Origin of the sequence: Paenibacillus rhizoplanae (assembly GCF_042684125.1) — a bacterium.
Taxonomy (GTDB): domain Bacteria; phylum Bacillota; class Bacilli; order Paenibacillales; family Paenibacillaceae; genus Paenibacillus_AQ; species Paenibacillus_AQ rhizoplanae.
Window position 1 is genome coordinate 1 of record NZ_JBHUKY010000020.1, and the last position, 56,740, is coordinate 56,740.

The 56,740-nt window shown below is 53.1% G+C and carries 61 protein-coding genes, 1 riboswitch and 1 other annotated feature (1 of these 63 cut by a window edge); of the genes, 52 read left to right on the plus strand and 9 right to left on the minus strand.

Features of this window, described 5'->3' with window-relative positions:
• The first annotated feature begins 555 nt into the window (after positions 1-555).
• From ACFSX3_RS09700 to glpK, 8 genes are all read left to right on the plus strand, one after another.
• Entirely contained in the window at positions 556-900 is a 345-nt protein-coding gene (locus ACFSX3_RS09700) for an N-acetylmuramoyl-L-alanine amidase (protein WP_209993950.1), read from the plus strand.
• Between the two features lie 20 nt (positions 901-920).
• Entirely contained in the window at positions 921-1,679 is a 759-nt protein-coding gene (locus tag ACFSX3_RS09705) for a pseudouridine synthase (RefSeq protein ID WP_209993949.1), read from the plus strand.
• A gap of 112 nt (positions 1,680-1,791) precedes the next feature.
• Complete coding sequence (resA, locus tag ACFSX3_RS09710) at positions 1,792-2,316, plus strand: thiol-disulfide oxidoreductase ResA (RefSeq protein WP_209993948.1); 525 nt, start codon at positions 1,792-1,794, stop codon at positions 2,314-2,316.
• Complete coding sequence (gene resB / locus ACFSX3_RS09715) at positions 2,313-4,001, plus strand: cytochrome c biogenesis protein ResB (RefSeq protein WP_379312836.1); 1,689 nt, start codon at positions 2,313-2,315, stop codon at positions 3,999-4,001. Before resA ends, resB begins: the two co-directional genes overlap by 4 nt.
• Complete coding sequence (gene ccsA, locus ACFSX3_RS09720) at positions 3,998-5,260, plus strand: cytochrome c biogenesis protein CcsA (protein ID WP_209993947.1); 1,263 nt, start codon at positions 3,998-4,000, stop codon at positions 5,258-5,260. Before resB ends, ccsA begins: the two co-directional genes overlap by 4 nt.
• Positions 5,261-5,337: 77 nt before the next feature.
• Entirely contained in the window at positions 5,338-6,054 is a 717-nt protein-coding gene (locus tag ACFSX3_RS09725; protein ID WP_036698191.1) for a response regulator transcription factor, read from the plus strand.
• Positions 6,055-7,494, plus strand: a complete 1,440-nt coding sequence (locus ACFSX3_RS09730; protein ID WP_209993946.1) for an ATP-binding protein — start codon at positions 6,055-6,057, stop codon at positions 7,492-7,494.
• Between the two features lie 119 nt (positions 7,495-7,613).
• Positions 7,614-9,128, plus strand: a complete 1,515-nt coding sequence (gene glpK / locus ACFSX3_RS09735; protein ID WP_209993945.1) for a glycerol kinase GlpK — start codon at positions 7,614-7,616, stop codon at positions 9,126-9,128.
• Positions 9,129-9,230: 102 nt separating this feature from the next.
• On the opposite strand, the gene ACFSX3_RS09740 is transcribed toward glpK, so the two are convergent.
• From ACFSX3_RS09740 to ACFSX3_RS09765, 6 genes are all read right to left on the minus strand, one after another.
• Positions 9,231-10,223, minus strand: a complete 993-nt coding sequence (locus tag ACFSX3_RS09740; protein WP_209993944.1) for a 3-oxoacyl-[acyl-carrier-protein] synthase III C-terminal domain-containing protein — start codon at positions 10,221-10,223, stop codon at positions 9,231-9,233.
• 137 nt (positions 10,224-10,360) lie between these two features.
• Positions 10,361-10,711, minus strand: coding sequence for a hypothetical protein (locus ACFSX3_RS09745; protein WP_209993943.1), 351 nt, complete (start codon positions 10,709-10,711; stop codon positions 10,361-10,363).
• A 151-nt stretch (positions 10,712-10,862) separates the two neighbouring features.
• Positions 10,863-11,243: a carboxymuconolactone decarboxylase family protein gene (locus ACFSX3_RS09750; RefSeq protein WP_209993942.1), complete on the minus strand. Its 381-nt coding sequence runs from the start codon at positions 11,241-11,243 to the stop codon at positions 10,863-10,865.
• 49 nt (positions 11,244-11,292) lie between these two features.
• A complete protein-coding gene (locus ACFSX3_RS09755) occupies positions 11,293-12,906 on the minus strand; it encodes a thiamine pyrophosphate-binding protein (protein ID WP_379256093.1) in 1,614 nt (537 codons plus the stop codon).
• A gap of 147 nt (positions 12,907-13,053) precedes the next feature.
• A riboswitch (cyclic di-GMP riboswitch) is annotated at positions 13,054-13,150 on the minus strand.
• A 501-nt stretch (positions 13,151-13,651) separates the two neighbouring features.
• A complete protein-coding gene (locus ACFSX3_RS09760; protein WP_209993940.1) occupies positions 13,652-14,902 on the minus strand; it encodes a methyl-accepting chemotaxis protein in 1,251 nt (416 codons plus the stop codon).
• Between the two features lie 74 nt (positions 14,903-14,976).
• On the minus strand, positions 14,977-15,930 hold the full coding sequence (locus tag ACFSX3_RS09765; protein WP_209993939.1) for a helix-turn-helix transcriptional regulator: 954 nt from the start codon (positions 15,928-15,930) through the stop codon (positions 14,977-14,979).
• Positions 15,931-16,067: 137 nt separating this feature from the next.
• On the opposite strand from ACFSX3_RS09765, the gene ACFSX3_RS09770 reads away from it, so the two are divergent.
• Positions 16,068-16,910, plus strand: coding sequence for an SDR family NAD(P)-dependent oxidoreductase (locus ACFSX3_RS09770; protein WP_209993938.1), 843 nt, complete (start codon positions 16,068-16,070; stop codon positions 16,908-16,910).
• Between the two features lie 81 nt (positions 16,911-16,991).
• Here ACFSX3_RS09770 and serA read toward each other — a convergent pair whose 3' ends face one another.
• The gene (gene serA / locus ACFSX3_RS09775) at positions 16,992-18,584 is read right to left on the minus strand and encodes a phosphoglycerate dehydrogenase (protein WP_209993937.1); all 1,593 of its coding nucleotides are present in this window, start codon (positions 18,582-18,584) and stop codon (positions 16,992-16,994) included.
• A gap of 209 nt (positions 18,585-18,793) precedes the next feature.
• Positions 18,794-19,021, minus strand: a binding site (T-box leader).
• A 113-nt stretch (positions 19,022-19,134) separates the two neighbouring features.
• Positions 19,135-20,040, minus strand: a complete 906-nt coding sequence (locus tag ACFSX3_RS09780) for a hypothetical protein (protein WP_209993936.1) — start codon at positions 20,038-20,040, stop codon at positions 19,135-19,137.
• Between the two features lie 67 nt (positions 20,041-20,107).
• On the opposite strand from ACFSX3_RS09780, the gene ACFSX3_RS09785 reads away from it, so the two are divergent.
• Genes ACFSX3_RS09785 through ACFSX3_RS09795 form a run of 3 tightly spaced genes read left to right on the plus strand, consistent with a single transcriptional unit; the run spans position 20,108 to position 21,917 of the window.
• The gene (locus ACFSX3_RS09785; RefSeq protein WP_209993935.1) at positions 20,108-20,701 is read left to right on the plus strand and encodes a CPBP family intramembrane glutamic endopeptidase; all 594 of its coding nucleotides are present in this window, start codon (positions 20,108-20,110) and stop codon (positions 20,699-20,701) included.
• The gene (locus tag ACFSX3_RS09790) at positions 20,698-21,075 is read left to right on the plus strand and encodes a hypothetical protein (protein ID WP_209993934.1); all 378 of its coding nucleotides are present in this window, start codon (positions 20,698-20,700) and stop codon (positions 21,073-21,075) included. Before ACFSX3_RS09785 ends, ACFSX3_RS09790 begins: the two co-directional genes overlap by 4 nt.
• A gap of 47 nt (positions 21,076-21,122) precedes the next feature.
• Complete coding sequence (locus tag ACFSX3_RS09795) at positions 21,123-21,917, plus strand: metallophosphoesterase (RefSeq protein ID WP_209993933.1); 795 nt, start codon at positions 21,123-21,125, stop codon at positions 21,915-21,917.
• Positions 21,918-22,010: 93 nt separating this feature from the next.
• Here the strand turns inward: ACFSX3_RS09795 and ACFSX3_RS09800 are convergent, their stop codons facing one another.
• Complete coding sequence (locus ACFSX3_RS09800; RefSeq protein WP_379256100.1) at positions 22,011-22,919, minus strand: polysaccharide deacetylase family protein; 909 nt, start codon at positions 22,917-22,919, stop codon at positions 22,011-22,013.
• Positions 22,920-23,013: 94 nt separating this feature from the next.
• Here ACFSX3_RS09800 and ACFSX3_RS09805 point away from each other — a divergent pair, with 94 nt between their 5' ends.
• From ACFSX3_RS09805 to hisC, 40 genes are all read left to right on the plus strand, one after another.
• The gene (locus ACFSX3_RS09805; RefSeq protein WP_209993955.1) at positions 23,014-23,385 is read left to right on the plus strand and encodes a hypothetical protein; all 372 of its coding nucleotides are present in this window, start codon (positions 23,014-23,016) and stop codon (positions 23,383-23,385) included.
• 230 nt (positions 23,386-23,615) lie between these two features.
• Positions 23,616-24,230: a genetic competence negative regulator gene (locus ACFSX3_RS09810; RefSeq protein WP_036698160.1), complete on the plus strand. Its 615-nt coding sequence runs from the start codon at positions 23,616-23,618 to the stop codon at positions 24,228-24,230.
• A gap of 77 nt (positions 24,231-24,307) precedes the next feature.
• Complete coding sequence (gene prsW / locus ACFSX3_RS09815) at positions 24,308-25,003, plus strand: glutamic-type intramembrane protease PrsW (protein WP_209993931.1); 696 nt, start codon at positions 24,308-24,310, stop codon at positions 25,001-25,003.
• Positions 25,004-25,079: 76 nt separating this feature from the next.
• Positions 25,080-25,226, plus strand: coding sequence for a hypothetical protein (locus ACFSX3_RS09820; protein WP_179090427.1), 147 nt, complete (start codon positions 25,080-25,082; stop codon positions 25,224-25,226).
• An 87-nt stretch (positions 25,227-25,313) separates the two neighbouring features.
• A complete protein-coding gene (gene ypeB / locus ACFSX3_RS09825; RefSeq protein WP_209993930.1) occupies positions 25,314-26,672 on the plus strand; it encodes a germination protein YpeB in 1,359 nt (452 codons plus the stop codon).
• A 221-nt stretch (positions 26,673-26,893) separates the two neighbouring features.
• Positions 26,894-27,547, plus strand: coding sequence for a flagellar brake protein (locus ACFSX3_RS09830; RefSeq protein WP_209993929.1), 654 nt, complete (start codon positions 26,894-26,896; stop codon positions 27,545-27,547).
• A 211-nt stretch (positions 27,548-27,758) separates the two neighbouring features.
• The gene (gene cmk, locus ACFSX3_RS09835) at positions 27,759-28,469 is read left to right on the plus strand and encodes a (d)CMP kinase (protein WP_339218773.1); all 711 of its coding nucleotides are present in this window, start codon (positions 27,759-27,761) and stop codon (positions 28,467-28,469) included.
• On the plus strand, positions 28,466-29,053 hold the full coding sequence (locus ACFSX3_RS09840) for a lysophospholipid acyltransferase family protein (RefSeq protein ID WP_209993927.1): 588 nt from the start codon (positions 28,466-28,468) through the stop codon (positions 29,051-29,053). Before cmk ends, ACFSX3_RS09840 begins: the two co-directional genes overlap by 4 nt.
• 178 nt (positions 29,054-29,231) lie before the next feature.
• Positions 29,232-30,560, plus strand: coding sequence for a 30S ribosomal protein S1 (gene rpsA / locus ACFSX3_RS09845; RefSeq protein ID WP_209993926.1), 1,329 nt, complete (start codon positions 29,232-29,234; stop codon positions 30,558-30,560).
• 175 nt (positions 30,561-30,735) lie between these two features.
• Positions 30,736-32,061, plus strand: coding sequence for a ribosome biogenesis GTPase Der (gene der, locus ACFSX3_RS09850; protein WP_036698150.1), 1,326 nt, complete (start codon positions 30,736-30,738; stop codon positions 32,059-32,061).
• A gap of 12 nt (positions 32,062-32,073) precedes the next feature.
• Positions 32,074-32,691 carry a glycerol-3-phosphate 1-O-acyltransferase PlsY gene (gene plsY / locus ACFSX3_RS09855; RefSeq protein WP_209993925.1) on the plus strand — a complete coding sequence of 206 codons (618 nt, stop codon included), beginning with the start codon at positions 32,074-32,076 and terminating at the stop codon, positions 32,689-32,691.
• Entirely contained in the window at positions 32,684-33,724 is a 1,041-nt protein-coding gene (locus ACFSX3_RS09860) for an NAD(P)H-dependent glycerol-3-phosphate dehydrogenase (protein ID WP_209993924.1), read from the plus strand. The genes plsY and ACFSX3_RS09860 overlap by 8 nt, the downstream gene beginning before the upstream one ends.
• Positions 33,725-33,791: 67 nt before the next feature.
• Positions 33,792-34,067: a stage VI sporulation protein F gene (locus tag ACFSX3_RS09865; RefSeq protein ID WP_209993923.1), complete on the plus strand. Its 276-nt coding sequence runs from the start codon at positions 33,792-33,794 to the stop codon at positions 34,065-34,067.
• A 235-nt stretch (positions 34,068-34,302) separates the two neighbouring features.
• On the plus strand, positions 34,303-34,482 hold the full coding sequence (locus tag ACFSX3_RS09870) for a DUF2768 family protein (protein ID WP_209993922.1): 180 nt from the start codon (positions 34,303-34,305) through the stop codon (positions 34,480-34,482).
• A 104-nt stretch (positions 34,483-34,586) separates the two neighbouring features.
• Positions 34,587-35,180, plus strand: a complete 594-nt coding sequence (locus ACFSX3_RS09875; RefSeq protein WP_379256106.1) for a hypothetical protein — start codon at positions 34,587-34,589, stop codon at positions 35,178-35,180.
• Between the two features lie 24 nt (positions 35,181-35,204).
• The gene (locus tag ACFSX3_RS09880; RefSeq protein WP_339218764.1) at positions 35,205-35,576 is read left to right on the plus strand and encodes a 2Fe-2S iron-sulfur cluster-binding protein; all 372 of its coding nucleotides are present in this window, start codon (positions 35,205-35,207) and stop codon (positions 35,574-35,576) included.
• 53 nt (positions 35,577-35,629) lie between these two features.
• On the plus strand, positions 35,630-36,388 hold the full coding sequence (locus ACFSX3_RS09885; protein ID WP_209993920.1) for a DUF3939 domain-containing protein: 759 nt from the start codon (positions 35,630-35,632) through the stop codon (positions 36,386-36,388).
• A gap of 431 nt (positions 36,389-36,819) precedes the next feature.
• Positions 36,820-38,298: a stage IV sporulation protein A gene (gene spoIVA, locus ACFSX3_RS09890; protein ID WP_209993919.1), complete on the plus strand. Its 1,479-nt coding sequence runs from the start codon at positions 36,820-36,822 to the stop codon at positions 38,296-38,298.
• A gap of 354 nt (positions 38,299-38,652) precedes the next feature.
• The gene (locus ACFSX3_RS09895) at positions 38,653-38,925 is read left to right on the plus strand and encodes an HU family DNA-binding protein (protein WP_019909963.1); all 273 of its coding nucleotides are present in this window, start codon (positions 38,653-38,655) and stop codon (positions 38,923-38,925) included.
• 104 nt (positions 38,926-39,029) lie between these two features.
• Positions 39,030-39,278, plus strand: coding sequence for a trp RNA-binding attenuation protein MtrB (mtrB, locus tag ACFSX3_RS09900; protein ID WP_209993918.1), 249 nt, complete (start codon positions 39,030-39,032; stop codon positions 39,276-39,278).
• A 107-nt stretch (positions 39,279-39,385) separates the two neighbouring features.
• Positions 39,386-39,925 carry a hypothetical protein gene (locus ACFSX3_RS09905; RefSeq protein ID WP_209993917.1) on the plus strand — a complete coding sequence of 180 codons (540 nt, stop codon included), beginning with the start codon at positions 39,386-39,388 and terminating at the stop codon, positions 39,923-39,925.
• A 114-nt stretch (positions 39,926-40,039) separates the two neighbouring features.
• Positions 40,040-40,909 (plus strand): heptaprenyl diphosphate synthase component 1, encoded by an 870-nt coding sequence (locus ACFSX3_RS09910; RefSeq protein WP_209993916.1) that lies wholly within the window; start codon positions 40,040-40,042, stop codon positions 40,907-40,909.
• A 3-nt stretch (positions 40,910-40,912) separates the two neighbouring features.
• On the plus strand, positions 40,913-41,665 hold the full coding sequence (locus ACFSX3_RS09915) for a demethylmenaquinone methyltransferase (RefSeq protein ID WP_209993915.1): 753 nt from the start codon (positions 40,913-40,915) through the stop codon (positions 41,663-41,665).
• Positions 41,658-42,533 (plus strand): UbiA-like polyprenyltransferase, encoded by an 876-nt coding sequence (locus tag ACFSX3_RS09920; protein ID WP_209993914.1) that lies wholly within the window; start codon positions 41,658-41,660, stop codon positions 42,531-42,533. The genes ACFSX3_RS09915 and ACFSX3_RS09920 overlap by 8 nt, the downstream gene beginning before the upstream one ends.
• On the plus strand, positions 42,530-43,132 hold the full coding sequence (locus ACFSX3_RS09925; protein WP_209993913.1) for a UbiX family flavin prenyltransferase: 603 nt from the start codon (positions 42,530-42,532) through the stop codon (positions 43,130-43,132). Before ACFSX3_RS09920 ends, ACFSX3_RS09925 begins: the two co-directional genes overlap by 4 nt.
• Before the next feature lie 3 nt (positions 43,133-43,135).
• Complete coding sequence (locus ACFSX3_RS09930; protein WP_209993912.1) at positions 43,136-43,996, plus strand: menaquinone biosynthetic enzyme MqnA/MqnD family protein; 861 nt, start codon at positions 43,136-43,138, stop codon at positions 43,994-43,996.
• On the plus strand, positions 43,993-44,961 hold the full coding sequence (locus ACFSX3_RS09935) for a polyprenyl synthetase family protein (protein WP_209993911.1): 969 nt from the start codon (positions 43,993-43,995) through the stop codon (positions 44,959-44,961). Before ACFSX3_RS09930 ends, ACFSX3_RS09935 begins: the two co-directional genes overlap by 4 nt.
• Before the next feature lie 110 nt (positions 44,962-45,071).
• Complete coding sequence (gene ndk, locus ACFSX3_RS09940; RefSeq protein WP_036727303.1) at positions 45,072-45,515, plus strand: nucleoside-diphosphate kinase; 444 nt, start codon at positions 45,072-45,074, stop codon at positions 45,513-45,515.
• A 27-nt stretch (positions 45,516-45,542) separates the two neighbouring features.
• Entirely contained in the window at positions 45,543-46,346 is an 804-nt protein-coding gene (locus tag ACFSX3_RS09945) for a CheR family methyltransferase (protein ID WP_339218746.1), read from the plus strand.
• A gap of 108 nt (positions 46,347-46,454) precedes the next feature.
• Complete coding sequence (locus tag ACFSX3_RS09950; protein WP_209993910.1) at positions 46,455-46,631, plus strand: hypothetical protein; 177 nt, start codon at positions 46,455-46,457, stop codon at positions 46,629-46,631.
• Positions 46,632-46,814: 183 nt separating this feature from the next.
• Positions 46,815-47,984, plus strand: coding sequence for a chorismate synthase (gene aroC / locus ACFSX3_RS09955; protein WP_209993909.1), 1,170 nt, complete (start codon positions 46,815-46,817; stop codon positions 47,982-47,984).
• Position 47,985: 1 nt separating this feature from the next.
• The gene (gene aroB / locus ACFSX3_RS09960; RefSeq protein WP_209993908.1) at positions 47,986-49,089 is read left to right on the plus strand and encodes a 3-dehydroquinate synthase; all 1,104 of its coding nucleotides are present in this window, start codon (positions 47,986-47,988) and stop codon (positions 49,087-49,089) included.
• On the plus strand, positions 49,083-49,454 hold the full coding sequence (aroH, locus tag ACFSX3_RS09965) for a chorismate mutase (protein WP_036698124.1): 372 nt from the start codon (positions 49,083-49,085) through the stop codon (positions 49,452-49,454). The genes aroB and aroH overlap by 7 nt, the downstream gene beginning before the upstream one ends.
• 355 nt (positions 49,455-49,809) lie before the next feature.
• Positions 49,810-51,363, plus strand: coding sequence for an anthranilate synthase component I (trpE, locus tag ACFSX3_RS09970; protein ID WP_209993907.1), 1,554 nt, complete (start codon positions 49,810-49,812; stop codon positions 51,361-51,363).
• A 78-nt stretch (positions 51,364-51,441) separates the two neighbouring features.
• Complete coding sequence (gene trpD, locus ACFSX3_RS09975) at positions 51,442-52,482, plus strand: anthranilate phosphoribosyltransferase (RefSeq protein WP_209993906.1); 1,041 nt, start codon at positions 51,442-51,444, stop codon at positions 52,480-52,482.
• A complete protein-coding gene (gene trpC, locus ACFSX3_RS09980; protein WP_209993905.1) occupies positions 52,472-53,302 on the plus strand; it encodes an indole-3-glycerol phosphate synthase TrpC in 831 nt (276 codons plus the stop codon). The genes trpD and trpC overlap by 11 nt, the downstream gene beginning before the upstream one ends.
• Positions 53,295-53,975 carry a phosphoribosylanthranilate isomerase gene (locus ACFSX3_RS09985; protein WP_209993904.1) on the plus strand — a complete coding sequence of 227 codons (681 nt, stop codon included), beginning with the start codon at positions 53,295-53,297 and terminating at the stop codon, positions 53,973-53,975. The genes trpC and ACFSX3_RS09985 overlap by 8 nt, the downstream gene beginning before the upstream one ends.
• Positions 53,972-55,171, plus strand: a complete 1,200-nt coding sequence (gene trpB, locus ACFSX3_RS09990; RefSeq protein ID WP_076079183.1) for a tryptophan synthase subunit beta — start codon at positions 53,972-53,974, stop codon at positions 55,169-55,171. The genes ACFSX3_RS09985 and trpB overlap by 4 nt, the downstream gene beginning before the upstream one ends.
• The gene (gene trpA / locus ACFSX3_RS09995) at positions 55,168-55,992 is read left to right on the plus strand and encodes a tryptophan synthase subunit alpha (RefSeq protein WP_209993903.1); all 825 of its coding nucleotides are present in this window, start codon (positions 55,168-55,170) and stop codon (positions 55,990-55,992) included. The genes trpB and trpA overlap by 4 nt, the downstream gene beginning before the upstream one ends.
• A gap of 23 nt (positions 55,993-56,015) precedes the next feature.
• A protein-coding gene (gene hisC / locus ACFSX3_RS10000) for a histidinol-phosphate transaminase (RefSeq protein WP_209993902.1) crosses the window boundary here: on the plus strand, positions 56,016-56,740 show its 5' portion. 373 nt of this gene lie beyond the right edge of the window; the window shows 725 of its 1,098 coding nt (coding positions 1-725); its start codon is at positions 56,016-56,018; its stop codon lies beyond the right edge, outside the window.

Sequence of the window (56,740 nt, forward strand, 5' to 3'; positions counted from 1 at the left end):
TGGAAAGCGGGCAAGCTAAAACCGATAGAAATAACGCTGTAAACGAGAAACTGCGAAAACACGAGTTTTTAGCAGAATGTCTCCACAATTAGGGGGCCGAACCGAGATGAGCCAATGAAGGGTATTAGTGCAACTGATTATCCGGGCAGGCCGCCCCAGAAACCAAGGCGGGTTCAAAAGGTAGTGCTATCTCCAAGCGCTGCCCCGCAGCCGCTTGCCCTACAGTCCTCACCCCCTTCCGGGAGGTGAGGACTGTTTGTTATTAGGTTTGCCCGTGCGTAGACGGAGTAGCGGAGAGGAAGCTTGGAACTGGAGGAGCGCTAGCGACCGCCTTTAAAGTTGGATTTCTACTGCCGCAGGGCAGTCTAATCAAGGAAATCCAACTTTAACAGCGGCCGGAAGTCCAAGCATTCCTCGGAGCTACGATTAGTCAACGCTTTTATTCTGTCTCGCCTCGCTCCCGCCCCGCTCCCAAACATTTTAACAAACATTCCTCACCGCCCGCCCCCCCACTTCATATGCTATTTCAGCAATACGGAGGGAGGACGACAAAGGGTGGACTACAAAGGCTTTATTCTGCATCATTCCCGCTGTCCGTCTATTAACGGCAAAGGCTTCGACTTCTGGGTCGGGCTGAACGGCTCGGTCTATGCGGCGCCGCTGCTAACAGACCCGGAGCATATTCATATTTGCCTTGAGGGCAACTACGGGGAGGCGGAGCAGCTGCCCGGGCTGCCGGAGCGCCAGCAGCAGCTTTTTGCGGCGGGGAAGCTTATACTGGAGCTGTCCGGGCGCTATCAAATGTCGCCGCTTACGGTGGAGCCGCATAGTGAAACTTGCCCCGGAGCATTTTTTCCGTGGAATGATCTTGTGATTTATGCCTCTGATGGTTATCATTAACCTGAGGTGAGTAGTCGAAAATGGAAAGATTACAGAAAATATTGGCGCAAGCAGGTGTTGCGTCCAGACGCAAATGTGAAGAAATGATTTTGGCCGGTAAAGTGGAAGTCAACGGGGAACTCGTAACTACGCTTGGCACGAAGGTGGACCCCGCAACCGATATTATTAAAGTCTCGGGCAGACTGGTCCGGGGCGAGAATAAAATCTATATTATGTTCAACAAGCCCAAAGGTGTAATTACAAGCGCCTCGGATGACAAGGGCCGCAAGGTAGTAACGGATTACCTGAAAGGAATCACAGAGCGCGTATACCCTGTAGGCCGCTTGGACTACGATACGGAAGGGCTGCTGCTACTGACGAATGACGGTGAGTTTGCCAACCTGCTCACGCATCCGAAGCATCATGTGCCGAAGACGTATCTGGCCACGGTCAAGGGTGTACCGCACGGCACAGCGCTGGACAAGCTGAAGGCCGGCATTAAGCTGGAAGACGGCATGACCGCTCCGGCGGAGGTTGAATACAAGGATATTGATGAAGCCAATAAAGAAGCGGTAATCAGCATCACGATCCATGAAGGCCGCAACCGCCAAGTCCGGCGGATGTTCGAGGCTGTGTCGCATCCGGTTATCCGTCTGAAGCGGATTTCCTTCGGGGATATCATGCTACAGAATCTCAAGCGCGGCTCCTACCGCCATTTGACCAAGGATGAGATCAATCATCTGCAGCAAATTGCCAAAGCGGGAATGCTTCGGGACAATCAGACACGCAAAGACACATAAAGTTCACAATTCCCCCTCCTAAAACTGTGACAATATTCGTTATAATGTTCATAGGATGTTCACACCTTACAACTAAAGTAATGAGTTGCGTCACAGAAGGGGGTACCCCTGTATGGGCAAAGCCAGGAAGCCAATCCAAATCGTGATACTATTTCTAATCGTTCTGCTTGGGGGTTATGCCATCAGCTCCTCTGTGTTCGGGGGAGACGGCAAGCTTGAAGAAGGCGGGAAAGCGCCGGATTTTGAATTGCTTGGGCTGGATGGTGCAACCCATACGCTGGAGGAATTCAGAGGGAAGTCGGTTGTACTGAACTTCTGGGGCTCCTGGTGCGCACCATGCGTGAAGGAAATGCCTGCCCTCCAGGCACAGTGGGAGAAATGGAAGGACCAGGGTGTCGTAGTCTTGGGCGTGAATGTGGGCGAGGATCAGATGACAGTGGACAATTTCGTGAAGCTCGTGGATATTGATTTTCCGGTTGTGATGGATAAGGGACGCGACGCGGTCCGCAGCTACGGGGTCTCCCCGCTGCCTACCACCTTCTTCATTAATGCGAAGGGCAGGGTGGACAGCATTCATATCGGCCAGCTGGATCTGAGCTCGCTTGACGAGCAAATCGGGAAGCTGGTGGAACCATGAGTAAGCATGAGCCGCTGGTCAGCAACACCAAATGCGAATGCGGTCACCAGAATCCTGTAGGAACGGTTCTCTGTGAAGCCTGCGGCAAACCGCTGGATGAGAAGGAAGAGAACGCCTCGGGGAACCTGGAGATGCGCTACGATGGGGTGGCCCGCCGTTCACAACGGGTAAGTCCGGGAGTGATCGACAAGGTCTGGAATTTTTTTTCCTCAGTCAAAATAGCTATCTACCTGATTGTGCTGACGCTGCTGGGTGCGATGCTCGGTACGATTTTTCCGCAAGAAAGCACCTTTCTGAATATTGACGCTTCAACCTATTATGAACAAACGTATGGAACAGCCGGGAATATATATTATAGACTCGGCCTTTCGCATACCTATGAATCCTGGTGGTTCGTGACGCTGCTGGTCATGATCGGAGCTTCTCTAGTCATCTGCAGCCTGGACCGTGTGCTTCCGCTCTACAAGGCACTAACCCGGCAGAAGATCCGCAAGCACCGCCAGTTCCTTACCCGTCAAAAGCTTACGCTGAATACAGAGGTGGAGGGGGAGCCGGAGGAATGGGTAGCCCGGATCGTTCAGCCGCTTAAGAAGAAAGGGTACCGCGTGCGGACGGAGGGAGGCGCATTACTGGCCGAGAAACACCGTTTCAGCCGCTGGGGACCTTATGTAATACATATTGGCCTGATTATATTTTTGCTTGCTGTGCTTGCCAGGGGATTGCCGGGTCTGAATATGGATCAGCATCTTGCCTTCCCGCAGGGAGAGACAGTAAGGATACCGGACACCAGCATGTACCTGAAGAATGAGAAGTTCACGGTAGAATTCTATAGTGAGGAAGAGATGCCCGAGGAATTCCGGGGCAAGAAGACCCTCCCTAAGCTTTACGAGACGAAGGCGGTTCTATATGAATGTACGGCGGACTGCAGCGATCCTTCCAAGGAGCCTCAGCTTGCGGAAGTTGCCAGGCATAACATTCAGGTGAATTCTCCGCTGAGCTACCAAGGAATGAAAGCGTATCAGTTTGACTATGATCTTACGCCTGTGCTGCGTTCCGTGCAGCCTGATCTTGTGAATGCTTCTACCGGTGAGAGCTACGGCAAGTTCAGACTGGATATGAAGAATCCGCAGCGCAGCTTCAAGGCTGGACCGTACACGCTAGAGCTGAAGGAGAAGTATATGGATTTCGGATTGAATGAGGAGGGCCGTCCGGTCTCCACCTCCCCTTATCCGAACGCTCCGGCGTTTCTCTTCCTGATCCATGGACCGGATCTGCCGGCAGAGGGGCAGCAATATTTCTATTTCCCGAAGCAGGTGGACAAGGAGCGCTTCCAGCAGGTGGCCATCAACGACAAGCTTGGAGGCGGCACACGGTTTCTGGAGCTTGAGGTCGGCAGTATGACGGATGTGGATTTCTCGGAATCCACCACCTATCTCAATATACGTGTGGACCGGGCCATGCCGTTCGTCTGGATTGGTGCGGGTATTGTCATGCTGGGGCTGATTCTCGGCTTCTATTGGCAGCACAGACGCATCTGGCTGATCGTTGAGGACGGACAGCTGGTGCTTGGAGGCCATACGAACAAGAACTGGTTCGGCTTCCGCCGTGAGCTCGTTTCTATTCTGGAGCAGATAGACATGACAGTCGATGACAAATCATTGGACAACGGAGGAGGCATGGCATGAACTTGCTCGATTTCAGCAGTGACGTCTTTATAGCCGCATTTTTCTTATACAGCGGTGCCTTCATGTTGTTCACCATTGCCATTATGGGCCGCAAATGGTCAGGCAGGAAGCCGGAGGAGCATACGGCACGGTGGGGCCGGATTGCTTTTATCACCTCCTCACTGGGGCTGCTCTGCCATCTGGCCTACTTTATTACCCGCTGGATCGGGGCCGGTCATATTCCGGTAAGCAATATGTATGAGTTCATGACCTTCCTATCGATGATGGTAATGGTTGCCTTTACGGTGATCTTCGCCATCTACCGAAAGATGATTCTCGGGGTATTTGCGGTTCCGATCTCGATTGTTGTAATGGCCTATGCTGCGGTATTTCCGCAGGAGGTTCAGCCGCTCATCCCGTCACTGAAATCAATCTATCTGAATATTCATGTCACGCTTGCTGCGCTCGGGGAGTCCTTCTTCGCGGTAGGCTTTGCCGCCGGACTGATGTATCTGCTGCGGACAGTGAAATTTGACAGCAAGGAACGCAGTGACCGCAAGCAGCAGCGGCTGGTCGAATTTACTCTGTTCTCGATCATTGTTATAATTGGGTTTCTTGGATCTGTATTTGCCTTCCGCGGCGCGGGCTATGAATCTGTTTTTGTCCGTTCTAACGTTACGATTGACAGCTCCGGGCAGGAAGATAGTACAATAGAGAAAGTAAGTTATAAAATGCCGCCGATTGTGGCACCGTACCATAGCGAAATTGAGAGCTTCCAGCCGTTTCTTGGGCTGCAGAAGCCTTTGTTTCAAGCACCTTCCTGGATGAATGGCGTCAATGCCGGGCGCAAGTTCAACACCGTGATCTGGTCACTGCTGTCCGGACTGCTCCTGTATGGTATTCTTCGGCTGGCCGTGCGTAAGCCGCTGGGGAAGGCCCTTCATCCGGTACTTGATGGAATCGATGAGAATGACCTGGATGAGATTACCTACAGGGCAATCGCCATCGGGTTTCCGATTTTCACACTTGGGGCTTTGATTTTTGCAATGATATGGGCCGAGGTGGCTTGGGGCAGATTCTGGGGATGGGACCCCAAGGAAGTCTGGGCACTCGTCACCTGGCTGTTCTACAGTGCGTATCTCCATTTGCGGCTGGCCCGCGGATGGCAGGGGCGCAAATCCGCTTGGCTCGCTGTACTCGGCTTTCTAATCGTAATGTTTACCCTGGTCGGCGTTAACCTGGTTATAGCCGGACTTCATTCATATGCGGGAACGGACTGATAAGCCCGGGCTTCTCCGGGCACGCTTATGATCCAGGGTGACGTTCTACTGTAATTGATGAAGGGGTTGTTGTGTAAATGGCTGATCACTTGAATAGAATTCTGGTGGTGGATGACGAAGAACGCATCCGCCGCCTGCTCAAAATGTATCTTGAAAAAGAAGGCTATGAGATTGATGAGGCTGAGGACGGGGAGATTGCCCTGCGCAAAGCAACCGCCAATGACTACGGTCTGATTCTGCTGGATGTGATGCTGCCGGGTATTGACGGGATTGAAGTGCTGACCCGGCTCAGAGGGGTGAAGTCCACACCGGTCCTGATGCTTACTGCTAAGGGTGAGGAGATCAACCGGGTGCAGGGCTTTGAGATGGGGGCAGACGATTATGTCGTCAAGCCGTTCAGTCCGCGCGAGGTGATCTACCGGGTCAAGGCGATCATGCGCCGTTCTTCCGCAACAGCATTTTTGTCCAAAGAGAGTAATTCAAGCAACAATATCGTGTTCCCGTTCCTGATTATTGAGCATGATGCACACCGCGTAAGCGCAGGCGGCCAAGAGGTAAGTCTGACGCCCAAGGAATACGAGCTGCTGCATTATCTGGCCATCTCACCGGACAAGGTATTCTCGCGTGAGGAGCTGCTGAAGGATGTATGGAATTACGAGTTCTTCGGTGATCTGCGTACCGTGGATACCCATGTCAAGCGTCTGCGTGAAAAACTGAATAAGGTATCCCCGGAATCGGCAGCGATGATTACAACGGTATGGGGAGTAGGCTATAAGCTTGAGGTGCCTAAATAAGTGAACTTCTGGAGAAGCCTTGTCGGTAAGCTGTGGATCACGATCATCTTTCTGGTTGCTGTCGTGCTTATTACACTCGGGCTGTTTCTGCTGCCGTACATCGACAGTAATTTCACCAATTCCGGGGCGATCAAGCGCCTGTTCTTGTACACGTGCATGATCGGGTTCTCGCTGACCACCTTCTTTGCCCTGTTCCTGTTCACGAAGATCACACAACCGATGCAGCAGGTCATTGAAGCAGCGAATGCGATCCGCCGCGGCGAATATGGAACAAGATTGACCCTGGTCACGAGCGATGAGATCGGCCAGCTCGCCACATCGTTTAACCATATGGCGGAAGAGCTGGAAGAGAATATACGCAGTCTGAATAATGAAAAAGGGCATTTATCCAGTGTCCTGCGCAGCATGAGCGATGCGGTGATCACCTTCGATATCGAAGGCCGGATCATCCTCACCAATCCGCATGGCCAGACCCTCCTCGAAACCTGGAGTGATCTTACCTGGGAGGAGGAAGAGGATAACGGACCCGTTCCGAAGGCCTCGACTTCCAGTGAGGTGCCGCCGCCGCTGCGTCCATTGTTCTTCAGCACCCTTGAGGATGGGGGCGATCAGCGCTCCAATGTTCATGTCCGGCAGGGGGTATGGTCGGTGCATATGGCACCGCTATATTCCGAAGATCATCTGCGCGGAGCCGTTGCCGTTCTGCGTGATGTGACGGAGGAGGTACGTCTGGAGAAGATGCGGCGTGATTTCGTGGCCAATGTATCGCATGAGATCCGCACCCCGCTGTCGATGATGCAGGGCTACAGCGAAGCGCTGCTGGACGGAATGGCCTCCTCACCGGAGGAGAGCAGCGAGCTGGTTCAGGTTATTCATGATGAATCCTTGCGTATGGGCCGTCTGGTGAAGGATCTGCTGGACCTGGCGCGCATGGAAGCAGGACATACAGATATGCTTAAGGCTCAGGTAGATGTGGGAGAATTGCTGGAGCGGGTATACCGCAAGTTCTCCGTCAGAGCCAAGGAGCGGGATATTATGCTTGAACTGAAGCGGCCCGAGCAGGAGCTGCTGCTGGGGGCTGCCGATGAAGACAAGCTGGAGCAGGTGCTGACCAATCTGCTGGATAATGCCTTCCGCCACACCCCGGCGGACCGGAGAATCTCCATTCTGGCAAGCACAGTAGTGCTGGAGGGCAGGAGTCTGGTGGAGATCGCGATCAGAGACCAGGGGGTTGGAATCAATCCCGAGGATCTGCCGTTTATCTTCGAACGCTTCTACAAAGCCGATAAAGCGCGTCTGCGCGGGGAGTCGGGCGGTACGGGGCTGGGGCTGGCGATCGTGAAGAATATCGTCGAATCGCATCATGGCAGCATTTACGCCTCCAGCAAGCTCGGAGAAGGCACCACATTTACCCTGCGGCTTCCTGTCGAAAAACAGTAAACCAAGACCATGCATGACAGCGCCTCTGAGAGCAGAGGTGCTTTTTGTTGAAATCACCACATTAATATTGTTCATCGTGAAACATATTTCAAGCTAAGGCTTGCAGGAGGCTGGGCATTATGATCTTATCCTTGGACCAAGGTACTACCAGCTCACGGGCAATTCTCTTTGATGCAGAGGCGGAAATGATCTCGCAAGGGCAGTATGAGATCAAGCAATCCTTTCCCCGCCCAGGCTGGGTTGAGCATGACCCGGAGCAGATCTGGGAAAGTCAGCTTGCAGCAGCGAGAGATGCCATTGCAGCAAGCTCCTTACCGGCTGATCACATAACGGCTATCGGCATTACCAACCAGCGGGAGACGGCACTTATATGGGATAAAATCACAGGAGTGCCGATCTATCCGGCTATTGTCTGGCAGGACCGCCGGACGGCAGACCAATGTGAGGAGCTGAAGTCACGCGGGATGGCCGGAGTCATTGCGGACAAGACGGGGCTGGTCATTGACGCGTATTTCTCGGCCACCAAGCTGGCGTGGATTCTGGATCATGTGCCGGGAGCAAGAGACCGGGCAGCCAAGGGAGAGCTCCTGGCGGGAACGATAGACACCTGGCTGATCTGGAAGCTGACCGGGGGCGCTGTACACGCTACAGACGTTACCAATGCTTCAAGAACGATGCTGTATAACCTGCACGAGCGCCAGTGGGATGAAGAGCTGATGGACACGCTGCGTATTCCGCCGTCCATACTGCCGGAGGTAAGGATGTCGGGCGGAGACTTCGGTGTCTGTGACCCGCAGTGGTTCGGTCTGGAGATTCCTATCCGGTCGGTGCTGGGGGACCAGCAGGCAGCACTCTTTGGCCATACCTGTCTGGAAGCCGGCAGTGCGAAGAATACCTATGGAACAGGTTGTTTCATCCTTATGAATACAGGCACTGAAGCTGTGGCATCCAGTCACGGCCTATTGACCACAGTAGCCTGGGGCATGGGCGATGAGCTCTATTATGCGCTGGAGGGCAGTGTGTTTGTGGCTGGAGCGGCAGTGCAGTGGCTGCAGGAGGGGCTGGGGCTGATCGTCGCGCCCGCTGACTCGGAAGAGAAGGCCAGCGAGGTGGACGAGAGTGAAGGGGTTGTGGTGGTGCCGGCCTTTACCGGACTGGGTGCGCCTTACTGGGATATGTATGCGCGGGGTGCCATATTCGGCTTGACGCGGGGTACCACCTCCGCACATCTGGTACGGGCGACGCTGGAATCACTGGCCTTCCAGTCCCGTGATGTCATCGACGCCATGCAGAAGGATGCCGGCATGCCGCTCACCGGGCTAAGAGTGGATGGCGGTGCGGTGCGCAACAATCTGCTGATGCAGTTCCAGGCTGATATTCTGGGCAGCGAAGTGACACGTACAACCTATGCGGAGACTACGGCACTTGGTGCTGCGCTGCTCGCCGGGCTCACCTCCGGAGTATGGACCCGTGAGCAGCTGGAGAGCTTCAACACCGCCGAGAAGGTCTTCTCGCCGCAGATGGAGCCGGAGGAGCGGGAACGCAGATACGGCGCCTGGCAGGATGCTGTGTCGCGCACGATGGGCTGGGAGAAGCATGAGGGTAAGCGCGAGGCAGACGTTAGAGCAGAGTAGTGGTATAGAACAGAAACGGCCCGCTGGCAGAAACTCTGCAGCGGGCCGTTTTTTTAATTGAAAATATAAGAAATTATATATTTCACACGATAAACGGTAAGATTAGTACTCCATTACAAATGCGACATTCTGCCATCCGGCACCTACGGTCCAGAACAGGACCTTGTCTCCACGTTCAAGCTGCCTTGTAGTGACGGCTCTGTGAAGGGCAATGAACGGGCTGCTGGTCGAGGTATAACCGAACTCGTCGCCTATGTAGACTGCGACCTCAGGGTCAATGCCTATTTTGCCGGAGACCGCCTTGATGTTCGGAAGAGACAACTGTGAGAAGCAGGCAGCCTTGACCGACTCGGGGGCAATCCCGTTGTTGCTTAGCAGGGTGTTGATCGATTCGGAGGCGGCATCCACACAGATGGAATCATCGAACGGTATGAACTTCACATTGAACTCTCCTGCGGCAACACCGGCGCGTCCGAGCTGAGCCAGGCCTTCTGCCGGGAAAAGGGAGTTGCCATACACACAGGTGTCTGTCTGATAGATAGAGTCTATGAAGCCGACCGAATGCTCATCGCGTTCCAGGATGAGCGCGGCAGCGGCATCACCGAAGTTCGCATAATACACCGGATCATTCTTGTCCGCATGCGGCGCTACGTAATCGGAGCCGATGACCAGGGCGCGGCGGATTCTCGGGTTCGCCATCATCTGGCGGCTGACCTGTTCAACCGAAGCGGTCATTCCGGCACAGTTGGCATTGCTATCAATACAGATGGTATGCGAAGCGCCGTTAATCAGGCGGTGAATCATCAAGGAGTTCGTTGGAAATATATATTCAGGGGTCTGGCTTGCATAAGCGATCAGGTCAATATCAGGGCCGGTTAGACCGGTCTTCTCCAGAACATTGCTTGCGGCTTCAAAAGCCATTGTCAGGGAGTTCTCATTCGGGCTGTCGATGCTGTAGCGGTTCTCACGGCCCAGAGTAGCCAGCAGTCCACGGATATCAATACCTTTGTCGTCAAAATGCTGAATGAAAAAGTCATTGCCGATTCTTTTGCCTGGATGGTAGATATCAATGTCCTTAATACGAATCCCAGCCATAGTGTAGACCCCCCAAAAGTTTTGTTGGCTATACTTCCTCGAATATATTCCGCAAACTCGCATCATAAACAGTCAAGCGGACTGGGTGTACTAAGCCGTGAGTTTCAAGCAGATGATTTTGGTTTAAAAAAGATTAACTAAGCTTGTACGGTTGAAGTGATCTCCAGGTTCTCAAGTCCGGCTTTGCGGCCCAGGCGTGCCAGCTGCATTTTGAGGATCGGGTTATTCTCCAGGGTAAGACTTACTTTCTGGAAGCCGTCTGCCTTGAACATGATGAAGCAGCCTTCAAGCAGCGGCACAACATCAGGAGCGGTTACATTCAGCTTGCGGCAGTCGATATCCAGCGCATATTCAGCAGGGGTAATCGGGTTGATGGTCTGCTGGTAAGCCTGAATAGATTTGAGTCCGTCCTCGTTAGAAAAGGTTCCTTCCAGCTCAATATTGATTATTTTCTTCGCAGTGTCTGTCTTCAAAATAAATTGTCCCATGTTGATCTCTCCCTAAGTGTAAGTTTTAATACCTCCAAAATATCGTTCCTGCGACTCTATTCGACAAACCGCAGTTGAATTTGGGATATTTTACCTCTATTATAACCAGATCCGTCTAAAATTCGCAACCAGAAAGTCGAAAATTGTAGAATTATGAAGATTTTTCTCTGATCTCCTCCAGGGTATCCAGCAGCACATTAAAGGCCGAAATCACCCGGGGGGCACCGATACAAGGAACCAGATGCAGCAGCACACCCTTGATCTGCTCAACGGTCATGCCAACACGGAGCGCCATTACATAATGAACACCTAACTGCTCATATTGCCCCATCGTAATCAGAGACGAGATCACCGCAATCTCTTTCCAGTCAGAGCCAATCGTGGTCCGTTGAAAAATATCGCCATAGGCATTGCCCATGATATATTCGGCTAATTCCGGAAAATGCTCTTTGATTGGAGCCAGTGCCTTGGCCCCATAATCTCCAGAGAGATCAGTGAAATGTTCAAGTCCGCTGTTCATGTTCTTGTTCACGCTTTGGCCTCCTGATAGTAGGTTAGTAAAGGTGTGGGATACGGCTTCCTTACGTTAGATCCAGTGTACGGTGGGCCGTAGGAGGCATCTCATCTCGGTCAGTCAACAGCTCAATGACAGCTGCCTTGTTAAGGGCTACAGCTTCGCGGATTGCCGCTTCGAACTCTTCCTGCGTCTCACATCGGAAGCCGGCTGCACCCAGAGATTCGGCGAATTTCACGGCATCCATCGGAACCTCGAAGATCGTACCGTCAATCCGGCCGGTAGTTTTCTCCATGCCCTTGAGCGCCATATCCAGCTGCATATTGTTCACCACGATGAAAATCACCGGAATGTCCTGGCAAACGGCGGTGTTTATTTCAGCTCCGAGCATCATAAAACAGCCGTCCCCGGTAATACAGAAGACAGTCTCCCCGGGTGAGGCGGTCTTGGCGCCGATCGCCATGCCAATTGAATTGCCCATGCAGGCAAAGTAGGCATCGAATATGAAGCTGCCGGGCCTGCGCACATTGAACCATTTCACAGCATTGAAGCCATGGCTGCCGTCATCTACAAACACGCTGCTGTTGTACGGAATCAGATCGCTCATCGTGCTCAATACCGAAGCCAGAGAGAGCCCGTCCAGCACGGGCAGCTCGTCATTGTAAGCATTGGAGATTGTGATTTCATGCTTGGTAACCTCAGAGGAGTCCAGCTTCTGGAGATACAGCGCCAGGTTGTCCCGCAAATCCCCGCCGACAGCGATGGTGGATGAGGACAGTATTTTGCCGACAAAGGTTGGATCTACATCGAACTGGATCAGCTGCTGGGGATGATTCTCCAGCTTGAGGTTGCAGATGGTCATATCGCTGAGACGGGAGCCCAGAACAATGAACAGGTCGCTATTGTTCAGTAATTCATCCCCGTGCGAGGAGCCGCCAACGCCGACAGGACCGTGATAGAGCGGGTGATCATAAGCTATGGCGCCTTTGCCGCCTGGAGAGGTGACTACAGGAATGTTGAAGGTTTCGGCCAGCTGGACCAGTTCCTGATGGGCCCCCGAGCGGTTGACGCCTTTACCGGCAATGATCAGAGGTCGGGCGGATTCATTGATCGCCGAGATAACCCGTTCATAGTTTTGGTAGCTGACCAGCCCTTCGCGTTCCGGCAGAACAATCCGGCATTCCGCGAGCCGCTCTGTCTGCACATCAAACGGAATGCAGAGATGGACCGGACCTTTTTTGTCACCGAGGGCGATGGATAGGGCATGGTTGAAAATCGTGCTGAAGTGATCGCCGCGTTCAACAAGCTTGCTGAAGAGGGTGGCCGGCCGGAACATATCCGCCAAATCAGCCAGATAGGAAGAGGAATCCTGACATTGGGGAATGCCCAGCTCCTTGATGGACTGGTGGCCAGTGATAAAGAGGACGGGAAGATTATTGGCCTTGGCATGCGCTGCTGCGGTGAGCAGGTTCGTTCCGCCCGGACCGGAGGTGCCGAAGGCTACCCCGAGGCTGCCGGTCTTCAGAGCATAACCGCCGGCTGCGAAGCCGGAGCTGGATTCGTGCCGGCCGGGAATAAACTGAATGCCATAGTCAACCATTTTCAAAGCGATGGGGCAAATAGACTTGCCAATGATTCCAAAAGAATGTGTCACTCCTAGATTACGTAATGCTTCCGCCATATAATCTGCAACTGTCTTCAGAACATCCACCCCGCAAGTTGTTATTTGTATACGTCAGCAATAGAAAACCTGTACTCAAAAATAGGAGCACAGGCCTGTTGCACGAATCACCATAATCAAACGCGAAACCTAAGGCGTTCACAGTTTTTCAGCAACCTGGCTGTCATGATCCCACTTCAGAAATGAGACTGTAGATCCATGGCTTTGCGTCATTCCCTTTCGGTGAATTTTGCCGGTATGCGGTTATAAATTAAGCAAAGGAGAATTTTCCTTTACAATATATTCCTTGCTCCTCTTTTGTCAATAACCCTTGTGAGAAGAAGCTCGGAATTTAGCGAATATTCAGGAGTAAAAATCGCTAGATATTTGGATTTTCAAACTTTTGAAAATGGTTGTCTCTGGAAGACTAAAGTCTTAAAATGCAAATGAATATTAAGGGCTATAATTTTGGAAAGTGAGCACAAAGCCTCATTGCATCCCGGGTTCGCTGCAAAACGTTATGATTTTATGAGAAATACAGGATTGAAATATCTGTTAATAGGTCTTAAGTATTGGCGTGGTGGAGAGTCTGCTACTAGTTAAGCTATGGTACTAGAACATTTATAGTAAAGAAGTGCAAAACAGGATTCTTCGTGTTATGCACAATTTCAACAATTTGTGAATATTACATAACACTCTTTGTTCTGCCCAAAAAAAGAGACACCTCCCGCAGAAAATTCCGCAGGCGTGTCTCTTTGTGCCGAGGCTAAAATTTGAAAATATGAATCGTTTTTTGCAGATTGAAGACTGCGGAGGTCATCTTCTCTGTCTCCTCAGCTACGGATTGCAGCGCGTGAATCTGTTCGTTCATCGCTGCGGATACCTCTTCGGTCCCTGCGGCGGTCTCCTGGGTGATGGCTGAGATATTCTCGATCGCCCCGGAGATCTTGAGCGCGCTCTCCAGCATAAGATCACTCTCTGCGGAGAAGGAGGAGATCTGCTCGGTTATGTATTGGACGCTATGTACAATTTGAGCAAAGATATTGGCCGTCTCCGTTATCATCTCATTCTGTACCTGGACTACCTCTTCGTTGATGGCGATGTTATCAATGGCCTGCTTGATATCCGCTTCAATGCTGCGTACCAGCCCGAACACCTCTTTGGTTGAAGCGGTGGATTCCTCGGCCAGTTTGCGCACCTCCTGGGCAACGACAGCGAAGCCACGGCCATGCTCGCCTGCACGGGCGGCTTCAATGGAGGCATTGAGTGACAGAAGGTTGGTCTGTTCAGCAATTTCGGTAATCGTCTTGGTAATCATCGTAATGCCGCGCGCGTTCTGCGACAGGGCTTCGATCGTATCCGCCACCTTCTGGGTAGCCTGGATGTTCTTGCGCATGCCTTCAGCTTGGGTATCCACCGATTGCCGTCCCTGTTCAACCAATTCCAGCGTATGTACAGAGCGTCTATTCATTTCCTTGGTGGAATTCGTATAATTGGAGACTTTGGTTTCGATATCCTTGATCGATTCGGTCATATCAGCGATATCCACCGAGATCTCGTTAGCACCGAGAGCCAGTTCATTGGAGGAGGAGGCCACCTGTGCCATTACAAACTTCAGGTTCTGATTCTTGTCTTCAATCCCGCGGCTGGCGTCCATAACCTGACGGGTAATCTGTGAGGCATCGGTGAGAATTTTTTTGAGCTTGTCAATCATGGTGTTGAAGGAGCGGCTAATGTCGCCCATGGAGCCATTCTCGTCGGCACGGCTGGTGAAGTCGCCTTTGGCAATCGTGTGCGTCACATTGGAGATGTCCTCGAAAGAAGATGTAAGCGTTCTCTCGATAAAGCGCGCAAGCGGGTAAGTCAGTGCTGCCAGGACTGCGACAAGAACAATGCCGATCAGCAGCCTGTCCATAAGGATTAGCGTGATTAAGACAGGAACAGCGAATAAAGCGGCAACCAGGTAACATCCGGTGACGATTTTTTGTTTCAACGGCAGCTTGTTCATCCAGTCCATAATGTAAAGTTCCCCCTATAAATAATAATGTGTATTGTAATATTATAGGGGATACTAGTGCATTTGGTCTATTATTAAAAATCGTATAATGCTGCCGCTTCACGCAGAGCCGAAGCAACCGTATCCGCAAGCTCAGGCGGTGCGGTCACCTTGATGCCCTGACCCAGGGACAGGATGATCCGGCACGCAGATTCCGGCGTGTTGAACTCGGCCTCGGCCCTGATCCAACTCGGGGCTTCAGAAGGCTCCTGGTGCAACAGAGTGACGTATCGCTCCTTCTGCAGCTCCTTCATCGTGAGATCCCTGACAAGCAGGCTGGCGGGGTACCTGGGCAAGGCAGACTTGAACGCGGCGGTGGAGGCCTCCCAATAGTGTGGCAGGTCGAAATCCTCCGGCTGCTCAAAAGACTCCTCTGTGACTTTGGCCTCAGTGATTCTGGAGACCCGGTAAGTCCTCAGCTCGCCATCATGCCCCGCGACCAAATACCAGACGCCGCGCTTGACTACCAGCCCCAGCGGTGCAACCAGCCGCTCGGCAGTGTCCTCCCCGCGCAGATAGGTGATTCGCACCTTGCAGTTCTCCCATAAGGCTCCTTGCAAAGCGGATAGGGAGGGATAGGTCTCCCCGGAAGGATGCCACCCGGCTCCGTCGATGTGAATCCGCTGGCTGAGGAAGCTGAAGGGGGTGACGGGCTGCCTGGTAGCGACGGCTTGCAGCTTGCGGGCGGCCGAGGAGAACTCCTCCTGAATACCCAGAGCGCGCAGAATCGCCGGATCAGCGGGTACGAGCAGCGCGGCAATCTCCTTGGTGTTCATTCCGGTCAGGGAATTCCGGTAGCCTTCCGCCAGCTTCCAGCCGCCTTCCCGGCCTCGCTCCGCCAGCACGGGGATGCCGGAGAAGCTAAGTGCCTCCATATCCCGGAAGATCGTCCGTTCGGATACCTCCAGCGTTTGTGCCAGCTCCCGGGAGCTGATTTTGCCGCGGCTCTGTAAAAGTTGAACGATAGTGATCAGACGGTCTGCTCTCATTCGGAGGCCTCCCTGAATTTATTATTTGATTATATATGTCAGTGGTTGTCATGTATAAGGTCTATATTAGACAAGAGTACGGATTAGCGCAAATGATCTTCTAATCCGGGCATGATAGATGAAAGGGAGCGGATCAAATGACAAATCTGCAAGGGCAAGTGGCATTGGTTACAGGAGGGAGCAGGGGAGCGGGCAGAGGCATTGCGCTGGAGCTGGCGAAGGCAGGTGCCTATGTATACATTACAGGCAGGAATGCTGGTACACCGCAGGAGCAACATGCGAGGACGCTTGAAGGTGTGCTGGCTGAGATCCGCCGGTCAGGCGGGGACGGAGCCGTGATCCGCTGTGATCATACCAATGACAGTGAGACAGAAGCTGTAATCCGGCAGATTAGCGCAGAGCAGGGCAGATTGGATATCTTGATTAACAATGTCTGGGGAGGCAACAATTTGCCGATCCGGAATAATCCTTTTTGGGAGCTGCCTACGGAACATTGGGACAATATGTTCACTTCAGGTGTAAGGGCGCAGCTGATGACCAATTATTATGCCATTCCGCTGATGCGCAGCGAAGGAGCGGGGGCGGGTAAATTAATCGTCCATACGACCTTCTGGGATGAGTATAAGTACACTGGTAACTTCTATTATGATTTGTCCAAAAATGCGCTGGTGCGCATGGCCTACGGGTTGTCTCTCGAACTGGCAGCGGATGGCATCGCGGTGATCCCCGTCTCTCCCGGCTGGATGCGGACCGAGCTGGTCCTGGACAGCTTCGGCACAGATGAGGAGCTCTGGACAGAGGAGGAGGGGCTAAGGACGACTGAGTCAACAGCCTATGTCGGACGCGCAGTTGCAGCGCTTGCTGCTGATCCTGAAGTGATATCCATGACGGGTACTCCCCAGAAGGTAGGGGACCTGGCACGGAAATACGGCTTTACGGACACCGATGGCCGGCAGGTGCCAGCCTACCGGATGTCATAGTAAAACGCAAAAAACACTCTTTGGAAGTGCGCAGCTTAAGCCCGCACTCCCGAAGAGTGTTTTATTGTGGAGAAATAAAAATTAGAGCAGAATGATCTCCTCAGCGGTGTTGATCTCCGGCAGTCCGGCCAGCTTCACCAGGACCTCCTTCGGCACACCCTTATCAACGGTCAGGAGCATAATGGCGGCTCCGCCTACGATAGTACGGCCAACCTGCATGGATGCGATATTGACATCGTTCTCGCCAAGCAGGGTACCGACGAGCCCGATGATACCCGGCTTGTCATTATGCGAGATGACAAGCTGGTGGCCTTCCGGAGCAATATCGACCGGGAATTTGTTGACCTTAACAATCCGTTCGCCGTAGCCCTGCAGCAGGGTGCCGGCAACCAGACGCTCTTCATCATGCTCAGCCTTGAGTGTTACTGTGATGAGATTGGTGAAGCCTTTGGTTTTGGAAGCCTTGGTCACCACTACGTTCACATCGCGCGTCTTCGCCAGATGCATCGAGTTGACGATGTTCACATCTCCGGCGAAGTGGCGGGTGAGTACGCCCTTGACGACATAGCGGGTAAGCGGCTGGGTATCCACATCCGAGAGATCGCCGGCATACTCCACATGGATCTCGCGGATCGCCCCGTCCGTAATCTGAGTAGCGAAGCTGCCCAGCTTCTCGCCGAGGGTGAAGTACGGCTGCAGCTTGTTCATCACGCTAGGCGCAACCGGCGGAATGTTCACCGCGTTGATGAATGGTTCGTTGCGCAGGATATGGAGGACCTGCTCCGATACATCGATGGCCACGTTCTCCTGGGCTTCAATCGTCGAAGCACCCAGATGCGGAGTCACGATAATCTTCGGATGTGTAAGGAACGGGTGGTCCGCTTCAGGCGGCTCCTTCTCGAAGACGTCGAAGGCAGCACCGGCTACAATGCCGCTGTCAATCGCTTCTACCAGCGCCATTTCATCGATGACACCGCCACGGGCACAGTTGATGATGCGCATACCTTTTTTCATCACTTCGAATTGCGGACGGGAGATCATGTGGCGGGTCTCCGGGGTAAGCGGTGTGTGAACGGTGATGAAGTCGGCACCACGGACAATGTCATCTACCGAAGCAAGCGTCACTTCCATTTTCTCTGCACGGTCAGCCGTCAGGAACGGGTCATAGGCCAGGATGCTCATGCCGAAGGCTTTGGCGCGTTTGGCAACCTCGCTGCCGATCCGGCCCATACCGAGTACGCCCAGTGTTTTGCCGCGCAGCTCTACGCCGAGGAAGGTCTTTCTGTCCCATACGCCGGAAATTGTCTTCGCATAGGCTTGAGGAATATGACGGGCCAAGGCCATCATCATGGCAAAAGCATGTTCACAGGTCGTAATGGTGTTGCCGTCCGGAGCATTGATAACAACTACACCGCGCTGGGTGGCTGCCTCCAGCTTGATATTGTCCACGCCTACTCCGGCACGGCCGATAACCTTGAGATTAGTACCGGCTGCGATAATTTTGTCAGTCACGGTAGTCTGGCTGCGAACGAGTAAGCCGTCATATTCGCCGATGATTGCAATTAGCTCATCTTCACTTAGTCCTGTTTTCTTGTCCACAGTCACATCGCTTGCGTCCATCAATTGCTGAATGCCCAAATCGCTGATCGGGTCCGATACTAATACTTTAAACATGGTCTCTTGTCCTCCTTCAAATGGGAAAGCTAATATATATGCCAAGGATTACCGGGTAGGGTAATCCGCAGTACCAAATCCTACAAGAGCAGAATGAGCAGCTTAACACCGGGGTAACGCGTTGTCGTACAAAAGAATAAGCTTGCAGAGATACCGAATTCACGGGTGTATGGCAACAAAAAAACTCCCAACCCCATACTACTGCCGTAGTAAGGGACGAGAGTTGTCGTGGTACCACCCTAATTCACTGTAGCGGTTAAGCTACAGCCTCATTGGCCTGCAAAGGCCACACTGGTAACGGAGTGATCCGATTGTATCTACTCTTGTGTTCAATACAATATCTCAGGAGCGCTAAAGATTAATGTCCGCCACCGGTTCTCACCACCCACCGGCTCTCTGAAGACTGCAACTAATCTTTGTTCCATCATCGGTTTTGCTTGATTAATTTGTCATAATGTAACATGGTGATGCCAAGTGTGTCAATAGGATTCTTCTGCGGGGGTCCGCCTTGAAGTGGACCGTAATTTTCGTTATGATGCAATAACTGGTCCTACTCGTAGAAGAAAGGGAGCTGCGGCATGATTTCCTTGTCGTAATATTGTTCCCGCCACTTGATGAAGTCCTGCTCCTGCACCGCACCGGTGGAGATGAGCAGGGTGACGGAAGACTGAATATCATTCAGCTTCAGCGAGCTGGCGGTCCCGGAGTAGATCATGTCATCAATCTTGGCAGTGATATCCTGCGGATCATATCCGGCGTAAATGCCGCGGTTCAGCATTATATTAGCGATGGAAGCATTCTTAAGCAGCAGCGGCATTTTTTTCCACTGAATGAATGAGAGTGTCTTCAGCTCACCGGACTGCTGCGGAATGGAAGCGTTGGTCTTCGACCCCCATTTGAGCATGGAATCATAAAAGTTCTTTTGGGCCAGCAGCCCGAATCTCACGGCACTGCTTGTGAAGTTGTCGCTTCTCAGCAATTTGGCGGCTTCGGCGCCGGAAGCATTCGCAGTCACCTTGCCGGAGGCTTGGGAGAAGAGCGTGAGGCTCTTAAGAATATTAAGCTGGGATTCATAGAGCATCGGCGAATTGGTGAAGAGCGAATCCTGGGTAACTTTATCATACTGCTTGTCCGCTAGAATACTCAGATTCTTCAGCGTTGCCGCATTCTGGCGTGCATCCGTGCTGCGGGCAAGACCGTCTACCTGAACGTTCCAATTGCGCTTGAATTCCCGGTAAGGCAAAAATACGTTATGATAAAAGGTGACAAGATCCTGCTGCTGATAGGAGCCGGAGAATTCCTGGGCGCTTGGGTGGCCGTTCAGCTGTGAATACTTGGCCTCCGTCTTGTCAGCTCCAACCTTTACTCCCGTAAAAAATGAAGCGAATGCGGATATTAGAAAAAACAAAAAACCTAGTGTGTACATCATTTGAGTGCGGGAGGTACGGCTGTTCATGATTAAGTGCTCCTTCGTATAGGTGAATTATCTTATGTAAAAACATTTATAGAACAGGCAGGTTATAATGAAAAAATTCAAATTGGGTGACATCAAAATTAAAAAGGCCGATCCACAGCAGTTAACAGACAAGCTGTTACTCATTAATCTGTATATTACTCAGGGCCTTACCTTGTTTATCGGTTTGATATGGATATTATTACAGAAAAGAAATCCTATTCACATATTAAATTTTCCGGATAGTGTACATTTCGTGTATTGGGGCCTTGGCCTCGCAGTCATTATGCTGGTTGTTGATTTCCTGCTGACCCATATTGTTCCTGAAGACAGCATGGATGACGGGGGGATTAATGAGCTGCTGTTCGGCAAACGGCCCTTGTGGCATATCGTTGTTATTTCGGCAGTGGTTGCGGTGTGTGAGGAGCTGTTGTTCCGTGGAGCGATCCAGCATTCCCTTGGACCGTATTGGACGAGTATACTGTTCGCTGTTATTCATGTCCGTTATCTGCGGCACTGGATTCCTACAGGCTGGGTCTTCCTCAGCAGCTACGGTCTTGGGCTTATCTATATCCATTCGGGCAGTCTGTGGGCACCTATATTGTGCCATTTCCTTATAGATTTGTTCTCCGGTATGGTTATTCGTTACAGGAGGGTGTCATGACAGAGCAATTAAGCCGGGTAAAATCCCGCCAGAAACAGCAGAAGATAGAACAACAGCCTCCGGCCAGAGCAGATAAGCGTCAGCCTGCTTCCGGGGCAGCAGAAGAGCGTGCGGGAAGTCCGGTACCGGTGGCAGGGACCCTGTCCAGAAAAGAGCGCTTGTCGGGGCGCCGTGCCTCCAGAAAGCCGGAGCGTGAGGCGGCACAGCAGGAAGGGGAACAGACTCCATCGCGTGCAGAGAGCTATCCGTCAGAACGAATCCGGTTCAGTAAAATGTTCATCAATTCGCTGATTGTTTTATTTCTGATGCTGCTGGGCTTCCTCCTGTGGTGGGGAATTAACGGGGCACCGGATCTGGGCAGCCTATGGAGTTGACGGTGCTGCTTATTCTACTTGGTGTATGTCTTGGGGGAGCAGGGATCATGGGTCTCCTAATGGTTGCTGCTGCCTTCAAAAAACGGTTGAATCATCAGGATATTGTAATGGAGCGGCTACCTGCCGTGTTCGACGGCTACCGGATACTGCTCATTACGGATATTCACCGCCGCCGTCTGCCGGAGGAGATGCTGACCCCGCTGCGGGGGAAGGTGGACGCTGTCTTCCTGGGCGGTGATATGACGGAGAAGGCCGCTTCCATAGAACGCCTGCTGGAGAATATGACACTGGCCGCCTCCATTGCGCCTGTGTATGCCGTTCACGGCAATCATGATTACCGGGCGAATATCAGTCTGGTGGATAACATCATCCGGGGAAGCGGAGCCAGGCTGCTGGTGGATGAGAACTGCATCATTGAACGGGACGGTGCGAAGTTTATTCTGACCGGGGTGGATTTCCCGAGGCAAGGCGGCAAGAAGGCCTACGGGCCTCTGCCTGCTGTGGCTGAAGCGGATGCGGAAGCCTTCCGGATCATCCTCGTGCATGATCCGCTCTGGCTGTCCCGGCAGCAGGAGGTGCCTGCTGACCTGATTCTGGCCGGGCATACTCATGGAGGCCAGGTTGTACTGCCTTTGATCGGGAACCGGCATGCCGACGAGTTCTACCGCAGATATAATGCGGGGATGTATGAGATTCCCCGGAGCTATGGCGCGGCTCTCCCGCCGCTGAAGATGCTGATCAGCCGGGGGTTCGGCACGGCACATCTGCCGCTGCGCTGGCGCAGTCCGGCCGAGATGCATGTGCTGACCCTGCGCTGCGGACAGCAGGGCTCCGGTTCTTAGGGAATAATGTGAGGGATACTTAACACGACAAAAAACGGCTGCCCTCATTCGCGGGGCAGCCGTTTTTGCTTGTTCTATGGACGAATTCAGAGCTTAGCGCATCTTCAGCTCAATGCTGCGCGGATCTACAAAGCTGTAGCCCTTGCCCTCAAGCGTAGTAAGCAGAGTGTCAAGCGCCTCTACCGTCCAAGGCAGCTCATGCATCAGGATATTGCTGCCGGAATGCAGCTGATCGGTCACATTGCTGATCAGCTTGCTGGTCTTGTCCGTATCCTTGGCTTTCATTTCCCAGTCGAGGGAGCCATTGGACCAGGTCATATAGAGCATGCCGTTTGCAGCGGCAATTTTTTTGCCTACGTCACCGCCGGCACCATGCGGCGGGCGGAAGAAGTGGGGGGTCTCGCCGGTAATTTCCTTGACGATCTTTTGAACATCTTCAATCTGCTTCTTGACTTCGGCTTCCGGCTTATCCTTCAGCACAATGTGATCCCAGCTATGGTTGCCGAGCACGCCGCCCCGGTTGTGAATCAGCTCCAGCAGCTCGGGATGCTCCTTCACCCGGTAACCGTTGACGAAGAAGATCGCCTTGGCCTTGTGCTTGTCCAGCGTATCCATCAGCGGATTGATTAATTCCGCTTCCTTCGGCCCGTCATCGAAGGTCAGCAGGACTACCTTCTTGTTCGTCGCCGGATCATTCGGGACAATGTCATAATTCTTGTTCATATGGTACAGCAGCGGCACTTCCGCATCGCTGGCTGCAGGTGTCGGCTGCGCTGCGGGACTGTCCGTCCCGCTTGATGCGGCAGGAGTGGCCTCCGGTGATGTTGTCGTATCAGGTGCAGGCGATGCGGTCGACTCCGCTGTTGCCGTTGCTGCCGCAGCCGGCTGGGTTGCCGCAGGCTGCGGCGTCTTCTCCGCTGCCGGGCTGCCTGTATTCCCGCTGTTACTGCAAGCTGACAGCAGACAAGCCGCCAGGAGCAGCGTTATTGTTGCTTTACCCACTTTTTTCATCTCGCTTTCTTGTTGTTTGGCTGTATGAGCGGCTACCTTTCCGCGAACACTAAGCATGATTTTACCATACAAGGAGGTTGGAGATATGAATACTTCGTCATTTCTGTGCGGGGTGCTGATTGGTGCAGCCGCCAGTATGATTATGTCCAAAAAACGCAGCGCCATGATGTCTGCGTTGCTGCACTCGAACGGTTCTTCCTACAATGCGGGTGACAAAGCCAAGGACAAAATTATGGGAATGGCCATGACCGGCTTCGGCAGCACGGCAGCGGGCAGCGGCAATGACCACTCTGGCTCTCATGCATCCGGCGGGGACAATCACAAAGAGGATTCCCTGTTAAAGTCCAAAGAATCAAATTTGAACATGCTGAAGGATTTCATCCGCAGCAACCCTGATGTGAAGCATGAAGTGGAGCAGATTCTCAAGGATACTCATACAGCCATACCGGGTTTGTAACCGGATCAGGCCATTGCAGAATCATTTTGGCGGTGCTGGCATCGCTGAAGTGATTCTTTTTTAATATGGCTTTACATATAATGGGCAGCAAAATGGGCTAAATCTATATTTATTTACGTGCATTTGTAGCTTCGAAATGATAACATACTTACATAGTAACCATTTTTGGCTCATTACTCGGGACTCATCATACATTAATATTAAATGAGCTTGCAAAGGAGGATCCTGTCATGAGAATAGAGCGATTAAGTCAAGATAAGATACGGATTTTCCTCACTTTTGACGACCTGAGCGAGCGGGGCATCCAGAAGGAAGATATGTGGCAGGAGGTTCCCAAGGTGCACGACCTCTTTACGGAAATGATGGATCAGGCGTACAGCGAGTTAGGTTTTGACGCCACAGGTCCGCTTGCCGTGGAAGTGTTCGCATTGCCCGCGCAAGGCATGGTCGTTATAGTGACCCGGGGGAAATATGATCACCATCAGTACGGTGGGGCCGGGGAAGATGAATTGCCTGAAGAGATTTACGAAATGGAAGTTACGCTTGAACAAAGCGACTCCATTGTGTATGCATTCCGCGATTTCGAGGTTCTGGTGGAAGCGGCTCATGTGCTCATCGGCAATATTACTTCTCAAGGACAACTGTATTCTTATAATGATAAATGGTATCTCTACTTCGATCCGAAGGAATTTGAAGAGGCCGCACTGTCAGGACTGGTAGGCGTGCTTGCAGAATTCGGAGATTCATCTCCGGTGACTCAGGCTGTTTTGGCCGAATACGGCAAGACGGTTATGGCAGAGAATGCCATTCAGACTCTGTGCAATCATTTTAAACGCCAGGAATAAGGGATAGACGGGAAGGCGCCGGTCCGGCCTTTACGGGCTTCAGCAGACATTAGGTTAAGCGCAAGGGAGGCTAATCGGTGCTTTTGTTATCGGTCATTACGTCAGCAGTAGCACCGGGACTTGCGCTGCTGACTTTTTTCTATCTGAAAGACAAGTACGACCAGGAGCCGCTTCTCATGGTGCTGAAGGTGTTTTTGCTGGGCATGATGATCGTGCTGCCGGTGATGATTATCCAGAGGGGGCTTGTGCTGGGGCTGGACGGCGGTCCCTATGTGGATTCCTTTTTGATCTCAGCGGGTGTGGAAGAAGCCCTGAAGTGGTTTGTGCTGTACCATATGATTTACAATCATACCGAATTTGACGAGCCCTATGATGGAATACTATATGCCGTAGCGATCTCGCTCGGCTTCGCAACGATAGAGAATGTAATGTATGCGTGGTACAGCAATGCTTCAATCGGCACCATGATCCTAAGGGCGCTGCTCCCGGTCTCCGGACATGCCATGTTCGGCGTAATTATGGGCTACCATATGGGCAGAGCCAAGTTCTCCGGCGGGGTCAAGACCCGCAAGATTCTGCTGATCTCATTGCTTCTGCCTTGGCTGTGGCATGGGATTTATGATTTTCTGCTCGCCACGACAGCTAACTATTGGATCTGGTTTATCGTACCCCTGATGGCTGTTTTATGGTACGGAGGCATGGGGAAGGTAGCGCGGGCCAACAGCCGTTCCCCGTTTCGCTTTTTGAAGCGTGAGGAAGAGGTTAACCTATAATCGAGATGGACACACTTAATCCTACAGGGCAGTTCCTTAAGGCTAGGAATTCCAGGAAGGAGAGAGGTGTCTTTTTTTGCGAGTAAAAGTTCGGATTGTCTGCAAGCAGTGCGGTGAAACCTACATATTAAGAGGGAACAAGGAGCAGGGGGTTGTCCAGACCGGCTTCAAGCAGTGTCTGTGCAGCTGTGTAAGCGGCTTTGAGATTGAGGAACGGGCCTGAAGACCGGATTCTTGAAAAAGTGCATAAGACTTCTCAGTTATTGTCAAACTAACGGCAATAAGCTACTGAAAGGAGCTATGCGGACCTATGTACAAAAGATTAAGTGCCATAATGTTCCCGCTTACCGCACTCTTGCTGCTCGGAGCGCTAGTCTGGGGATATCAGGAGAATCAGGAGAAGAATTCGATTCTGATCAAGGCGGAGAACCAGTATCAGCGCGCGTTCCATGATCTGTCCTTTCATGTGGAGCGGCTTCACGGGGAACTGGGAAATACGCTTGCGGTGAACACTACCTCTAACGGAAGGCACCGCAAGGGACTGGTCAATGTATGGCGGATTACCAGCGAGGCGCAGAACGAGATTAACCAGCTGCCGCTGACGCTGCTGCCGTTCAGTGAGACGGAGGAGTTCCTCTCCAAGATCGCTAATTTCTCCTACAAGGCTGCGGTACGTGACTTCACGAAGAAGCCGCTGACAGAGGGCGAGATGGCGAATCTGAAGACGCTCTACGAGAATTCGGCTGAAATCTCCAAGGACCTGCAGACGGTTCAGGACAAGGTCATCGGCAAGAAGCTGCGCTGGATGGATGTGGAGACTGCGCTTGCTACAGAGCAGAAGGCCGAAGACAACACAATCATCGACGGGTTCAAAACAGTAGACAAACGCGTGGCGGCTTATCCGGAGCTGGACTATGGCCCCTCGGTTGCAAGCATCTATGCCAAGCGGTCGGTGAAGAAGCTGGGCGGCAAGCCGGTTACCGGAGAGCAGATCAAGGCCAAGGCGCTGAAATTCGCCGGGCTGGGCGGGAAGGCACAAGTGAAGATTCAGGAGAACGGTAAGGGGACCGAGTGGGCTTCTTACACAGCCAATGTGACTTCCGCAGATCATAAGGAGCCGGTCTCGATGGATTTCACGGCGGAAGGCGGACTGCTGATCTCATACAACGACAACCGTGAGGTAGGGCCGGCCAAAGTATCCATGAAGCAGGCGGTGGAGAAGGCAGGCAAGTTCCTGGAGAAGAAGGGATATCCCGGCATGACCGCAGTCAGTGCGGATCGTTATGATAATCTGGGCAATCTGACTTTCGTCAGCAGCCAGGGCGGCGTGCTGATCTATCCCGAGAAATTGACGGTTCGCGTCGGGCTGGACACCGGTGAAGCTACAGGGTTCCAGGCCAGCGACTATGTTCATGAGCATAAGGAGAAGCGCGAGCTGCCTAAGCCGCAGCTGTCCCTAGCTGAAGCCAGGGCGATGCTTAACCCCGAGTTCAAGGAGCTGTATAACAGGCTGGCCTGGATCGAGAATGAGGATGCTGTTGAACTGCTGACCTATGAATTCGGCGGCAAAATCAACGGCTCGCAGTTCAGAATTTATCTGAATGCCGCAGACGGCAATGAGGAAGCGGTGGAACAGATCCGCACCTCCTTGGGAGCGCAGGACAAATAGCCGGGATTCGCCGGGGCGGCCTAAGCACGGCTATACGGCTATATAGAGAAGACGCATTTCCGGAAGCGGGAGGCGTCTTTTTTTTGCAATGAAATATAGATAGGCTTCACGCTGGGGGTAACGGGGACGGTTCCATGCCTAATAATATTTCTGACCGGTTATGAAAGGGCATGCTATAATCAGTTTAGCATTTATTACTAACTCAAGCGGCGGTGACAGGTTTGTATCCCAAAATCAATGAGTATCTATATCTCCAGGTGGCATCCAGCGATGCGGCTGAGTCTGAGACCCAGTACCGGGCAAGGATTGCTGATATGGAGGACGAGAGCTTCCTGATAGAAATTCCTATGCATGAGAGCAACGGGCGGCTTAAGAAGCTGTTCGTCGGTGACGAGCTGTCGGTCTATTTTCTCACAGAGGGCGGCATCAAGAATTACTTCAATACTCATGTGCTCGGATTCAAGGAAGAGGTTATCCGGATGGTCCGGCTGCGGAAGCCTGCGGCAGAATCCATCTTCAAAATGCAGCGCCGCAGTTTCTTCCGCGTCAATGCTGAGCTGGAGCTGGCCGTTAAGGATGCCCTGGGCAGCCGGTTCCTGGTGCGTACCGAGGATATCGGCGGCGGCGGAACGTCATTTCTCAGCGATGCCAAAATCACTTTGGAGGTGGCCGACAAGCTGGCCTGCTGGCTGCTCGTTTCCTACCGTAACGGAAGCACGGAGCATGTTAATTTCGAAGGCGAAATTGTACGGATCAAACCGCTGGAGACCGGGCGGAATCTGGTCATGGTTAAATTCTCTGCCATTTCCGATGCGGAACGGCAAAAAATTATCCGGTACTGCTTTGAACGCCAATTCGATTTCCGCAACCGCTGATTCCCTGCGCAGAATTTTTTATAGTGGCCCTAAATCAGCTTTTTTCTCCCTAAAAAACCTCAATGTCATTTTGCACTGGGGTTCAAACTGTGGTATAATTTTATAAGTCGCAGGCAATGCCTGCTTTTTTCTTGAGAATATGAGCAAGTTCCTAGAGAGATATGTCGATAGGCATATTTTTGTGGAAGAGTGTTTGAGGAGGAATGCCCCGTTGGACAGGCAGGATACACATACTAACGACCGAATTAACGTCGCCATTGACGGACCTGCCGGGGCAGGCAAGAGCACTGTAGCCCGATTGGTAGCACGGGAGCTGTCTTACATTTATGTGGACACGGGTGCCATGTACCGGGCAATCACCTGGTATATGCTTCGTGAAGGCATAGCTGCGGAAGAACATGAGCTGGTGGGCCGGAAAGTCCATGATATGGCGATTGAGCTTCTGCCGGAGAAAGATGTGCAGAAGGTGCTGATTAATGGGGAAGACATGACCCCGCATATCCGCAGTCTTCAGGTCAGCGGCCAGGTGTCGCAGTATTCGAAGATTGAGGGTGTAAGATCCAAGCTGAGTCAATTGCAGCGTCAGATGGCGCTCCGCAAGGGAGTCGTAATGGACGGCCGGGATATCGGTACAACCGTACTGCCGGATGCCGAAGTGAAGATTTTCATGACGGCAAGTGTGGAGGAGCGTGCTCTCCGTCGTTATAAGGAACTGAAGGATACGGAAACAGTGACTCTCCAGCAGCTTGAACAGGATATTGCAGCGCGGGACCGGCTTGATGAAGGCCGGGAGATTTCACCGCTGTGCCGTGCCGAAGATGCAATTCTTCTGGATACGACGCATATGGATATCCTTCAGGCCGTGGAAGCCATCGTCTCCCACTGCAGAACCTATGTTAACGGGGAGAGAAATTATTTATGATTTATGCATTTTGCGTTGCCTTGCTTCGTATGATTTATGCCATACTGTTCCCGCTCAAGATTGTGGGAAGTGAGAATGTGCCGAAGGAGGGTGGAGTCCTGCTCTGCGCGAATCACATCAGCCTGCTTGATCCTATGACGATCGGCATTAAGCTGAAACGACAGGTAAGATATATGGCCAAGGCGGAATTGTTCAACGTTCCGGTGCTGGGCTGGCTCATTAAGCAATTGGGCGCATTTCCTGTCAAACGTGGCGGCGTAAGCAAAGAATCCATTAAGACGTCCCTCAATACGCTTCGCAGCGGACATATGATGGGCATCTTTCCGGAAGGAACGCGGAACTCCGATTCCGGTTCAGCCAAGAAGGGGGCGGCAAGCTTCGCGCTCCGCAGCGGCGCAGCCGTTGTACCGGCAGCTATTATCGGGTCCTACAAGCCGTTTCGCCGGATGACTGTTGTATATGGGGCACCCATAGACCTTAGTGCCTTTGAAGGTGCGGGAAGTGATTCTCTGGAAGCTGTAACCGATGTAATTATGGGACGCATCCATGAAATGATCAGCACCGGCAAGCCCAGTTCGCGGTAAGACCGGGAGTTAAGTCTGTTGTTCCGGGAATAGCTTATAAATTACAGCATAACCGCTATTTTTTGGAACATACTAATCTACAAAGTGAAATGTTTAACTGAAGCAATGAATGATTGTTTTGAACTCTGCTCTACGCGGGTTTAAATAAATGGGGTTTTGAATCGAGGAGGGTAATCACATGTCTGAAGAAATCAAGAATCAAGAAGCTGCGGATAACGTTGAGAATAACGAGACCGTAGAAGGGGCAGAAGCTGTGGAATCCGCTGTAACTGAGTCTGCAGAAGCAGTTGCCAGCAATGAAGAAGAAGTGACAAGCCAGGAAGGTCTGGAAATCATTTCTCTGAAAAAAGGCGATACCGTGAAAGGAACAATCGTCAAAATCGAAGATAACCAAGCTTATGTAAGCATTGGATATAAATACGACGGCGTAATTCCTATTCGCGAATTGTCTTCCGTACAGCTGGACAATGCCGCAGCAGCGGTAGAAGTTGGCCAGGAAGTGGAATGCAAGGTTGTCAGCATCAACGACAACAAGGAGAGCCTGGTGCTTTCCAAGCGTGCAATCGACAGCGAGAAATCATGGGAAGATCTGGAGAAGTATTTCGCTTCCCAGGAATCCTTTGAAGTTACTGTTGCTGACGTTGTCAAAGGCGGTCTCGTGGCTGATGTTGGCGCGCGCGGCTTCATCCCGGCTTCCATGGTTGAGCGTCACTTCGTTGAAGATTTCAGCGATTACAAAGGCCGCACTCTGCGTGTCAAAGTGAAAGAGCTTGACCGTGAGAACAGCAAGGTAATTCTCTCCGCCAAAGAAGTTCTGGAGGAAGAATTCGAAGCGAACAAGCAGAAGATTATGGCCGAGCTGTCCGAAGGTCAAATCATCGAAGGTACAGTTCAACGCCTGACCCAATTCGGCGCATTCGTTGATGTTGGCGGCGTAGACGGACTGGTTCACGTATCCGAGATCGCTTGGAACCACGTGGAGAAGCCATCCGATGTAGTATCCGAAGGCGACAAGGTTCGCGTTAAAGTACTTAAGGTTGATCCTGAGAAGGGTAAAATCAGCCTCAGCATCAAAGCAGCTGCCCCAGGTCCTTGGGATTCCGCAGCGGGTAAGATCAACATCGGCGATGTGGTTACAGGCGAAGTTAAACGCCTTGTAAACTTCGGCGCATTCGTTGAATTGCTGCCAGGCGTTGAAGGCCTTGTGCATATCTCCCAGATCTCCCATAAGCACATTGGTACTCCGCATGAAGTGCTCAAAGAAGGACAGGAAGTACAAGTGAAAGTGCTTGACTTCAACCCATCCGAGAAGCGCGTCAGCCTGAGCATCAAGGAAACTGAAGAAGCTCCGGCTCCTTCGGCCAGACCAGAACGCAGCAACAGCAGAGACAGAGCGCCTAAGGAAGTGCTGAACAATCCTAACGTATCGCTCAGCAACGAAGGCCTCAGCTTCACACTGGCTGAACGTTTCGGCGACAAGCTCGACAAATTCAAGGGTAACAACTAATCCCTTTGTTATCTCATCATAACGGGTAAAGTAATCGGCGAGCCCTCGATCAGAGGGTTCGCCGATTGTCTTTTCCAAGGCGTACACGAGAGCGGTAAGGCAGCAATAAGACGGTTAGCCAATTGTATTGTTTTTTGCTATGATGAGTAACGTAAGGAAGACAGGAGGAATGAATATGGCAAGACCCGTAGTGGCCATTGTCGGCAGGCCTAACGTCGGAAAGTCGACGATCTTTAACCGGCTGATTGGCGATAGACTGGCCATCGTAGAAGATAAACCGGGGATTACACGTGACCGGATATATGGAGTCTCCGACTGGAACGGCAAATCTTTCAGTGTCATTGATACTGGCGGGATTGAGATTGACGGGGAAGACGCAATTCTGAAGTCGATCCGCGTTCAAGCGGAGCTGGCGATTGAGGAAGCGGATGTGATCGTCTTCATGTGCGAAGCGAAGAGCGGACTCACGAGTTCGGATGAGGAAGTCGCGCAGATTCTATTCCGCTCCGGCAAGCCGATCGTTCTGGCTATCAATAAAGTGGATAATATGAAGCGCACCGAAGATATTTATGAATTTTACACCCTTGGAATTGGTGACCCGATCGGAATTTCAGGAAGCCACGGAACCGGAATCGGAGATCTGCTGGATGCGGTCGTTGAACGTCTTCCGGACAAGGTAGATGAGGAATATGATGAAGATGTGATCCGTGTGGCCTTGATCGGTCGTCCCAATGTAGGTAAATCCTCGCTCGTGAATGCGATTTTAGGCGAAGAACGCGTCATTGTCAGCGATGTTGCGGGTACTACACGTGATGCGATCGATACCCCGTTTGAACGGGATGGCCAGCGTTATGTGCTGATCGATACAGCGGGTATGCGCAAACGCGGCAAGGTCTATGAGAACACGGAAAAATACAGTGTAATGAGAGCCATGAAGGCGATTGAGCGCGCTGATGTTGTACTCGTTGTAATCAACGGCGAAGAAGGCATCATCGACCAGGACAAGCACATTGCCGGGTATGCACATGATGCTGGCAAGGCTTCGGTTTTTGTCGTCAACAAATGGGATGCGATTGAGAAAGATGACAAAACGATGCAGAACTTCGAACGCAACATCCGTGATCACTTCCTGTTCATGAGCTATGCTCCGGTGGTATTCCTGTCTGCGCTTACGAAACAGCGTCTGCAGAAGCTGCTGCCTGTTGTACAGCATGTGGCTCAACAGCACGCCCTGCGGATTACGACACACCTGGTGAATGATGTGGTATCGGATGCTGTGGCGATTAATCCTCCGCCTACGGACAAAGGCCGCCGTCTGCGCATTAACTATGTCACCCAGGTAGCAACGAAGCCGCCGACCATCGTGGTATTCGTCAATGATCCTTCGCTGATGCACTTCTCCTACGAACGTTATCTGGAGAACAAGCTGCGCGCAGCGTTCAATTTCGAGGGTACACCGATCCGCCTCTTTACACGGCGTAAATCCGAGAACGAAGGTTAGGGGAGAAGAGTAGTGGCGTTTGAACTTCTGGTTATCGTTATAAGCTATCTGCTTGGCTCCATCAGCTTCAGTGTATTGCTCGCCCGGCTGCTTAAGGGGATTGATATCCGCCAATATGGAAGCGGCAATGCGGGAGCGACCAATACGCTGCGTGTGATGGGGAAGGGACCGGCCATACTGGTGCTGTTTCTGGACGTACTGAAGGGAATTGCCGCAGTCTGGCTTGGCACATGGGCCGGGGGATGGGGAAGCTGGGTCGCCGTGGTCTGCGGTCTCGCTGCCATCATCGGGCATAACTGGCCGGTCTATTTTCACTTTCGCGGGGGCAAAGGGATTGCAACAACGATTGGCGTGATGGCAACGCTTGTATTTTGGCCTGCGCTGATTGCCGGTGCGGTTGCTATTCTCGCTATTGTTCTTACCCGCTATGTCTCGCTGGGCTCACTGATTTTTGTGGCTCTGACTCCAGTGTTTCTGTTGTTCACGGTGCATACGACTCCAGAGTTATGGGGAAGTCTGATCATCGTGGTGTTCGCCTTCTGGCGTCACCGCAGCAATATCGTGAAGATCTCGCAGGGCCGTGAGAACAAAATCGGCTCCAAAGCCAAGGAGGGGAATCGCGTTGTCTGATAAAGTAACCGTGCTGGTCGCGGGCAGTTGGGGAACTGCGCTGGCTACTGTGCTGGCGGCTAACCACTCGGAGGTTTATCTGTGGACGCGAAAGCCTGAGCAGGCTGCCGAGATCAATGAAGCACATACGAATCATCATTTCCTGCCGGGGATTAAGCTCCCTGGAAATATTATTGCCACCACGGACATGGAGACTGCCGTCTCCGGTTCGAAGGCGGTAGTCATTGTGGCGCCTTCTTCCGGAATGCGCCAGGTGGCACATAGCCTTAAGCCGTTCTGGAAGGAAGATATGCTCTGTATTCACGCCACGAAGGGCTTCGAGACCGAGACCATGAAGCGGATGTCCACAGTGATCTCGGAAGAGCTGGGCTGCGGTGAAAGCGATATTGTTGTGCTCTCCGGGCCGAGCCATGCCGAGGAGGTGGTACGGCTCTGTCCGACCACGGTTGTCGTGGCTTCGCCGGATGAGAGTCGTGCCAAGGCGGCGCAGGGGCTGTTCATTAACAACGACTTCCGTGTGTATACGAACAGGGATCAGCTAGGGGTAGAGCTGGCTGGTGCACTGAAGAATATAATCGCGCTGGGTGCGGGACTATCCGATGGACTTGGCTTCGGGGACAACGCGAAGGCGGCGCTGCTTACCCGCGGCCTGGCCGAGATCTCCCGGGTCGGGGTAGAGATGGGTGCAAATCCCTTAACCTTCTCCGGCCTTGCCGGACTTGGTGACCTGGTCGTAACGGCAACAAGCCAGCACAGCCGCAACTGGCGCGCCGGCTCCATGCTGGGTCAAGGTCAGCCTCTGAATGAGGTGCTGGACTCGATGGGCATGGTTGTTGAAGGCATCCGGACGACGGAGGTTGCTTATGCGATCTCGCTGAAGCTGGGTGTGCAGATGCCGATTACCGACCAGATCTATCATGTGCTGTTCAAGGGCAGAACACCGCGTAATGCGGTGGAAGCTCTGATGGGCCGTGACCGCAAGACAGAGATGGAGGCCATTTCCCAGGAGACCTGGGAGCAGTGGCATTCCTGATCACGTTCACCTTTTGCCGGAATATCTCATATGTTGTTAATGGGGATTGACGGAGGAGGGATGAACAGTGAGCAAAGATTTTTCCAAGGATGCTTTGAACGCCATCAACAAGAAGACGGGCAAAAACATTTCGGAAGGTGCCATCAAAAAGCTGGCCGGTACGGTTAAGCCGGGCACTACGCAGAATGAAGCCCAGCTCCGCCAGTTAATTAAGCAGGTGTCAGCGATGGCTAAAGTGCCTGTCAGCGAGACTACCGTACAGGAGATCGTCAATGCTGTTAAAAAAGGCGGCGCCGGTTCCGGTACAATGGAGTCCTTAATGAAAATGATGCTGAAAAAATAGCATATTCGTTAATTAAGGCCATCCCTTGCGGATGGCCCCTTTTCAGACTGGGTATAGACTCCGGAATGCAACTTGATTCCGCGGTTTATGCCTTTTTTTAAAAGATAAGAATTTCTATTTGTGGGGTTATTTTACTATTCACAGGGGCTGAACTGTAAATTAATACTTAAAAAATGTTCGGATTCACGCTATAATAGTCGCAATCCGGGAAAAGTGAAATGGAGGCGCATGACCTATGGACCCGATGACAAAAATGTGGCTGTCCCTGATTGCGGTACTGATTATGGGCTTATCCGTTTTTTTAATTACTTTTGCACGCAGCAAGACGAAGGGCCTGCTTAGAGCTGTACTATCGATTATTGCCTTTGTTATCCTGCTGCTTGGAGTTTTGGGCGGGGCCGCTTCAATTATGTAAGCATTTACATTAGACTAAGGCAGACGTATTTCTGACAGAATCGTTAATTGATTTTACAGGAATGGGGCGTGTGTTGATCGATGGCCGGTTCAGGAATACCCTATGTGCTTGAGAGTGCACTTGGCAGCATAGCAGAAGAGCTAGATTGTATCGGGCCGGGCAAGCCGCCGGTATGGCTGCTGGGGGGGAGCTGCGGATTGCTGCTGCATGGGGTTCGGCTGAGTGCTGCTCCGCGCGATATTGACCTTTATTGTAGTCTGGAGGATACCCTGCGGCTTCATCAAGCACTGCTGAGGTACACAGTCAGCGCGCCGGAAGAGGATGATAGCGGAGGCTGTTACTCCCTGCGCGGACTCTACTTCATCGGGGAGGTGAAGGTTGAGCTGGTGGGCGGATTCAGAATCGGCAGCGGCTCCGGGCAATATACAGTGGATATCGGTCTGCTGCAGCCCCATGCGCCGAAATGCATTTACGAAGGGATCGGCCGGCTGGCCCTGATGCCGCTTGTCCATGAGCTGATCTTCAATCTGCTGCGGTGCAGGGAGGATCGCTGCCTGGCCATCGCGGAGCTGATCAAGCAGAATGTAGCCGTCCATCTGCCGCTTCTGGAGCAGCTCATTCAGGAGAACCAGCTGGAAGCTGATCTGCAGACGAGATTGGACGAGCTGCTTGGAATATCCGAATCTATACGTATTTAACCTGAATCCAAGGAAGGAGACTGTATGATGAATGCTAAATCGCAACTAACGGTCACTTTCCTTCCGGACAACTGCAGCGCCTCCGTCAAGCATGGCGTCTCGCTGCTGGAGGCTGTGCGTAAAGCCGGAATTAAGCTGCCGACCCGCTGCGGGGGCAAGGCGGGATGTATGATGTGCAAAGTATCCGTGGAGAGTGCAGATGCCGGAGCACTTAGGCCTCCTGCAGAGGCAGAGAAGCGCAAGCTTGGCAGCCTGCTGGATGAAGGCGTCCGTCTGGCCTGTCAGGCCGCCGTATGGGGCGATGTCCGTGTGCATATTCCCGAGGACCCGCTGAAGGCTGCTGTACGCCGCAGACTGGAAGCGGCGCGCCGTGGCGAAGCGGAGGACTTATGGTGACGGTCACTCCCGGTGTGTATGCACCTATAAGACAACAGAGAGGAGCCTCGCGAATGGACTCCATGCATCTGGTGAAGCTCAGGCAGAGACGGAAAAGGTCGGCGCTGCTGCTGCCTTTACTTGTCTTGCTGGTCATGTCTCTAGGCGGCTGCATGTATCCCGGGGAGCAACAGCAGCCCGGCAGCGGATACCGCGAGAGTGTGAAGCGGGTGCAGGCGGCGGTAGATGATTATCAGGAGCAGAAGGGGCTGCTGCCGATCTTGACCAGCGATCAGACCACGCCCAGATACGAGAAATTCGTGATTGATCTGAATAAGCTGCAGCAGGAAGGGTACTTGGATGAAATCCCGGCGGCAGCGTTCGAGAAGGGCGGCAGCGCCCATTTCCTGGTGCTGAATGAGGAGACGGACCCTCAGGTCAAATTGATGGACCTGGTGACTGTGCAGAAGGTTAACGATATCCAGCGTAAGGTGAATCTCTACAAGTCTGGGCACGGCGGGAAGCTTCCGGCAGGGGAGGAGCTGTATCCCGGTCTTGCGTCCATCGACGCCAAACGGGCAGGAACCGGGACGATCAAGCTAAGCAGTGTATATTCGGGTCAGCCACTCGGGTTCCTGATGGATCGCAGCGGGACAGTCTATGTAGATTACAGCGCGGATATTGCTTCAGCAATCGATAAGAACGGCAGTGTGCCTGCGGCAGACCGTGACCTGCGTCTGGAGCTTGAGCAGGCCTCGTACTATGTCCCCGTCAAGTCACTCCCTTATCTGTGGGCCCAGGGCCAACCGGTCCCGCAGGCTCCGCAAGACTAGCAATACACTATTATAATCTAGGGCAGCAGTTCTCCGAGAACAGGAGAATTGCTGTTTTTTTTGCTGGGAAGCGCAGTAAGAATAGTAGTTCTAGGCCGAAGGCCGCCCTCATAGACTTGATGAGAAGACTTGCGGGCGTCTTGACGCGTTGGTGAGCTAGATAGGATATACGAAATTTCAGCTGCAAAATGCGAGGACGCTGGTCATAAATCCGTTACGGATACATATGATGATACTAGTCCAAATGCATGTCCGAGCATTCGGAGTTTAGCGCGGGGCAACCTTGCTTCGCCTCAGGCAATTAAGCTAGGCTTCGGGCGGGCAAAGCTTAGTCCGGTGGTTGTCCTGCAAGGGTCAGTTTGCCGGCGGAACGCGAAGTCGATGCTCTTCAGGCATTTTTTCTTCGGAGTAATATGAGGAGGGGATCTCTTTTGGAAAAAGTGGATATTTTCAAGGACATTGCCGAGCGTACCGGCGGAGACATTTATCTTGGCGTCGTCGGCGCGGTTCGCACGGGGAAATCGACATTCATCAAGCGCTTCATGGAAACGATTGTTCTGCCGAACATCACAAGTGAAGCAGACCGGGTAAGAGCGGTCGATGAGTTGCCGCAAAGTGCGGCAGGCAAAACTATTATGACTACCGAGCCTAAATTCGTACCCAACAATGCGGTGCAGATTAAGGTGGCCGAAGGCCTGGAGGTCAATGTCCGGCTGGTCGATTGTGTAGGCTATGCAGTGGAAGGCGCAAAAGGGTATGAGGATGAAAATGGTCCGCGCATGATCTCGACTCCTTGGTTCGAGGAACCGATTCCATTCCAGGAAGCGGCTGAAATCGGGACACGCAAGGTCATTCAGGAGCACTCTACTCTGGGTGTAGTAGTGACTACCGACGGTACGATTGCCGAGATTCCGCGGAGCTCGTATGTCGATTCCGAAGAACGTGTTATCGCAGAGCTGAAGGAGGTCGGCAAGCCGTTCGTGCTGGTCATCAACTCCACCCGGCCGCGCAGTGAGGAAGTCCAGCAGCTCCGCAGTGAGCTTGCCCTCAAATACGATATTCCGGTGATGACGCTCAGCGCTGCGAATATGACCGAGGACGATGTGACCGGTGTGCTGCGTGAAGTCCTGTATGAATTCCCTGTACATGAGGTCAATGTTAACCTGCCAAGCTGGGTGATGGTGCTGGGCGAGAACCACTGGCTGCGCAGCAACTATGAGAATTCTGTCCGTGATACCGTGAAGGATATCCGCCGTCTGCGTGATGTGGACCGCCTGGTCTCCCAGTTTACAGAATATGATTTCATTGACAGGGCAGGCCTCAGTGGCATGAACATGGGCCAGGGAGTAGCTGAGATTGATCTCTACGCTCCTGAAGAGCTGTATGATCAGGTGCTGATGGAGGTAGTCGGTGTTGAGATTCGCGGCAAGGATCACCTGCTCCAGCTGATGCAGGACTTCTCCCATGCCAAGCGCGAATATGACCGCTTCTCGGAAGCGCTGGAGATGGTCAAAACCACGGGGTATGGCATTGCCGCACCTTCTCTGGCCGAGATGGCGCTGGATGAACCTGAGCTGATCCGCCAAGGCTCCCGCTTCGGAGTCCGGCTGAAGGCAACGGCACCGTCAATCCATATGATCCGTGTGGATGTCGAGTCGGAGTTCTCGCCGATCATCGGTACGGAGAAGCAGAGTGAAGAGCTGGTTCGTTACCTGATGCAGGATTTTGAGAATGACCCGATCAAGATCTGGGAATCGGATATCTTCGGCCGGTCCCTGCATTCCATAGTCCGTGAAGGTATCCAGGGCAAGATTGCAATGATGCCGGATAACGCCCGTTATAAGCTGCAGGAAACGCTGGGCCGGATTATCAACGAGGGCTCGGGCGGCCTGATCGCCATCATCCTCTAACTGAAATAAGCGTGATCTTTGGAGCGGGAGCTTATCCCGCTCTTTTGCTATTTCCGGGCCCTTTCGCTGCTAGAGTGGAAAAGGGGGATTCTCCCTGGAAAGCCTCCGCATTTACGGAATAATTGGTAGTAATAGACTGCACGGATGCAGCGGAAGGAAGGCAAACATGATACTTTCTGCTCCTTTTTTGAGGAACGCCTTGAAATTATGGGTGGGCTGTATTACTATAAGTTTGTTGCGCTTCTAGAAGAGAGGTGCCAGTATCTAGTAATAAACGGGATTATCACGTATATTTTACGTTGAAACGGAAAGAGTGTATGATACCGGAACTTTTAATCAGGGAGGTGAGAAGACATGAATAAATCAGATTTGATCAACGTAGTTACAGAAGCAACTGAACTTCCCAAGAAAGATGCTACGAAAGCGGTAGATGCCGTTTTTGAAGCGATCACAGGTGCACTGCAAAGCGGCGATAAAGTCCAGCTGGTTGGCTTCGGAAACTTTGAAGTGCGCGAACGTTCCGCACGTAAAGGCCGCAACCCGCAGACTGGTGAAGAAATCGAAATTCCTTCAAGCAAAGTACCGGCATTCAAACCCGGTAAAGCGCTGAAAGACGGAATCAAATAAAGATTTCTACATATCTGCCCCATAGTCCTTGAATAACAACGATGCCGCCTTCCAAGGCGGCATTTGTTTTTGAGAGAGGCTCACAAACTTTGAGGAGGATTACAATGACTGAGAAGAAGAATGATGTGAATCCTGCACCGTCCGGCAGCGACTATATCATAGTCAAGGCCAAGGAGAACGGTGTCCAGGTCATCGGGCTGACCAGAGGGCTGGACACACGGTTTCACCATACGGAGAAGCTGGACAAAGGCGAGGTGCTCATTGCCCAATTCACCGATCACACCTCAGCAATGAAAATCCGCGGCAAGGCTGAAATCTGGAGCAAACACGGACAATTAGAGAGTGAAAGCTGAAAAGCAGGCATAGCCTGCTTTTTTTCAAAATATAACTAGGTATGGGCCGCTCTGCGGTGCTGTATATTCCTGCAGAGCAGCGGAAATTATGAGTAAGGGGGCTTGTCATGAACCGGAGCTGGCTAATCGGAACGGCGATGCTGCTCAGTGCAGCTACTACCCTGCTGCTGCCGCAATTGGCCGGCAACGTTCTAACTGCCCAGAGCAATTATAACGCAGTACAGACTATCGGCCCTGGCGGCCTGGTCCTGGAGAATGACAATCTGGTAGATGCGCTAAGTGAGATTCCGCTCAGTCTGATGATTGACAAGGCAGGCTGGGAGAATGGGGTATTGTCTCTGGATCTCAAAGTGAACGGTGATGTTCACGAACCGCAGGAGCTGTACCGTAACATGGCTCTGGCTATCGGGTTCGCCATTCAGGAGACTGCGAATGTGGACCAGCTGCTGCTGAGGGTGGTCGCTGAGGATCAATGGCTGGATACCCGCCGTCTGCTGCTTGCCGGGGATATCCGCCGGAGTGAGTGGACGCCCCTCCTGCAGGAGGGGCTGCAGAACGCAGGCAATTCCCCTCTTCCCGATTCGCTGAAGAACGGCTTCCGCATTAGCGAAAGCGAGCTGTGGAAAAAGCAGTTCATTTATCCCTGAACCGGGTAAATGAAACTAGAGGGCTTCACCCGTGCGTGACAAAAAAACATGTGATATAATAGACAAGATTGTGAGCAAAGAGTTTGACAAACGTCAATGGCTTCGGAGGCTAAAATGAAACCGTACCGCATACCGCAACTGGCTAAACCTTACACCGACTACGATATGATTCAGCGGCATACGGAACTGCCGCCGTTCTCAGACGGGCGGGGTCATTTGTTATATATTTTTCTCGGCAGATGCCGGGAGGCGGACTTCCAGCAGGGAGAGCTGTTTACCCTGGTGACCGGACTCGTCCAGCTTGGACTGGATACCCATGAGAGCATCGACCGGAATCATCAAGAGCCCGGGGGCGATATTATGCGTACCCGCCAGCTGAAGGTTCTGGCCGGTGACTATTTCAGCAGCTGGTTCTACCATCTGCTCGCGAGGCACGGACAGATCGAAATGCTGGGCACATTAAGCGCGGCTATCGCTGATTTCAATGTGATGAAGGCCAATCTTTTCGGCAAGATGAGCGGAAGGCTTGTCCCGGCTGACCAATACTTGAAGCACACGGTACAGCTCAATATGCGGCTGTTCCTTTCTTTTACACCGATGATTGAAGAACCGTTAAGAGACATCTGGCAGAAGCTGCTCGCAGAATTCAGCCAGTGTGAGACTGCAGCCCAGGAATTGCGCCGGGGAGCAGCGCCGACAAGTGCGCTGGAGGGCTATGCTTACTGGAAGGTGCTGGAAGCGGCAACCGAAGAGGAGCGTCAGCAGCTTAAGGGCCAGACTCTGGACCCTAAGGACTGGCAGAAGCTGAAGCTGAGGTGCAAATGCGATACGCTGCTGACGGACAAGCTACATGCATCACTTGCGTCCATTCAGGCGTTACTGCAGGGCATCAGGGACGAGGAACTGGCTGGTCAGCTCAGAGCAGCACTGGACCGCCTGCTTCTGCAAATGAAAATTTCCGGACAAGCTGCCGTGGAGGGTTAGAGAATGACAGTTGATAAAGCTACCGTAATAGGTGAGCAAGGCGACAAGCCGAAGGAGCAATTTGTCCATTCGGTATTTGAGAGCATTGCCGGCAAGTACGATCTGATGAATGATATTCTGAGCTTCCGCCGCCATAAGGCCTGGCGCAAGTTCACCATGCGCAAGATGGGCATGAAACGCGGGGACTCGGCAGTGGACCTCTGCTGCGGTACCTGCGACTGGAGTATTGCTCTCGCTGACGCGAGTGAGTCCGGGAATGTCATGGGGCTGGACTTCAGCGCAGGTATGCTGGAGGTGGGACGGCGCAAGGTGGAGGCGCGCGGACTGCAGGACCGTATCTCCCTGATTCAGGGCAATGCGATGGAGCTGCCGTTCGGCGACAATTCCTTCGATTACGCGACGATTGGTTTTGGACTCCGTAATGTGCCTGATCCCGTTCAGGTGTTAAATGAGATGAAACGCGTGGTGAAGCCGGGCGGAATGGTGGTATGTCTGGAGCTGTCGAAGCCGATGAAGCAGCCGTTCAAAGGTATTTATTATTTTTATTTCCAGCGTGTGCTTCCTCTGCTAGGCAGGTTGTTCGCCAAGCGGTATGAGCAATACAAATGGCTTCCAGAATCACTGGCCCTCTTCCCGGACAGGATGCAATTGGAAGAGATTTTCCGGGATACCGGACTTACAAAAGTGGAATCGTTCCCCTTGAACGGTGGCATCGCAGCGTTACATCTTGGGCTCAAGGAGAACTGTAATGTTTAAGAAAATCGGAATTTTTCTACAAATGATTAAATTCGAGCACACGGTTTTTGCGTTACCCTTTGCATTTATGGGTGCTTTGCTTGGTTCAGTAGTTATGTTTGGGGAACTGCCCTCCTGGAGCCAGATCGGATGGGTAGTTGTTGCTATGTTCGGCGCACGCAGCGCGGCCATGGGGCTTAACCGGCTGATCGACCGGATCAGTGATGCGAAGAATCCCCGGACAGCGGGAAGAGCCATTCCGGCTGGATTACTGAAGGTTGGAGAGGTATCGCTGTTCATTGCGTTCTCTTTCTTTTTGCTGTTCTGGGCAGCCTTCAAGCTTAATCCGCTGTCAGCGAAGCTGCTGCCGATTGCTGTTTTTCTGCTGGTCTTCTATTCCTTCACCAAGCGCTTCACCTGGGCTTGCCACCTGATTCTAGGGCTTACGATTGCCCTTGCCCCTCTAGGCGGCTGGGTTGCGGTTACAGGAACGGTGGACTTGACTGCTATGATCTTCTATTTCACGATCGTATTCTGGACAGCGGGCTTTGATATCATCTACTCCTGCCAGGATGTGGACTTCGACCGCAAGGAAGGCTTGTATTCGATTCCGGTGCGCTTCGGGGTAGCCCGTGCGTTGGGGATTGCCAAGGTCTTCCATCTGCTGACCGCCCTCGGCTTCATCTCCCTGGTGTTCATCACGGAGCTGAGCTGGTGGTATGTAGCCGGCATGGTGCTAGCCTACATTATACTGTTCTATGAGCACTACATTGTGTCTCCGGGTGATCTAAGCAAGCTGCAGACTGCATTCTTCACCATGAACGGTGTGCTGAGCATTGTTGTCTTTTCCTTTACTCTGATTGACCTGGTGGTGCAGTTCTACAAATGACCGAACTTAAGCCTAAGAACTTCGTGGTTGGCATTACCGGCGCGAGCGGGGCGATCTACGGCATCCGGCTGACAGAGACCCTTCTCTCCTTTGGTTACACGGTACATCTGGTTGTAAGTAATGCGGGCTGGCGTGTCTTCAAGGAGGAACTGGGCTATGCCGTATCAGACCGGGAGGGACTCCTGAACGAGCAGTTCGGCAGCTATCCCGGTTCTCTTCTGTATCACCCGGTGCAGGATATCGGCGCTTCGATTGCCAGCGGTTCCTTCCGGACAGAGGGGATGATTATTATGCCTTGCTCGATGGGAACACTGTCTGCTGTAGCACATGGCAGCTCGGACAATCTGCTGACGCGGGCTGCGGATGTCATGCTGAAGGAAGGCCGTCCGCTCGTTCTGGTTCCCCGGGAGACACCGCTGCATGCGATTCACCTGGAGAATATGCTGAAGCTGTCGCGGATGGGGGTCAAGCTGATTCCGGCGATGCCGGCGTTCTATTTCGGCCCTGCAACTATGGATGATCTGATCAATTTCATGGTGGGGAAGGTGCTTGACAGCTTCGGGATTGAGCATACTTTATTTCGCAGATGGGGGGAATGAAGGATGACAGACCTAGAACACACTGTCATCGGCAAAATCAGCTATACCAATTCATGGCCTGTCTATCATCATTTCCATCCTTCTTCTTTAAGCTTTCCTGCTGAAATGGTGAGTGAAGTGCCGGCTGTCCTTAATCAGGGCATGGCAGCTGGAGATATTCATGTAGGGGCCTTATCCTCCTTCGCTTACGCCGCAGCCAGCGACCGGCTGCTGCTGCTGCCTGGTCTGTCCGTCAGCGCGGACGGTCCGGTGGGGTCGATATTGCTTTTCTCCAAAAAGCCGTTACAGCAGATTGGCAGCGGAACGATCGCGGTGACGAACACCTCGGCTACCTCGGTTAATTTGTTGAAGATCCTGATGCATAAGGCCTTGGGAGCCAGCCCGGAGTACATTAGCACCGAGCCCGATCTGAATGCTATGATGCAGCAGGCTGATGCCGGCCTCTTGATCGGTGATCATGCCATCCGCGCTTCCTGGCAGGATCAGGGATATGAAGTGACGGATCTGGGCGAGCTGTGGAAGGAATGGACCGGCCACTGTATGACCTTTGCCGTATGGGCGGTTAACCGTAAGGCTGCAGCCCGGAGTCCGGAGGCTATTGCCGAGATCGCCGAAGCCTTCGAGCGGAGCAAGAGACGCGGCCTGAATGAGCTGGGACCGGTAATTCATGAAGCCTGCCGCACGATCGGGGGCATGGCCTCCTATTGGAATGATTACTTCCGTAATTTGTGTTATGACTTTGGGGAAAGGCAGCAAGAAGGTCTGAACCTCTATTTCCGCTATGCCTATGAATTGGGCCTGCTGCCGCAGGAAGTGAAGATGGAGATTTGGAGCCACAATCTGCTGACACGGGTGAAAGAATGAAGCGACTGCAAATATTCGGCTTGCTGAACAAAGATATGGATCAGATTGAGAAAGAGCTGTACCGCAGTGTCCAGGGAGACGATGATCTGCTGAGCGAAACCTCGCTGCACCTGCTGAGGGCAGGGGGCAAGCGCCTTCGGCCGGTATTCGTCCTGATGGGCGGCAAATTCGGCACTTATGACCTCGATAAGCTGAAGCGCGTCGCTATTCCGCTGGAGCTGATTCACAGCGCCTCACTGGTTCATGATGATGTCATTGACGATGCGGAGCTCCGGCGGGGTGAGCCTACCGTTAAGGCAAAATGGGGCGACAAGATCGCCATGTACACCGGCGACTATATTTATGCGAAGGCCCTGGTGATGACTTCAGGGCTGAAAAATCCCCTGATTCATCAGATTCTCTCCAAAGCCATGGTTGAGATGTCCATCGGAGAGATGGAGCAGATCCGCGACTTCTTCAACAGCGGACAGAGCGTGCGCCATTACCTGCGGAGAATCCGCCGCAAGACAGCGCTGCTGATTGCCGTCAGCTGTCAGCTTGGCGCTCTGGCTGCAGATGCGGAGCCGGGAACCGCCAGGCTCCTCTATAATTACGGATATAACGTTGGAATGGCGTTTCAAATCCGTGATGATCTGCTCGATCTCTCCGGAACGGAGAAGCAAATTGGCAAGCCGCCTGGAAGCGATATGCGGCAGGGGAATATTACACTGCCTGTTATCTACACTCTACAAGATGACAGGCTCCGCAGCCGCCTGCTGGAAGAGCTTGAAGCGATTCGTGAAGGGAACAGCGGGGTCGGCCGGGCTATTGATCTGATTCTCTCCGGCGACGGGATTTCCCGTGCGGAGGAGCTGGCTTCCCGTTATATTGCCAAGGCGCTCGAAGCGCTGGATCAGCTGCCAAGCAACCGGACTAAGCGCAATTTGCGCGATATCGCCTTTTTCGTGACAGGCCGGGCTTATTGAAAATATAAGAACTCACCTGTAAATTTACGTTCACAGATGCCTGGGTTTCTGATAATATCAGACCATAAACAGCCATTCATTTAGAATAAGGGAAATTGGAGAGTGACTCTATGGAACAAACGTATCTGATGATCAAACCGGATGGTGTACAGCGCGGATTAATCGGACGCATCGTCGCCCGCCTGGAAGACAAGGGGTTCAAGCTGGTGGCTGCCAAGCTGATTACCGTTACAGAGGAGCAGGCCAAGAAGCATTATGCAGAGCATGACGGCAAGGATTTTTTCCCGGAGCTGGTAAGCTTCATTACCTCCGGTCCTGTGTTCGCCATGGTATGGGAAGGCGATGATGTCATCGCATTATCCAGGCTCCTGATCGGCAAAACCAAAGTCGGTGAGGCCCTGCCGGGCACCATCCGCGGGGATTATGCCAGCCATACTCCGCTTAATCTGATCCACGGATCGGATTCACCGGACAGTGCAGCACGTGAGATCGCCAATTTCTTCGCTCCGGATGAGCTGGCACAGTATCATAAAGACATCGCGGCCTGGATGTAAGATCCGGGCAGGAGACAGGAGATTATTATGGCTGAACGTGACGAATCCTCATTAGCACCGGACCCTGATTACACCGGATTTATTCATAATATTAAACAAAGCACCGGCATTGACCTTGCGCAGTATAAGGAAGCACAGATGAAGCGTCGGCTGACGACGCTCCGGATGAAGAACGGCTACAATACCTTTAACGAATTCTATGCGGCCATGATGAAGGACAAGGCTCTGTTCTATGAGTTTTTGGACCGCATGACGATCAATGTCTCTGAATTCTGGCGGAATCCGAACCGCTGGGAAGTGCTGAGGGATGTGATTCTGCCGGATCTTCAGCGTTCCGGCCGCAGGCTGAAACTATGGAGTGCTGCCTGTTCCACAGGCGAAGAGCCTTATACGCTGGCGATGATTCTCTCGGATAAGAATATTCTGGCTCAGACCGGGATTCTGGCTACAGATATTGATGACGGGGCGCTGGCCAAGGCGAAGCAGGGGATCTATCTTGAGCGCTCCTTGAAGGATGTGCCCAAAGATGTCGCAGACCGGTATTTTACACCGGAAGGCCCGGTCTTCAAGGTCAGTGAAGGACTGAAGAAGAATATCGATTTCCGCAAGCAGAATCTGCTGCTGGATAAATTCGATGAAGGTTTCGATCTGATTATCTGCCGCAATGTCATGATCTACTTCACCGAAGAAGCCAAGAATAAGCTGTATCACAAATTCTCGGCCAGCCTGCGGCCCGGGGGCTATCTGTTCGTGGGCAGCACGGAGCAGATCTTCACACCGGCGCAGTATGGCTTCGAATCTACCGAAACCTTCTTTTACCGCAAGAAATAGCATTAGTCTGCTGGAATCTCACTTGGTGCGGGGTATACTTTAGGCGCTTTTCAGTGATACTGGGAAGTAGCAAGAAACCTAACGCCAAGTGAAAGGTCGTTAACCCAGATGGACAAAAGCAAGGTCATCACCGCCTACCGGCGGGGGTTCCTCACCGTCCGCGAATGCGGGCAGATTCTCGGCATCGAGGAGCTGCAGCTGCAGAGCCTGCTTACTGCGGAAGAGAGCAGAACCGGCAGCCGCTTTCCGGCACCAGGCAGCGACAGTCTGGAGACAGGCTCCTGAACGGGGCAGCACAGCAGCGCCGCTTCTACTCGAAAGAGCAGGAGCGGCGCTTGTTTTGTAACGCAGGCAGCGGCGTGTTGGGCTATTGCTTTCTTGTCAAAGCGGAGAGCCTATACTATAATAAGCAAAGACATTTAACATTTTAGCGGTTTACAGTCCAAAAGTGTGAAGGGGGAACGCAGCATGAGTTTACGCTACTTAACAGCGGGGGAAACACACGGCCCCCAGCTTACAGCCATTATTGAGGGATTGCCCAGTAATTTGACACTAGACTTTGAAGAGCTTAATTTCCAGTTGCACCGGAGACAGAAGGGCTACGGCCGCGGACGCCGGATGCAGATTGAGAAGGATACTGCCCAGATTGCCGGCGGTGTGCGTCATGGCTATACTACGGGAGCTCCGGTAGCGCTCATTGTGGAGAACAAGGACTGGACACACTGGAAGAACATTATGAATATTGAACCGATTCCGGGCAGTGACGAAGAGAAGCGCCGGGTGAACCGCCCGCGTCCTGGTCATGCGGACCTGAACGGCGGACTTAAGTATAACCATACCGATCTGCGCAACGTTCTGGAGCGCTCAAGCGCCCGTGAGACGGCAGCAAGAGTAGCCGTAGGCGCGGTAGCCCGTCAGCTGCTTGCAGCTTTCGGAGTGAAAATTGCCGGACAAGTCATCCGCATCGGAGAGATCGAAGCACCAGCTAACGATCTGCCTATCGATGAGCTGATTGCTCTTACTGAAGAATCCTCTGTGCGTGTAGTGGACAAGGAGACTGAGCAGAAGATGGAGGCTTACATAGACAAGATCAAGGAAGAAGGCGACTCCGTCGGCGGGATTGTGGAATGTATTGTCGAAGGTCTGCCTATCGGCCTTGGCAGTTATGTACAGTCCGACCGCAAGCTGGACGGTGCCATCGCCGGAGCCGTGATGTCGATCAATGCCTTCAAGGGCGTGGAGATCGGCATCGGCTTCGAAGCCGGGAAGCTGCGCGGCTCACAGGTCCATGACGAGATCATGTATGAAGCCTCGCAGGGTTACTACCGGGCGAGCAACCGTCTGGGCGGGTTCGAAGGCGGAATGACCAATGGGATGCCGGTGGTCGTCAGAGGGGTAATGAAGCCGATCCCGACGCTGTACAAACCGCTGCAGAGTGTGGATATCGATACGAAGGAGCCGTTCACTGCCCAGGTGGAGCGCTCAGACGCCTGTGCCGTTCCGGCGGCTTGTGTCGTACTGGAGAGTGTAGTAGCCTGGGAGATTGCCAAGGCGTTCCTGGACAAATTCGGCGGGGATTCTCTGGAAGAGATCCGTGCGAACTACAATAATTACCTGGCCCAGCTGGAGAGCTATTAGGATGCGCAGCATTACTGTAGACTTAGGCGAACGTTCATATCCGATTTATATCGGCAGCGGTCTGCTGCGCAGCATTGGCGAACGCTGCATCGAAGCCGGGTTCGCACAGCGCAGCCCGCTGCTGGTGGTCAGCGATACGGAAGTCGCGCCGCGTTATCTGGAGCAGGTGGAGGCCTCCCTCCGCAGCAGCGGATATACGGTGGTCAGCCATGTCATTCAGGCGGGTGAAGCCTCGAAGTCACTAGCTGTCTATGAAGAAGTCATCACCACAGCCATCCAGGGCGGGCTGGACCGCAGCTCAGCCGTGCTTGCGCTTGGCGGGGGAGTCGTTGGCGATCTGGCCGGCTTCGTTGCCGCATCTTATATGCGGGGAATCGGGTTCATGCAGATTCCAACAACCATTCTCGCCCATGACAGCAGCGTAGGCGGCAAGGTAGCCGTTAACCATCCGCTGGCCAAGAATATGCTGGGCGCCTTTTATCAGCCGTCGATGGTGTTATATGATCTGGACACCTTAGCAACGCTTCCACCCCGGCAGGTCGCTTCAGGCCTGGCTGAGGTGGTCAAGCACGGGCTGATCCTGGACCGTGAGTTCGCTTACTGGTGCCGTGAGCATGCGGATGAGCTGCTGGCTTTGGACCCCGAGGCGCTGGGGTATGCGCTGGAACGCGGTTGTGCGATCAAGGCGGATGTAATCGGCGGTGATGAACGCGAGCACGGACAGCGCGCGATTCTGAATCTGGGGCATACCATCGGACATGCTATTGAAGCTGTCGGGGGCTATGGCACCTTCCTGCATGGAGAGGCGATTGCGATTGGCATGGCCGGATCTGCTCTGCTCGCCGCGAAGCTGGGCCGGGACAGACAGATCTACGAGGATACCGTGTCCATGCTCGCCGCCCTGTCGCTGCCAACCCGGCTTCCTTCGAAGTATAGCGGGAAAGAGCTGATGGAAGCGATGATGCATGACAAGAAATTCAAGGAAGGCCGAATGACTTTTATCGTGCCGGAGGCCATTGGTGAAGTTAGTATCATCAGTGATGTACAAGCAAGCGATGTTACAGAAGTCATAGCTCAGCTTAAGAAGGAGGGGAGCCCATGGTGAACCGGGGCATACGCGGTGCAACGACCGTAACCCAGAATGAAGAGACGGAAATTTTACGTGAAACGGTGATCCTGCTAAGGGAAATTGTGGAGCGCAATGATGTGATCGCAGAGGATATCTGCAGTGTGTGGATTACGATGACTACGGATCTGGATGCGACCTTCCCGGCACGGGCGATCCGTGAGATTGAAGGCTGGGAGATGGTTCCGCTGATGTGTTCCGTGGAGATCCCTGTGAAGGGCAGCCTGCCGAATTGCATCCGCCTGATGGTGCAGGTGAACACCGACAAATCCCAGCGGGATATCCGTCATGTGTATCTGAATGAAGCCCAGCGGCTTCGCCCGGATCTCTCACAGAGCAAGTAATAAATTATAGTTCCGGGGTTGTCAATGACTACCGTCATCATGTATAGTGAGGTTAGCCGAGTTAAGCAGAGTTTAGAATGAGTTGAGTGGAGTATAGTTGAGCAGAGTGTAGGACTTTTAGTAGAGCAGACCATTGACTGTCAGTGATCTTTTTTTGGCATACCTGTATAGCCGTAACTTATGATGAGTTGCATCTGCGCTATCCCTGTATCCATGGAGGATTCTCATGCATTCGATTGGGTTCATGCCGGTCCGAGGCGCTTATTCACATACTGACTATCAACAAACCTCTACTCCGGTAGAGGTTTTTCTGTATTTCGGACAATATCCGTTATCACCCTAGGAGGTTACCCAAGTGACGAATCCGAGCATTGAAGAAGTGGTGTCGCTGTCGCGCGAATACAATCTGATCCCGGTCGTAACAAGATTGCTGGCTGATATGGAAACGCCGATCCGGCTGTTCCAGCGGTTTGCAGAGCAGGATCGAGCATTTTTGCTGGAGAGTGTAGAGGGCGGCATTCAATGGGCGCGTTATTCTTTTATCGGCAGTGATCCGTTCCTGATGATCTCCGGCAAAAAGGGGCTGATCCAGGTGGAGGTCGGCGGCGAGAAAAAACAGCTGTCCGGCAAACCTGTCGAGGAGCTGAAAGCGCTGCTCCGTTCCTATCGCAGTCCCAAGCTGGACGGCATGCCGCCGTTTACAGGCGGAGCCATCGGATTCTTCGGTTACGATCTGCTGCAATATTACGAGAAGCTGTCCGCACATGCCGTAGATGATCTGAATATGGATGACATCCGTTTTATGTTCTGTGACCGCATTATCGTCTTCGATCATGTGAAGCAGCAGATCCTGCTGGTGGGTAATCTTCATATCAAGGATGGCGATACGGATTCGGATATCCGGGCCAACTATGAGGAGCTGAGCAGCCGCTTGGTGAATCTGGCAGAGGAGCTGCAAAAGGAAGGTCCGAAGGAGAACGTCAACCGCCGCAGTATTCCGCAGGACATTGAACTGGGAGAGGTTCACTCCAATCTCACGAAGGAGCAGTACATCCAGAACGTAGAGCAGGCCAAAGAATACATTCGTGCCGGAGATATTTTCCAGGTGGTGCTGTCGCAGCGGATGCATATCGAGACCGAGGTCTCTCCGCTGCATGTGTACCGGATGCTGCGCATTCTGAACCCTTCTCCCTATATGTATTATCTGAAAATGGATGAGGAGATCATCGTCGGTACCTCGCCGGAAGCGCTGGTCAAGGTAGACGGCGGACGGGTGGAGACCCGGCCGATTGCCGGAACCCGGCCGCGCGGAGCAACACCTGCAGAAGATCATCAGCTCGCCGCAGAGCTGCTGGAGGATGAGAAGGAACGTGCGGAGCATCTGATGCTGGTAGACCTGGGCCGCAATGATCTGGGCCGGGTCTCGAAATTCGGCAGCGTGAAATGCAATACATTCATGGAGATCGAGAAATACTCGCATGTCATGCATCTGGTCTCGAATGTGACCGGAACGCTGGCCGAGGATAAGGATTTCTTCGATGCCTTCCTCTCCTGCCTTCCGGCAGGTACGGTATCGGGAGCGCCGAAGCTGCGGGCGATGGAGATTATCGCCGAGCTGGAGCGGGAAGCCCGCGGCGCTTATGCCGGTGCGATCGGATATCTCGGCTTCTCCGGGAACATGGATTCCTGCATCACGATCCGCACGATTATCTTCCGCAAAGGCCGCGCTTATGTGCAGGCCGGAGCAGGAATCGTCTGGGATTCTGTGCCGGAGAAGGAATATGAGGAGACGGTGAACAAGGCCAAGGGGATGCTGAAGGCGATCCGTATGGCGGAAGCCATGTTCCCAACCGAGGTGAAGGAAAAGCAGGTCATTAACCAGGATTATATGTACGAATATACCCCGTGAACCGGGAATTAGCAGAGACGAGATCAGAAGAGCAGAGACTGCTCCATAAAACTTAAAACTTTTAGGAGGACATCAACTATGGACGCAAGCCAGTTAATACAATCAGGAATTGCCGGTTTAATCGAGGGAAAGGATCTTACCCGTACGCAGGCCCGGGAGATTATGGGCACGATTATGGAAGGTGCAGCTTCACCGGCGCAGATCGGATCGCTGCTGACCGCGCTGCGGATTAAAGGGGAGACCGTTGAAGAAATCACCGGCTTCGCTGAGGCGATGCGCGGTTTCGGCACACAGGTGCTTACAGAACGAAGCCAGCTGCTGGATACTTGCGGCACGGGCGGCTCCGGCATTCATAAATTCAATATCTCCACAGCTTCGGCGATCATTTCCTCCGCAGCTTCTGTAAGAGTGGCGAAGCACGGCAACCGTTCGGCGTCCGGCAGAGCGGGCAGTGCAGATGTGCTGGAGGCGCTCGGCGTCAATATTCATCTGAATGCGGAGCAGGCGCGGCAATGTCTGGACAGTATCGGCATCTGCTTCCTGTTCGCTCAAATCTATCATCCGTCCATGAAGCATGCCGCTGCTCCCCGCCGTGAGCTGGGTGTGCGGACGGTCTTCAATATGCTGGGCCCGCTGACCAATCCGGCCGGAGCAGACCGGCAGCTGATGGGCATTTATGACCGCAATAAGACAGAGACGGTTGCCAAAGTCCTGGGTGAGCTCGGCTCCAAGCGGGCGATGATTGTCAGCAGCCTCGATGGCTTGGATGAGATCAGCATCTCGGCACCGACTCAGGTCTCTGAGTTGAAGCAGGGCGTAGTCACCACCTACGAAATTACACCGCAGGAGCTTGGCCTCAGCCAGCATACGCTGGAGGACGTCATGGGCGGCGATGCCGCAGAGAATGCGGCGATTATCACTACAGTGCTGGAGGGTAATATCAATCCGTACCGTGACATCGTACTGGCAAATGCCGGGGCTTGCATCTATGTCGCCGGTCTTGCCGATACACTTAAGGAAGGCGTGGACCGTGCCCGAGAGGTTGTGGATTCAGGGGCGGCCCTGCGCAAGCTGGAACAGTTAAAAGCGATGACAAAGGAGCTTGATTATGTATCTTGACCGGATTGTTGCCACGAAAATGAAAGAGGTAGAAGCGTTAAGCCAGCAATTCTCGCTTGGCGCGGCGGAGCGCTCCATTGCCGCATTGCCTGCTACCAGAGGCTTCCGCAGCGCCTTGACTGAACGCCGGAACCGGGAGATGGGGCTGATCGCCGAGGTGAAAAAGGCCTCGCCGTCCAAGGGACTGATCCGGGCCGATTTTGATCCGGTGACGATTGCCCGGGGCTATGAAGCGGGAGGAGCAGATTGCCTGTCCGTGCTGACGGACAAGGATTATTTTCAGGGCAGCGGCGTGTATCTTCAACAGGTAAGAGAGGCGGTGCAGCTTCCGCTGCTGCGCAAGGACTTCATCATTGATGAGAAGCAGATCTATGAGGCCCGCCTGCTTGGTGCGGATGCCGTTCTGCTGATTGCGGCCATTCTGACCCCGCAGCAGCTCGCCGCGTTCACCGACTCCGCTGTCGCACTTGGACTCGATATTCTGATTGAGGTCCATGACCGCACTGAACTGGAGACGGTATTGTCTACTGGTAAGGCCGTACATCCGGGGGTTCTGCTGGGCATCAATAACCGGAATCTCAAGACGTTCGAAACCTCACTCTCCGCTACGGAGGAGCTGGCAGCTTTGCTACCCGCCGGTCTTCCGGTAATCAGCGAGAGCGGGATTACCGGGCCGGAGGACATTGCGTATCTCCGCAAGACACGGGCAACCGGTGTGCTGGTCGGAGAATACCTGATGCGCCAGCCGGATGTAGAGCAGGCGGTCCATCAGCTGCTCGGTCCGCTTTCTGCCGGGAAGGACCGTGTGCGGCATGACTGAACCCCTCGTAAAAATCTGTGGACTTCAGGGCGTTGAAGTGCTAAAATCTATGAATAGTTTGCCGCTCGATTATGTAGGCCTGGTGTTTGCACCCAGCCGCCGGAGGGTTACCGCGGGAGTGGCTGCGGAGCTGATTGCAGAGCTGGGCAACTGGAAGTCGGAGCCTGCGCCCCGCCCGGTGGGCGTATTCGTTAATCCCGGCCTTTCTGAGCTGGCAGAGCTGCTGAGAACTGTACCGCTGGATGTCGTGCAGCTTCATGGACAGGAGAGTCCGCAGTTCTGTGCGGAGGTCAAGGCGGCTTTTCCCCAGGTTAAGGTCTGGAAGGCCCTTTCGGTTGCCGGGCGCAATCCTGATGCAGGGGATGAGGTTCATACTCTGCTGGACGGCTATGCAGGCACCATTGATGCGCTGCTGCTGGATACCTATGATCCGCGGGAGCGCGGCGGTACTGGCCGTACATTTGATTGGGAACAGATTCCCTTATACCAGCAAGCGGCGGCGAAGCATGCGCTGCCTTTATTTATAGCCGGAGGCTTGCATCCGGACAATGTGAACGAACTGCTGGACGGCTACGCCCCTTATGGCGTGGATGTCTCCAGCGGAGTAGAGACTAGCGGCAGTAAGGACATTGCCAAAATGACAGCTTTCGTAGAAAGGGTGAAGCAATCATGATACAAGTACCGGACAAAAATGGACGTTTTGGTTCTTTTGGAGGCCGCTTCGTTCCTGAGACCTTGATGACTGCACTGATTGAGCTGGAGGAAGCCTACAATAAATTCTCGGCAGACCCGGCTTTTCAGGAGGAAATAGATTATCTGCTCAAGCAATATTCGGGCCGTGAGACCCCGCTGTATTATGCAGAGCGGCTAAGTAAAGAGCTTGGTGAGGCCAAAATCTATCTGAAGCGGGAGGACCTCAATCATACGGGCGCGCACAAGATTAACAACGCGATCGGACAAGGCATCCTGGCCAAAATGATGGGTAAAACCAAGGTGATTGCCGAAACCGGCGCAGGCCAGCACGGAGTAGCGACAGCTACGGTAGCCGCATTGCTCGGCATGGAATGCAAGGTGTTCATGGGCGAAGAGGATACCCGCCGTCAGGCGCTGAATGTCTTCCGGATGAAGCTGCTAGGGGCAGAGGTTATTCCGGTGACCTCCGGTTCCAGAACGCTGAAGGATGCTGGTAATGAGGCGCTCCGCTACTGGGTGAGCAATGTGGAAGATACCTTCTACGTGCTTGGCTCTGCGGTCGGTCCCCATCCGTATCCGATGATGGTCCGTAACTTCCAGCGGATTATCGGGGATGAGACCCGCCGCCAGATTCTCGAAGCGGAAGGGCGTCTGCCGGATCTGCTGGTTGCCGCTGTAGGCGGAGGCAGCAATGCCATCGGCATGTTCTATCCGTTCATGGAGGATGAGCAGGTGGCGATGATTGGGGTTGAAGCTGCCGGTAAAGGCGTAGACACTCCGTTCCATGCAGCAACCATGAGCAAGGGAAGCCATGGCGTGTTCCAGGGCTCGCTGAGCTATCTGCTGCAGGATGAGCACGGACAGGTCATCGAGGCCCATTCCATATCGGCAGGTCTTGATTATCCGGGCGTGGGGCCGGAGCATTCCTATCTCAAGGACATTCACCGTGCCCAGTATGTGCCGGTGACGGATGCGGAAGCGCTGGATGCGCTGAAGCTGCTCTGCGTGACGGAAGGGATTATTCCCGCCCTGGAATCGGCTCATGCTATTGCCCATGTGGTGAAGCTCGGCAAGACGCTGACCAAGGATGATATTGTGGTGATCTGCCTGTCGGGACGCGGCGACAAGGACGTCGAATCCATTATGGCTTATACGGAAGGGGCGGAGCAGCAATGACAACTGAAACGACAAACCGGATGGACCTGACGTTTAACCGGCTGAAGGCGGAAGGCCGTACTGCCCTTATTCCGTTCCTTACCGTAGGCGATCCTGATCTTGAGACGACACTGGATATTATTGCCGAGCTGGAGGCAGCCGGAGCGGATATCCTGGAGCTTGGCGTTCCTTACTCTGATCCGCTCGCCGATGGTCCGGTCATCCAACGGGCGTCCGCAAGAGCGCTGCGCAGCAAGGTTCATCTGCGCACCTGCATGGAGACGGCGCTGAAGGCGCGGCAGGCAGGCAGTGAGCTGCCGTTCATCCTGTTCACTTATTACAATCCGGTGATGCAGATGGGGCTGGATACGTTTTTTGCGGAGCTGAATGCCCATGAGATCAGCGGGCTGATCATTCCTGATGTGCCGGTTGAGGAATCGGAGGACCTGCGTGTACGCAGCCGCGCCGCCGGAGTGAATCTCATTCCGCTCGTGGCCCCGACCTCCAGCGAACGGATCGCCCGGATCGTATCCGGTGCGAGCGGCTTCGTCTATTGCGTATCCTCACTCGGTGTAACCGGGGAACGCTCTAGCTTCCACAGTGGAGTAGATGAGTTCATTGCGTCCGTCCGCCGGGCTACGGACCTGCCTGTCGCTGTAGGATTCGGGATCTCCACTGGAGAACAGGTATCCCGTTTTGCCAAGATCTGTGATGGTGTTGTAGTCGGAAGCGCCATTGTCCGCAAGGTGGAGGAGGTTATTCCCCTGCTGTCCCAGCCGCAGACGAGAAGCGCCGGACTGTTGCAAATTCGTGAATTTGTGGCACAATTAAGACCTAATTAACTTTTGGAGAGCGAGGATCACCCATGAATCCCAAACCGAATATCGTTGACCTTCCTGTCTACAAGCCAGGGAAGCCGATCGAAGAAGTCAAGAAGGAGCTGGGCTTAAGCGAAGTCATTAAGCTGGCATCCAACGAGAACCCTTACGGGGCTGCACCAAGTGCAAAGGCCGCTATTGTAGCAGAGCTGGAGAACCTCTATTTGTACCCGGACGGCTCCGCCGCTGAGCTGACGGCAACGCTGGCTAAGCATCTGGGCGTGGCAGGTGACCGTATTATTTTCGGATGCGGATCTGACGAGATTATTGCACTGATTGCCCGTGCCTTCTTCCTGCCCGGTGACGAGACGATTATGGCAGATCAGACCTTCTCTGTATATAAGAGCAATGCCGATATAGAAGGGGCTGTAACGATAGAAGTCCCGCTTAAGGACGGAACTCATGATCTGGATGCGATGCTGGCGAAGATTACAGACCGGACCAAGATCGTCTGGATCTGTAATCCGAACAACCCAACCGGTACCATTGTGCCTGAGGATGCCCTGATTACATTCCTGGATGCGGTACCTGCCGGCGTGATGGTAGTCCTGGATGAGGCTTATTATGAATATGTGACGGATCTGAGCTACACGGACGGCATTAAGCTGATCGACAGATATCCTAATCTGGTAGTCCTTCGTACCTTCTCCAAGATCTATGGTCTTGCTGCGCTCCGTATCGGTTATGGTGTAGCCAGCCAGCAGGTGATCTC

Excerpts from the sequence above, each read along its gene's own strand:
- ACFSX3_RS09705 (WP_209993949.1), top strand. The coding sequence starts at position 921 with ATGGAAAGATTACAGAAAATATTGGCGCAAGCAGGTGTTGCGTCCAGA.
- resA (WP_209993948.1), top strand. The coding sequence starts at position 1,792 with ATGGGCAAAGCCAGGAAGCCAATCCAAATCGTGATACTATTTCTAATC.
- resB (WP_379312836.1), top strand. The coding sequence starts at position 2,313 with ATGAGTAAGCATGAGCCGCTGGTCAGCAACACCAAATGCGAATGCGGT.
- ccsA (WP_209993947.1), top strand. The coding sequence starts at position 3,998 with ATGAACTTGCTCGATTTCAGCAGTGACGTCTTTATAGCCGCATTTTTC.
- ACFSX3_RS09725 (WP_036698191.1), top strand. The coding sequence starts at position 5,338 with ATGGCTGATCACTTGAATAGAATTCTGGTGGTGGATGACGAAGAACGC.
- glpK (WP_209993945.1), top strand. The coding sequence starts at position 7,614 with ATGATCTTATCCTTGGACCAAGGTACTACCAGCTCACGGGCAATTCTC.
- ACFSX3_RS09740 (WP_209993944.1), bottom strand. The coding sequence starts at position 10,223 with ATGGCTGGGATTCGTATTAAGGACATTGATATCTACCATCCAGGCAAA.
- ACFSX3_RS09745 (WP_209993943.1), bottom strand. The coding sequence starts at position 10,711 with ATGGGACAATTTATTTTGAAGACAGACACTGCGAAGAAAATAATCAAT.
- ACFSX3_RS09755 (WP_379256093.1), bottom strand. The coding sequence starts at position 12,906 with ATGGCGGAAGCATTACGTAATCTAGGAGTGACACATTCTTTTGGAATC.
- ACFSX3_RS09760 (WP_209993940.1), bottom strand. The coding sequence starts at position 14,902 with ATGGACTGGATGAACAAGCTGCCGTTGAAACAAAAAATCGTCACCGGA.
- ACFSX3_RS09765 (WP_209993939.1), bottom strand. The coding sequence starts at position 15,930 with ATGAGAGCAGACCGTCTGATCACTATCGTTCAACTTTTACAGAGCCGC.
- ACFSX3_RS09770 (WP_209993938.1), top strand. The coding sequence starts at position 16,068 with ATGACAAATCTGCAAGGGCAAGTGGCATTGGTTACAGGAGGGAGCAGG.
- serA (WP_209993937.1), bottom strand. The coding sequence starts at position 18,584 with ATGTTTAAAGTATTAGTATCGGACCCGATCAGCGATTTGGGCATTCAG.
- ACFSX3_RS09780 (WP_209993936.1), bottom strand. The coding sequence starts at position 20,040 with ATGAACAGCCGTACCTCCCGCACTCAAATGATGTACACACTAGGTTTT.
- ACFSX3_RS09785 (WP_209993935.1), top strand. The coding sequence starts at position 20,108 with ATGAAAAAATTCAAATTGGGTGACATCAAAATTAAAAAGGCCGATCCA.
- ACFSX3_RS09790 (WP_209993934.1), top strand. The coding sequence starts at position 20,698 with ATGACAGAGCAATTAAGCCGGGTAAAATCCCGCCAGAAACAGCAGAAG.
- ACFSX3_RS09795 (WP_209993933.1), top strand. The coding sequence starts at position 21,123 with ATGGGTCTCCTAATGGTTGCTGCTGCCTTCAAAAAACGGTTGAATCAT.
- ACFSX3_RS09805 (WP_209993955.1), top strand. The coding sequence starts at position 23,014 with ATGAATACTTCGTCATTTCTGTGCGGGGTGCTGATTGGTGCAGCCGCC.
- ACFSX3_RS09810 (WP_036698160.1), top strand. The coding sequence starts at position 23,616 with ATGAGAATAGAGCGATTAAGTCAAGATAAGATACGGATTTTCCTCACT.
- ypeB (WP_209993930.1), top strand. The coding sequence starts at position 25,314 with ATGTACAAAAGATTAAGTGCCATAATGTTCCCGCTTACCGCACTCTTG.
- ACFSX3_RS09840 (WP_209993927.1), top strand. The coding sequence starts at position 28,466 with ATGATTTATGCATTTTGCGTTGCCTTGCTTCGTATGATTTATGCCATA.
- rpsA (WP_209993926.1), top strand. The coding sequence starts at position 29,232 with ATGTCTGAAGAAATCAAGAATCAAGAAGCTGCGGATAACGTTGAGAAT.
- der (WP_036698150.1), top strand. The coding sequence starts at position 30,736 with ATGGCAAGACCCGTAGTGGCCATTGTCGGCAGGCCTAACGTCGGAAAG.
- ACFSX3_RS09870 (WP_209993922.1), top strand. The coding sequence starts at position 34,303 with ATGGACCCGATGACAAAAATGTGGCTGTCCCTGATTGCGGTACTGATT.
- ACFSX3_RS09880 (WP_339218764.1), top strand. The coding sequence starts at position 35,205 with ATGATGAATGCTAAATCGCAACTAACGGTCACTTTCCTTCCGGACAAC.
- ACFSX3_RS09885 (WP_209993920.1), top strand. The coding sequence starts at position 35,630 with ATGGACTCCATGCATCTGGTGAAGCTCAGGCAGAGACGGAAAAGGTCG.
- ACFSX3_RS09895 (WP_019909963.1), top strand. The coding sequence starts at position 38,653 with ATGAATAAATCAGATTTGATCAACGTAGTTACAGAAGCAACTGAACTT.
- mtrB (WP_209993918.1), top strand. The coding sequence starts at position 39,030 with ATGACTGAGAAGAAGAATGATGTGAATCCTGCACCGTCCGGCAGCGAC.
- ACFSX3_RS09905 (WP_209993917.1), top strand. The coding sequence starts at position 39,386 with ATGAACCGGAGCTGGCTAATCGGAACGGCGATGCTGCTCAGTGCAGCT.
- ACFSX3_RS09910 (WP_209993916.1), top strand. The coding sequence starts at position 40,040 with ATGAAACCGTACCGCATACCGCAACTGGCTAAACCTTACACCGACTAC.
- ACFSX3_RS09915 (WP_209993915.1), top strand. The coding sequence starts at position 40,913 with ATGACAGTTGATAAAGCTACCGTAATAGGTGAGCAAGGCGACAAGCCG.
- ACFSX3_RS09920 (WP_209993914.1), top strand. The coding sequence starts at position 41,658 with ATGTTTAAGAAAATCGGAATTTTTCTACAAATGATTAAATTCGAGCAC.
- ACFSX3_RS09925 (WP_209993913.1), top strand. The coding sequence starts at position 42,530 with ATGACCGAACTTAAGCCTAAGAACTTCGTGGTTGGCATTACCGGCGCG.
- ACFSX3_RS09930 (WP_209993912.1), top strand. The coding sequence starts at position 43,136 with ATGACAGACCTAGAACACACTGTCATCGGCAAAATCAGCTATACCAAT.
- ACFSX3_RS09935 (WP_209993911.1), top strand. The coding sequence starts at position 43,993 with ATGAAGCGACTGCAAATATTCGGCTTGCTGAACAAAGATATGGATCAG.
- ndk (WP_036727303.1), top strand. The coding sequence starts at position 45,072 with ATGGAACAAACGTATCTGATGATCAAACCGGATGGTGTACAGCGCGGA.
- ACFSX3_RS09945 (WP_339218746.1), top strand. The coding sequence starts at position 45,543 with ATGGCTGAACGTGACGAATCCTCATTAGCACCGGACCCTGATTACACC.
- ACFSX3_RS09950 (WP_209993910.1), top strand. The coding sequence starts at position 46,455 with ATGGACAAAAGCAAGGTCATCACCGCCTACCGGCGGGGGTTCCTCACC.
- aroC (WP_209993909.1), top strand. The coding sequence starts at position 46,815 with ATGAGTTTACGCTACTTAACAGCGGGGGAAACACACGGCCCCCAGCTT.
- aroB (WP_209993908.1), top strand. The coding sequence starts at position 47,986 with ATGCGCAGCATTACTGTAGACTTAGGCGAACGTTCATATCCGATTTAT.
- aroH (WP_036698124.1), top strand. The coding sequence starts at position 49,083 with ATGGTGAACCGGGGCATACGCGGTGCAACGACCGTAACCCAGAATGAA.
- trpD (WP_209993906.1), top strand. The coding sequence starts at position 51,442 with ATGGACGCAAGCCAGTTAATACAATCAGGAATTGCCGGTTTAATCGAG.
- trpC (WP_209993905.1), top strand. The coding sequence starts at position 52,472 with ATGTATCTTGACCGGATTGTTGCCACGAAAATGAAAGAGGTAGAAGCG.
- ACFSX3_RS09985 (WP_209993904.1), top strand. The coding sequence starts at position 53,295 with ATGACTGAACCCCTCGTAAAAATCTGTGGACTTCAGGGCGTTGAAGTG.
- trpB (WP_076079183.1), top strand. The coding sequence starts at position 53,972 with ATGATACAAGTACCGGACAAAAATGGACGTTTTGGTTCTTTTGGAGGC.
- trpA (WP_209993903.1), top strand. The coding sequence starts at position 55,168 with ATGACAACTGAAACGACAAACCGGATGGACCTGACGTTTAACCGGCTG.